This window comes from Xanthomonas sp. LMG 8993 (assembly GCF_009835065.2).
Classification (GTDB): domain Bacteria; phylum Pseudomonadota; class Gammaproteobacteria; order Xanthomonadales; family Xanthomonadaceae; genus Xanthomonas; species Xanthomonas arboricola.
Genome location: NZ_QVIF02000009.1, coordinates 1 through 55,262, shown reverse-complemented (window position 1 = coordinate 55,262; position 55,262 = coordinate 1). Strand labels below are relative to the sequence as shown.

Annotated in this window: 56 protein-coding genes (1 of these 56 running past the window's edge); 25 read left to right on the top strand and 31 right to left on the bottom strand. The window is 64.9% G+C overall.

Features of this window, described 5'->3' with window-relative positions; translation table 11 throughout:
- Window positions 1-335, bottom strand: partial view of a winged helix-turn-helix transcriptional regulator gene (locus tag DYQ94_RS16030; RefSeq protein WP_104569376.1) — the 5' portion only. The gene continues 103 nt to the left of window position 1, outside the view; the window shows 335 of its 438 coding nt (coding positions 1-335); it begins with the start codon at window positions 333-335; its stop codon lies beyond the left edge, outside the window.
- Window positions 336-568: 233 nt separating this feature from the next.
- Here DYQ94_RS16030 and DYQ94_RS16025 point away from each other — a divergent pair, with 233 nt between their 5' ends.
- Window positions 569-1,372, top strand: coding sequence for an SDR family NAD(P)-dependent oxidoreductase (locus DYQ94_RS16025; RefSeq protein WP_160955036.1), 804 nt, complete (start codon window positions 569-571; stop codon window positions 1,370-1,372).
- Complete coding sequence (locus DYQ94_RS16020) at window positions 1,335-1,802, top strand: YciI family protein (RefSeq protein ID WP_237474959.1); 468 nt, start codon at window positions 1,335-1,337, stop codon at window positions 1,800-1,802. Before DYQ94_RS16025 ends, DYQ94_RS16020 begins: the two co-directional genes overlap by 38 nt.
- 159 nt (window positions 1,803-1,961) lie before the next feature.
- Here DYQ94_RS16020 and DYQ94_RS16015 read toward each other — a convergent pair whose 3' ends face one another.
- Window positions 1,962-3,032 carry an ATP-grasp fold amidoligase family protein gene (locus DYQ94_RS16015; RefSeq protein WP_160955053.1) on the bottom strand — a complete coding sequence of 357 codons (1,071 nt, stop codon included), beginning with the start codon at window positions 3,030-3,032 and terminating at the stop codon, window positions 1,962-1,964.
- Between the two features lie 455 nt (window positions 3,033-3,487).
- Here DYQ94_RS16015 and DYQ94_RS16010 point away from each other — a divergent pair, with 455 nt between their 5' ends.
- Window positions 3,488-4,201, top strand: a complete 714-nt coding sequence (locus tag DYQ94_RS16010; protein WP_160955052.1) for a hypothetical protein — start codon at window positions 3,488-3,490, stop codon at window positions 4,199-4,201.
- Between the two features lie 10 nt (window positions 4,202-4,211).
- On the opposite strand, the gene DYQ94_RS16005 is transcribed toward DYQ94_RS16010, so the two are convergent.
- Window positions 4,212-5,105 (bottom strand): LysR family transcriptional regulator, encoded by an 894-nt coding sequence (locus DYQ94_RS16005; protein WP_104544175.1) that lies wholly within the window; start codon window positions 5,103-5,105, stop codon window positions 4,212-4,214.
- 139 nt (window positions 5,106-5,244) lie between these two features.
- On the opposite strand from DYQ94_RS16005, the gene DYQ94_RS16000 reads away from it, so the two are divergent.
- Together DYQ94_RS16000 and DYQ94_RS15995 are read left to right on the top strand one after the other, a co-directional pair.
- Window positions 5,245-5,997, top strand: a complete 753-nt coding sequence (locus DYQ94_RS16000) for an SDR family oxidoreductase (protein WP_160955035.1) — start codon at window positions 5,245-5,247, stop codon at window positions 5,995-5,997.
- Between the two features lie 140 nt (window positions 5,998-6,137).
- Window positions 6,138-6,614, top strand: coding sequence for a hypothetical protein (locus tag DYQ94_RS15995; protein WP_311541604.1), 477 nt, complete (start codon window positions 6,138-6,140; stop codon window positions 6,612-6,614).
- Between the two features lie 142 nt (window positions 6,615-6,756).
- Here DYQ94_RS15995 and DYQ94_RS15990 read toward each other — a convergent pair whose 3' ends face one another.
- Window positions 6,757-7,083 (bottom strand): nuclear transport factor 2 family protein, encoded by a 327-nt coding sequence (locus DYQ94_RS15990; protein WP_160955034.1) that lies wholly within the window; start codon window positions 7,081-7,083, stop codon window positions 6,757-6,759.
- A gap of 86 nt (window positions 7,084-7,169) precedes the next feature.
- Here DYQ94_RS15990 and DYQ94_RS15985 point away from each other — a divergent pair, with 86 nt between their 5' ends.
- The 6 genes from DYQ94_RS15985 to DYQ94_RS15960 all read left to right on the top strand — a co-directional run bounded on the left by DYQ94_RS15985 (window position 7,170) and on the right by DYQ94_RS15960 (window position 10,894).
- The gene (locus DYQ94_RS15985; protein ID WP_237474957.1) at window positions 7,170-7,709 is read left to right on the top strand and encodes a winged helix-turn-helix transcriptional regulator; all 540 of its coding nucleotides are present in this window, start codon (window positions 7,170-7,172) and stop codon (window positions 7,707-7,709) included.
- 123 nt (window positions 7,710-7,832) lie between these two features.
- Entirely contained in the window at window positions 7,833-8,108 is a 276-nt protein-coding gene (locus DYQ94_RS15980) for a hypothetical protein (protein WP_160955033.1), read from the top strand.
- Window positions 8,105-8,443 (top strand): helix-turn-helix domain-containing protein, encoded by a 339-nt coding sequence (locus DYQ94_RS15975; protein WP_160955032.1) that lies wholly within the window; start codon window positions 8,105-8,107, stop codon window positions 8,441-8,443. Before DYQ94_RS15980 ends, DYQ94_RS15975 begins: the two co-directional genes overlap by 4 nt.
- 19 nt (window positions 8,444-8,462) lie before the next feature.
- A complete protein-coding gene (locus DYQ94_RS15970) occupies window positions 8,463-9,476 on the top strand; it encodes an ImmA/IrrE family metallo-endopeptidase (protein WP_160955031.1) in 1,014 nt (337 codons plus the stop codon).
- The gene (locus DYQ94_RS15965) at window positions 9,473-10,096 is read left to right on the top strand and encodes a C1 family peptidase (RefSeq protein WP_160955030.1); all 624 of its coding nucleotides are present in this window, start codon (window positions 9,473-9,475) and stop codon (window positions 10,094-10,096) included. The genes DYQ94_RS15970 and DYQ94_RS15965 overlap by 4 nt, the downstream gene beginning before the upstream one ends.
- A 3-nt stretch (window positions 10,097-10,099) precedes the next feature.
- Window positions 10,100-10,894: a thymidylate synthase family protein gene (locus DYQ94_RS15960; protein WP_160955029.1), complete on the top strand. Its 795-nt coding sequence runs from the start codon at window positions 10,100-10,102 to the stop codon at window positions 10,892-10,894.
- Window positions 10,895-10,903: 9 nt separating this feature from the next.
- Here DYQ94_RS15960 and DYQ94_RS15955 read toward each other — a convergent pair whose 3' ends face one another.
- The 4 genes from DYQ94_RS15955 to DYQ94_RS15940 all read right to left on the bottom strand — a co-directional run bounded on the left by DYQ94_RS15955 (window position 10,904) and on the right by DYQ94_RS15940 (window position 14,052).
- Window positions 10,904-11,578, bottom strand: a complete 675-nt coding sequence (locus DYQ94_RS15955; protein WP_160955028.1) for a uracil-DNA glycosylase — start codon at window positions 11,576-11,578, stop codon at window positions 10,904-10,906.
- A complete protein-coding gene (locus DYQ94_RS15950) occupies window positions 11,575-12,789 on the bottom strand; it encodes a nucleoside triphosphate pyrophosphohydrolase family protein (RefSeq protein WP_160955027.1) in 1,215 nt (404 codons plus the stop codon). The genes DYQ94_RS15955 and DYQ94_RS15950 overlap by 4 nt, the downstream gene beginning before the upstream one ends.
- On the bottom strand, window positions 12,770-13,099 hold the full coding sequence (locus tag DYQ94_RS15945; RefSeq protein ID WP_160955026.1) for a DUF4031 domain-containing protein: 330 nt from the start codon (window positions 13,097-13,099) through the stop codon (window positions 12,770-12,772). Before DYQ94_RS15945 ends, DYQ94_RS15950 begins: the two co-directional genes overlap by 20 nt.
- Window positions 13,100-13,830: 731 nt before the next feature.
- Window positions 13,831-14,052: an XAC0095 family protein gene (locus DYQ94_RS15940; protein WP_160955025.1), complete on the bottom strand. Its 222-nt coding sequence runs from the start codon at window positions 14,050-14,052 to the stop codon at window positions 13,831-13,833.
- Between the two features lie 603 nt (window positions 14,053-14,655).
- On the opposite strand from DYQ94_RS15940, the gene DYQ94_RS15935 reads away from it, so the two are divergent.
- The 3 genes from DYQ94_RS15935 to DYQ94_RS15925 all read left to right on the top strand — a co-directional run bounded on the left by DYQ94_RS15935 (window position 14,656) and on the right by DYQ94_RS15925 (window position 16,669).
- On the top strand, window positions 14,656-15,078 hold the full coding sequence (locus tag DYQ94_RS15935; protein ID WP_160955024.1) for a SymE family type I addiction module toxin: 423 nt from the start codon (window positions 14,656-14,658) through the stop codon (window positions 15,076-15,078).
- Window positions 15,038-15,808, top strand: coding sequence for an RNA polymerase sigma factor (locus DYQ94_RS15930; RefSeq protein ID WP_505414910.1), 771 nt, complete (start codon window positions 15,038-15,040; stop codon window positions 15,806-15,808). Before DYQ94_RS15935 ends, DYQ94_RS15930 begins: the two co-directional genes overlap by 41 nt.
- Before the next feature lie 291 nt (window positions 15,809-16,099).
- Window positions 16,100-16,669 (top strand): hypothetical protein, encoded by a 570-nt coding sequence (locus DYQ94_RS15925; protein WP_184428930.1) that lies wholly within the window; start codon window positions 16,100-16,102, stop codon window positions 16,667-16,669.
- A 57-nt stretch (window positions 16,670-16,726) separates the two neighbouring features.
- Here DYQ94_RS15925 and DYQ94_RS15920 read toward each other — a convergent pair whose 3' ends face one another.
- Window positions 16,727-17,134 carry a DoxX family protein gene (locus tag DYQ94_RS15920; protein ID WP_160955022.1) on the bottom strand — a complete coding sequence of 136 codons (408 nt, stop codon included), beginning with the start codon at window positions 17,132-17,134 and terminating at the stop codon, window positions 16,727-16,729.
- A 92-nt stretch (window positions 17,135-17,226) separates the two neighbouring features.
- Between DYQ94_RS15920 and DYQ94_RS15915 the strand changes: the two genes are divergently transcribed.
- Window positions 17,227-17,604 (top strand): winged helix-turn-helix transcriptional regulator, encoded by a 378-nt coding sequence (locus DYQ94_RS15915; RefSeq protein ID WP_104554727.1) that lies wholly within the window; start codon window positions 17,227-17,229, stop codon window positions 17,602-17,604.
- 269 nt (window positions 17,605-17,873) lie between these two features.
- Here the strand turns inward: DYQ94_RS15915 and DYQ94_RS15910 are convergent, their stop codons facing one another.
- On the bottom strand, window positions 17,874-18,053 hold the full coding sequence (locus DYQ94_RS15910) for a CsbD family protein (RefSeq protein WP_016902944.1): 180 nt from the start codon (window positions 18,051-18,053) through the stop codon (window positions 17,874-17,876).
- Between the two features lie 169 nt (window positions 18,054-18,222).
- Here DYQ94_RS15910 and DYQ94_RS15905 point away from each other — a divergent pair, with 169 nt between their 5' ends.
- Window positions 18,223-20,511, top strand: a complete 2,289-nt coding sequence (locus DYQ94_RS15905) for an ATP-binding protein (RefSeq protein ID WP_184428932.1) — start codon at window positions 18,223-18,225, stop codon at window positions 20,509-20,511.
- Window positions 20,512-20,568: 57 nt separating this feature from the next.
- Here DYQ94_RS15905 and DYQ94_RS15900 read toward each other — a convergent pair whose 3' ends face one another.
- The 4 genes from DYQ94_RS15900 to DYQ94_RS15885 all read right to left on the bottom strand — a co-directional run bounded on the left by DYQ94_RS15900 (window position 20,569) and on the right by DYQ94_RS15885 (window position 24,264).
- Window positions 20,569-21,729 (bottom strand): HDOD domain-containing protein, encoded by a 1,161-nt coding sequence (locus DYQ94_RS15900; RefSeq protein WP_160955020.1) that lies wholly within the window; start codon window positions 21,727-21,729, stop codon window positions 20,569-20,571.
- Window positions 21,730-22,118: 389 nt separating this feature from the next.
- The gene (locus DYQ94_RS15895) at window positions 22,119-22,430 is read right to left on the bottom strand and encodes a protealysin inhibitor emfourin (protein WP_026064425.1); all 312 of its coding nucleotides are present in this window, start codon (window positions 22,428-22,430) and stop codon (window positions 22,119-22,121) included.
- Window positions 22,427-23,497: a M4 family metallopeptidase gene (locus DYQ94_RS15890; protein WP_160955019.1), complete on the bottom strand. Its 1,071-nt coding sequence runs from the start codon at window positions 23,495-23,497 to the stop codon at window positions 22,427-22,429. The genes DYQ94_RS15895 and DYQ94_RS15890 overlap by 4 nt, the downstream gene beginning before the upstream one ends.
- 110 nt (window positions 23,498-23,607) lie before the next feature.
- Window positions 23,608-24,264, bottom strand: coding sequence for an SDR family oxidoreductase (locus tag DYQ94_RS15885; protein ID WP_160955018.1), 657 nt, complete (start codon window positions 24,262-24,264; stop codon window positions 23,608-23,610).
- Window positions 24,265-24,586: 322 nt separating this feature from the next.
- Between DYQ94_RS15885 and DYQ94_RS15880 the strand changes: the two genes are divergently transcribed.
- The 5 genes from DYQ94_RS15880 (at window position 24,587) to proP (ending at window position 29,168) form a co-directional block, all read left to right on the top strand.
- Window positions 24,587-25,045, top strand: a complete 459-nt coding sequence (locus tag DYQ94_RS15880) for an NUDIX hydrolase (protein WP_160955017.1) — start codon at window positions 24,587-24,589, stop codon at window positions 25,043-25,045.
- Between the two features lie 342 nt (window positions 25,046-25,387).
- A complete protein-coding gene (locus DYQ94_RS15875) occupies window positions 25,388-26,464 on the top strand; it encodes an alpha/beta hydrolase (RefSeq protein WP_184429003.1) in 1,077 nt (358 codons plus the stop codon).
- A gap of 100 nt (window positions 26,465-26,564) precedes the next feature.
- Window positions 26,565-26,963: a host attachment family protein gene (locus tag DYQ94_RS15870; RefSeq protein ID WP_016902952.1), complete on the top strand. Its 399-nt coding sequence runs from the start codon at window positions 26,565-26,567 to the stop codon at window positions 26,961-26,963.
- Between the two features lie 21 nt (window positions 26,964-26,984).
- Window positions 26,985-27,320, top strand: a complete 336-nt coding sequence (locus DYQ94_RS15865) for a thioredoxin family protein (protein ID WP_039515739.1) — start codon at window positions 26,985-26,987, stop codon at window positions 27,318-27,320.
- Between the two features lie 357 nt (window positions 27,321-27,677).
- Window positions 27,678-29,168, top strand: a complete 1,491-nt coding sequence (gene proP, locus DYQ94_RS15860; protein WP_102250663.1) for a glycine betaine/L-proline transporter ProP — start codon at window positions 27,678-27,680, stop codon at window positions 29,166-29,168.
- A 136-nt stretch (window positions 29,169-29,304) separates the two neighbouring features.
- Here the strand turns inward: proP and DYQ94_RS15855 are convergent, their stop codons facing one another.
- Window positions 29,305-29,778 (bottom strand): SRPBCC family protein, encoded by a 474-nt coding sequence (locus DYQ94_RS15855; protein WP_126966848.1) that lies wholly within the window; start codon window positions 29,776-29,778, stop codon window positions 29,305-29,307.
- A gap of 173 nt (window positions 29,779-29,951) precedes the next feature.
- Between DYQ94_RS15855 and DYQ94_RS15850 the strand changes: the two genes are divergently transcribed.
- Window positions 29,952-30,746: an EcsC family protein gene (locus tag DYQ94_RS15850; RefSeq protein WP_046345239.1), complete on the top strand. Its 795-nt coding sequence runs from the start codon at window positions 29,952-29,954 to the stop codon at window positions 30,744-30,746.
- A gap of 207 nt (window positions 30,747-30,953) precedes the next feature.
- A complete protein-coding gene (locus DYQ94_RS15845; RefSeq protein WP_126966849.1) occupies window positions 30,954-31,598 on the top strand; it encodes a DUF938 domain-containing protein in 645 nt (214 codons plus the stop codon).
- 126 nt (window positions 31,599-31,724) lie between these two features.
- Here the strand turns inward: DYQ94_RS15845 and DYQ94_RS15840 are convergent, their stop codons facing one another.
- The 11 genes from DYQ94_RS15840 to DYQ94_RS15790 form a co-directional block, all read right to left on the bottom strand.
- Window positions 31,725-33,482 (bottom strand): amino acid adenylation domain-containing protein, encoded by a 1,758-nt coding sequence (locus DYQ94_RS15840; protein ID WP_160955015.1) that lies wholly within the window; start codon window positions 33,480-33,482, stop codon window positions 31,725-31,727.
- Window positions 33,483-33,597: 115 nt separating this feature from the next.
- The gene (locus DYQ94_RS15835) at window positions 33,598-35,865 is read right to left on the bottom strand and encodes a DUF4175 domain-containing protein (protein ID WP_160955014.1); all 2,268 of its coding nucleotides are present in this window, start codon (window positions 35,863-35,865) and stop codon (window positions 33,598-33,600) included.
- Window positions 35,862-37,049: a BatA domain-containing protein gene (locus tag DYQ94_RS15830; RefSeq protein ID WP_126966852.1), complete on the bottom strand. Its 1,188-nt coding sequence runs from the start codon at window positions 37,047-37,049 to the stop codon at window positions 35,862-35,864. The genes DYQ94_RS15835 and DYQ94_RS15830 overlap by 4 nt, the downstream gene beginning before the upstream one ends.
- A gap of 43 nt (window positions 37,050-37,092) precedes the next feature.
- Window positions 37,093-37,989, bottom strand: coding sequence for a DUF58 domain-containing protein (locus DYQ94_RS15825; RefSeq protein ID WP_126966853.1), 897 nt, complete (start codon window positions 37,987-37,989; stop codon window positions 37,093-37,095).
- A 13-nt stretch (window positions 37,990-38,002) separates the two neighbouring features.
- Complete coding sequence (locus DYQ94_RS15820) at window positions 38,003-38,995, bottom strand: AAA family ATPase (protein ID WP_024940482.1); 993 nt, start codon at window positions 38,993-38,995, stop codon at window positions 38,003-38,005.
- A 246-nt stretch (window positions 38,996-39,241) separates the two neighbouring features.
- Complete coding sequence (locus tag DYQ94_RS15815) at window positions 39,242-40,060, bottom strand: DUF4159 domain-containing protein (protein ID WP_046345246.1); 819 nt, start codon at window positions 40,058-40,060, stop codon at window positions 39,242-39,244.
- Window positions 40,057-41,391, bottom strand: a complete 1,335-nt coding sequence (locus DYQ94_RS15810) for a TldD/PmbA family protein (RefSeq protein ID WP_039517956.1) — start codon at window positions 41,389-41,391, stop codon at window positions 40,057-40,059. The genes DYQ94_RS15815 and DYQ94_RS15810 overlap by 4 nt, the downstream gene beginning before the upstream one ends.
- Window positions 41,392-41,405: 14 nt before the next feature.
- The gene (locus tag DYQ94_RS15805; protein ID WP_024940479.1) at window positions 41,406-43,040 is read right to left on the bottom strand and encodes a TldD/PmbA family protein; all 1,635 of its coding nucleotides are present in this window, start codon (window positions 43,038-43,040) and stop codon (window positions 41,406-41,408) included.
- A gap of 754 nt (window positions 43,041-43,794) precedes the next feature.
- Entirely contained in the window at window positions 43,795-45,423 is a 1,629-nt protein-coding gene (locus DYQ94_RS15800) for a TldD/PmbA family protein (protein ID WP_160955246.1), read from the bottom strand.
- 195 nt (window positions 45,424-45,618) lie between these two features.
- Window positions 45,619-46,773 (bottom strand): epoxide hydrolase family protein, encoded by a 1,155-nt coding sequence (locus tag DYQ94_RS15795; RefSeq protein WP_126966854.1) that lies wholly within the window; start codon window positions 46,771-46,773, stop codon window positions 45,619-45,621.
- A gap of 1 nt (window position 46,774) precedes the next feature.
- The gene (locus DYQ94_RS15790; RefSeq protein WP_126966867.1) at window positions 46,775-47,689 is read right to left on the bottom strand and encodes an NmrA family NAD(P)-binding protein; all 915 of its coding nucleotides are present in this window, start codon (window positions 47,687-47,689) and stop codon (window positions 46,775-46,777) included.
- A gap of 178 nt (window positions 47,690-47,867) precedes the next feature.
- On the opposite strand from DYQ94_RS15790, the gene DYQ94_RS15785 reads away from it, so the two are divergent.
- Entirely contained in the window at window positions 47,868-48,509 is a 642-nt protein-coding gene (locus tag DYQ94_RS15785) for a TetR/AcrR family transcriptional regulator (protein WP_065033235.1), read from the top strand.
- Between the two features lie 147 nt (window positions 48,510-48,656).
- On the opposite strand, the gene DYQ94_RS15780 is transcribed toward DYQ94_RS15785, so the two are convergent.
- From DYQ94_RS15780 to DYQ94_RS15760, 5 genes are all read right to left on the bottom strand, one after another.
- Window positions 48,657-48,911 carry a DUF2164 domain-containing protein gene (locus DYQ94_RS15780; RefSeq protein WP_039509942.1) on the bottom strand — a complete coding sequence of 85 codons (255 nt, stop codon included), beginning with the start codon at window positions 48,909-48,911 and terminating at the stop codon, window positions 48,657-48,659.
- Window positions 48,912-49,030: 119 nt separating this feature from the next.
- Window positions 49,031-49,417, bottom strand: a complete 387-nt coding sequence (locus DYQ94_RS15775; protein WP_065033234.1) for a hypothetical protein — start codon at window positions 49,415-49,417, stop codon at window positions 49,031-49,033.
- Window positions 49,418-49,496: 79 nt separating this feature from the next.
- Window positions 49,497-49,964, bottom strand: coding sequence for a hypothetical protein (locus DYQ94_RS15770; protein ID WP_050570510.1), 468 nt, complete (start codon window positions 49,962-49,964; stop codon window positions 49,497-49,499).
- Between the two features lie 312 nt (window positions 49,965-50,276).
- Window positions 50,277-51,293, bottom strand: coding sequence for a class 1 fructose-bisphosphatase (locus DYQ94_RS15765; protein WP_016903904.1), 1,017 nt, complete (start codon window positions 51,291-51,293; stop codon window positions 50,277-50,279).
- 262 nt (window positions 51,294-51,555) lie between these two features.
- On the bottom strand, window positions 51,556-52,758 hold the full coding sequence (locus DYQ94_RS15760; RefSeq protein ID WP_016903903.1) for an amino acid aminotransferase: 1,203 nt from the start codon (window positions 52,756-52,758) through the stop codon (window positions 51,556-51,558).
- Between the two features lie 157 nt (window positions 52,759-52,915).
- On the opposite strand from DYQ94_RS15760, the gene DYQ94_RS15755 reads away from it, so the two are divergent.
- Window positions 52,916-55,054 (top strand): TonB-dependent receptor family protein, encoded by a 2,139-nt coding sequence (locus DYQ94_RS15755; RefSeq protein WP_160955247.1) that lies wholly within the window; start codon window positions 52,916-52,918, stop codon window positions 55,052-55,054.
- Window positions 55,055-55,262: the final 208 nt, after the last annotated feature.

Below are 55,262 nucleotides of genomic sequence, written 5' to 3'. Positions count from 1 at the left end.
AAACGCAGCAGCTTGCCCTCGCCACGGTGCTTGCGGCCCCACGCACCGATCATGAACAGCACCGGCAGGTAATCGCGCCCTGCCTGGGTCAGCACGTACTCCTCGCGCGGCGGGCGGGTGGAGTACAGGCGCTTTTCCAGCAGCCGCTCCTCGGTCAGCGTCGCCAGCCGCTTGGTCAGCATGGTCGGGGCAATCCCCAGGCTCTGCCGGAACTGATCGAAGCGGGTCAGCCCGGAATTGGCGTCACGCAGGATCAGCATCGTCCACGCATCGCCCAGGAAGGTCAGGCTGCGCGCGATCGGGCACAGGCTGTCCGACGCATTTTTTGAGTTCATATCATTTCCGTATTGACTCACTATCAAATCGATACTAGCATGCGGCGCATGGGCAGTCCAACCGCGCGTTCCAGGCAGGTGACGGGCGCCCAGGCCGCGGCGGCAACCGCGGCGGCAGTCCGCATCAACGCACACCGCAATGCAGGTCAGCGTCAGGCACCGCGCAGCTGCACGCCGATGGCTGGCGATGTTTCTCCACCTTCCCTAAACCGCATTCCTTCAGAGACACCACGATGAAAAAGACAGTGCTGATCACCGGCGCATCCTCAGGGTTTGGCCTGTTGCTGGCCACCAACCTGCACAAGCAGGGCTTCAACGTCATCGGCACCAGCCGCGAGCCGGAAAAGCACCAGGCCAAGCTGCCGTTCAAGCTGCTGCGCCTGGATATCGACGATGACGCCTCGATCCAGTCGTTTGCCACAACGCTGTTTCAATCGGTCGACCGCCTGGATGTGCTGGTCAACAACGCCGGCTACATGGTCACCGGTATCGCCGAAGAAACCGCCATCAACGTGGGCCGCCAGCAGTTCGAAACCAACTTCTGGGGCACTGTCAAAACCACCAATGCGCTGCTGCCGTATTTCCGCAAGCAACGGAGCGGGCAGATCATCACCGTCAGCTCCATCGTGGCGCTGATCGGGCCGCCGAACCTGTCGTATTACGCGGCCTCCAAGCATGCGGTGCAGGGGTACTTCAAATCGCTGCGGTTCGAACTTGCCCAGTTCAATATCAAGGTCAACATGGTGGAGCCGGTCTGGTTCAAGACCAATCTGGGCCATAACGCAGTGCCTGCCGCCGGCAACACCATTGCCGACTACAACGCTTACCGCACGCAGGCCAACGCGGCGACCCAGAAGGGAATCGACACCGCAGAAGCACCGGATGCCGTGGTGGACACCATCCAGAAGCTGATCCAGGCCAAGGACCCCAAGTTCAGCAACCCGGTCGGAAAGATGACCGGCATGATCCTGTTCCTGCAGAGTTACCTGCCAAAGATGTTTGAAGGCGCGATTTTCAAAAGCATCAAAACAGCCTGAGTGCTGTGCGTTACATGCAGCGCCGATCCAGCTGCTGATTCAATCAAGTAAACCGCGCAAAACCCCGTGTTATCACCCGATCAACGGCTTTGCTAAAGCCGTGACGCATCCCCTTTGCCACGAGTACACGAGAATGAAAGCGTATTTCTGCAAATTCATCCCGCCGCGCGCGGACTTTCTGGCCACCATGTCGGATCAGGAAAAAGCCCTGATGCAGCAGCATGCCGCGTTTCTCGACCAGCGCCTGGCCGAGGGAATCCTGCTGGCGCATGGCCCGGTCATCGATGAAACCGGCGGCTTTGGTCTATCGCTGTATCAGATTGCCGACGACCAGGACATTGCCGCCATCACCGCACAAGACCCGATCATCAAACACGGCGTCGGGCAGTATGCGCATTACCCCATGCTGCATTTGAAGGCGCGCGGATAAAACGCCGCGCTGCATATGGCACGCTCAAATCGTCATCGCAGCTGCACGTTGCGGTGGCGAGAGCGCGCCGCGCATGCAGCAAGCCATGGCGGCCGCAGGCGTGCTGCGCTCAGGCCACGCTGTCAGTTGCCGGTCTTTCGAACAGGCGGGCGAACGCTCTCACCGCACCGGCACCCGCGCGCTGGCGCCCAAACCCCGCGTGGGAAACGCCGCCTCCACCGGCGCACGCCGCTGCACCCACATGTCGCCCATCATCCGGTCCAGCCCGCGGTCCAGGCCGGTGACCAGCCCCGCACCCGGGGTAAAGGTCAGCTCGCCGAAATAGACCTGCCCGTGCTGGATGTACCAGTCCACCCGCACGTAATCGAAGTCGCTTGCCAGCAGCTTGCTCAGCTCCAGCGCCTGTTCCAGCAGCGCCGGCGCGCAGGGCGGTGCGCGCCCGTCGTCGCGGATGCGGTGAAAGGCCTCGTGCAGGTTGCCCACAAAGAAGGTCATGCCCAACTTCGGCGTGTCGAAGCGCCCGTAGATCACCTGCAGCACGTACTGAAAGCTGCCGTCCACCTGCCGGAACATGTGGAACTTGTAGTCCACCGGCACCTGCTGCGCATCGCCGATGTACTGCTCCACCAAAATGCGCGGCGGAATATCGCGGTAATGGATCTCGCGCACCTTGTCGGAAAAGTCGGTCTGCAGCCACTGGCCGCAGCGCTCGATGATGCGGCGCTTCTGCTGCGCATCGGGCTCATCGCGCACCACCTCCACCATCGCCGCACCATGGTTGGCCTTGATCACGGTCTGCCGCCACTGCGGCAGGCGCAGCAGCTCCTGCGGGTCGGTGCTGTCCAGCAGTAGCGGGATCAGGTGCGCCTCGCCGATCCTGGCCGCCACATACGGGCGCACCGCAAACTTGTCCGCCAGCCGCCGGTACAGCGGGTAATCGCCGTGCACGCACTTGCGGTAGAGGATCTTCTCGTTGAAGCACTTGGGCGCGTACAGATCCGGCAGCCGGCCGAAGGTGTGTAGGTAGTACAGCCGGTCCTGGTGCCGCCAGGGCAGGGTGCGCAGCAGGCCGCGCGCACCCTTGCGCAGCAGGCGCTTGAGGCCGGCCGCGGCGGTGCCCGTGGGCGTGGCGCGGCCGTCGCCCGGAGACGTCGTCAACGCCGGCAGTAGCGCAGCCCACGGCTGACCAGCCCCACCGTGCGCGCCCAGCGGCTGCGCCTGCAGCCCCATCCCGTTGTCGGCCATCGCCAGATCCCTCGCCCGTAGTGAAGTGAGACTTGCATCACATTTGAGTGTGATGTGTGTCACGGTATACGGAAAGACGCAGACCAGGGTTGCGAATCGTCTCAAGCGACCCGATTGCGCAAAGATCGCGCCGCTTTGGGCATAAAGACCGGCGCCCGGGCCTGCGCTAGCGCCCGCTTTTGTGCGCCGCGCAATCCGCGCAGCCCAGGGCCTGCGACCGGTCGCCTGGCGCGTGCGGCACCAGCAACCGGCACAACGCCGCGCCGGGTGCGCAGGCCCGGGCTGCGGGGCAGGCGCGCAATGGCGCACGCATGCGCCGCCACCTGGGCGACAGTGCGTGGGAGCAAATGCCGGCGCGGCCGGCAAGGGGAGGCAGTCGCATCGCAGGCCGGCATCGCGCAACATCACGCACCGGCACTGCAGCCCGCAACGGATGGCCCATGCACGTCACCAAACTCACGCTCCTGGCAGCGCTGTGCCTTGCGCTTGCCGCCTGCGGCAAAACAGACCAAGCCGCGCAAACCGATAAGGCGCCCACATCGGCGCAGGCAGCAGCCAGCCCCGCCACCGCAGATGGCAACGCCGCCGCACTGCCGCCCGCCCAGGCGGCCAATAGCAGGCCGCCTTCGGTCAGCCAGCAGGCAAGGCGCTATCTCTGCCCGCAGGGCCCCAATGCCTGCCCGGCCGGTGGGCCGTTGATCGCCAACTCCGATGCTGAGGCGCAGTGGCTGCTGCACCACGGCTACCCGACGGAACACGAACTGGCCCGCTTGGAAACCCTGACGCTGGACCAGCTCAAGGCCGAGTCGCAGGCAGGCAACCAGCCCGCAACGGTGATCTACGGCAAAAAGACCGCACTGGCGGGCCGTTTTTATCAGGGCATCGGCATCCTGCGGCGGGCCGCGGTGGCGGGGAACCTGTATGCGTACTACGGGTTGTCGGACGTGTACGTCAGCGACACCGCAAACAAGAACCTGGTCGACAGCCTGGCCTACCTGCGCCTGGCCTACCTGTTGGGCGATGCAAAAGCCTCGGCCGTCATCGCATCGCGTGGCCTGAGCAGTGTTGAAAACGTCGTGGCCGACGAGCGCGCCGCCTCACTGCACAAGACGTTTTCCAAGTATCAGCGCCCCTCGCCACGGCCGCTGGAATAACGCCGGGCGATCAGCCTCCCACATTCAGTTGCGGAATCTTGGCAAACGCCTCGGCAATAAAATCCATGAACACGATCGCCCGCTTCGGCACCAGCCGGTTGGCCGCATACAGGATGTGCATGGGCACCGCAGGTGCAGAGAATGCGCCCAGCACAATCTGCAGCTGCCCGGCCTTGAGCCCCTGCTCGAACAACCACTCCGGCCCCTGCCCGATGCCCAGGCCCGCGCTCACCGACTCGCGCGCGGCCTCCGGTGAATTGACCCGGATCCGGCCGGACACCGGCACCTCCACATCCTTGAAACGCCACGTCGCCCCGGAGGCCAGCAGGGTGTACAGCACGCAATCGTGCTGGCGCAGGTCCTCGGGCACGCGGGGCACGCCGCGCTCGGCAAGATAGGCGTTGCTTGCCACACACACGCGCTTGAACGTGCCGATTCGCCGTGCGCGCAGCGCGCTGTTTTCCAGGTGGCCAATGCGGATGGCGAGCTCCGCGCCCTCGTCGAGCAGATTGACGAAGCGGTCGTTGATCTGCAGGTCCAGCTCCAGGCCCGGAAAGCGCCGCAAAAACTCCGGCACCAGCGGCATCACATAGTGGTGCGACAACGCCGTGGGGCAGGCGACCCGCAACAAGCCGGAGGGCTGCACGTTGTCGTGCAGCGCCATCTCCGACTCGCCTACCGCATCCAGGATGCGGCGCACCTCCGCGTAGTAGCGCTCGCCCTCCGGCGTCAGCACCAGCTTGCGGGTGGAGCGGTTGAGCAGCCGGGTGTGCAGGTGCTCTTCCAGCGCCGCCACGTGGCGGCTGACATTGGGCTGGCCCAGGCCCAGGTCGCGCCCGGCCGCAGAAAAGCTGCCGGTTTCCACCGCACGCGCAAAGCAGGTCATCAGCAGAAACCGGTCCATCGCCCACCCCCATTCATGCGCATATCGCATGAATGGTATGTGCCGGCGCGGCCTTCCGCCACATTCGGCATAGGCCCAAGCTGCACCCCATCGAAGGCCGGCCACGCGCGGCTGGCCTGCCACCTCCCAGGAGCACCCCATGTCCCGTCTAACAGGCAAACGTACCCTCATCACCGGCGGCACCAGCGGTATTGGACTGGAGACCGCCCGCCAGTTCCTGGCCGAAGGCGCCCGCGTCATCGTCACCGGCAACAATCCCGAGTCCATCGCCAATGCCAAGGCCGCGCTGGGTGCCGAGGTGCTGGTGCTGCGGGCCGATTCGGCCAGCGTCGCCGCGCAGCAGCAGCTGGCGCAGGCGGTGCAGGCGCATTACGGCCAGCTCGACATCGCCTTCCTCAATGCGGGCGTGTCGGTGTGGGCACCGATCGAAGACTGGACCGAGCAGGCCTTCGACGCCTCCTTCGCCATCAACGTCAAAGGCCCGTACTTCCTCATGCAGGCGCTGCTGCCGGTGTTCGCCAACCCCGCCGCGGTGGTGCTCAACACCTCCATCAACGCGCATGTGGGCGCGGCCCGCTCATCGGTGTATGCAGCCACCAAGGCGGCGTTCCTGAGCATGACCAAGACACTCTCCAGCGAACTGCTGGCGCGCGGCATCCGCCTCAACGCGGTCAGCCCCGGCCCGGTGGAAACCCCGCTGTACGACAAGCTCGGCATCCCCGACGCATACCGCGACCAGGTCAACCAGGACATCGCCGCCACCATCCCGCTGGGCCGCTTCGGCACCCCGGACGAGGTGGCCAAGGCCGTGCTGTACCTGGCCTCGGACGAATCCCGCTGGACGGTGGGCTCGGAACTCATCGTCGACGGCGGCCGCACGCTCAACGGCTGAGCGTTTCGAAGGCAGTGGCAGGCGAACGACCACGCCCACACACCCTTCAGGCGCGACACCGAGCGCCGCAGCGTGCGTCCACGTTGCGGCGCAATTGGCAGCGACTCAATAATGCGCACGCCCTCTTCAGCGGAGAACACGTGCGCGCTTTATTCGTCTATGCCGCTGTCCCCGCGATCCTGCTAACGGCGGTGGCAACCGCCCACGCAGCCCCTGCCGCTGAGTTATGCGAGGTCTTGCGCGCCTTTGTCAGTGCAGTACCGCCGGGCCAGGTGCGCAGTTTTGCGTTCCACACCTCATGGGGAACCAACTTCAAGCATGCGCAAGAGCAGGCGCTTTCCGCCAAACGGTGTGAGCACGGTGGCGACCCCGCCGCGCAGGCGGTTTGTGCCTACCTGATGCAGCATGGGCAAACAGAGCTTGCAGACGCCACGGTAATGGACTCGGTGGCCTGCCTATCGAGCGGCACCACATTTGACAGCAGCCTGAGACTGCATCACGCCGAGCTGTCCTTTCGCCATGAGGCCATCAACGCAGGCGCGACGGTCACAGTCACCTTTGGCGAAGATGCGGAACAGGGCGGCAGGGTGTTTCGACTTCAGGCAGAAGGCGACTAGCGCCGCCCTACATTTGCTCAGAGGCGCAACGCGCGTCGAGGTGCCAAGCAACCGCTCACTAACCGCGCGTGCGGTTGCGTCATGCGGCTGTGGAAGGTCCGCATCCGGGCACGTGCTACCGGCGCAACGCCGGCATGCTGCGTCAATGAATCCGCAACGCCGCAATCTTGCCGTCCACCAGTTGGAACACATGCTCCAGCTGCAGCGGGCTCTGCGGGAAATCGCCAGACACCTGCGCGGTGACACTCACCTGCTCGCCCTGGGTGTGCACGCCAATTGGCACCGCACGATACGGCGTGGTGGCTTGCGCCTGTGCCAGCCAAGCCGCAATGGCGGCAGCGCCACGGTGCTGGCGGTGCTCGTCGTGCACCACCGTATCGTCGGCCAGGTGCGGCAGCAGTTCCGTGGCATCGCCGGCGTTGCTGGCGGTAAAAAAGCAGGCAATGGCGGCGGGCAGGGCAAGCGACATGGCGGCGGTCCGGTAGAAACGGTATGCCATGATCGGCAGCGGCATCGCCTGCCGCAAGAACGCACGCAAAGGTAAGTCACGCACCCATGGGAAAGCCGCACACCCCGGACACCGCCGCGTGCGATGTCGAAGCCCTGCTCAAACTCATCGAAGGCCGCTGGAAACTGCTGCTGCTGTTCCACCTGTTCGACGGCAAGGTGCAGCGCTACTCGGACCTGGAGCGGCTGATTCCCGCCATCTCGCAAAAGATGCTGGCCCAACAGCTGCGCCAGCTAGAACGCGACGGCCTGGTGCTGCGCACCGTCTACGCGCAGGTACCGCCGCAGGTGGATTACCGCCTGACGGCCCGGGGGCAGGCGCTGTGCCCTGCGCAGTATGCCAAGATGACGATGATGTCAAGTATGGACATGACATTACGGAGCAGCGGCGGGCCGGATATGCCGGCAATCTTCAGCAATCAGAAGCCCGACAATATGCTCAGCCTTGACCTTGGGCTTGCGACAGTGGTGACATGCACGAAGCGGAGTAGGGGCTACGCACCTGAATTCATTGACGATCGATTAAGCGGCCTAAACAACGCGTCCCTGCGCCGCCCTCCCGTAGCAATCTCGCCAAAATTCAGATGAGATGGCTCAATCAGTATCCTGGCAAACAAAATGATTGGGGGCGGGTGGAATAATCCAGTATGACTTGTGATGTACTCCACCCCTATGTAAGATTTTCTAATAATCGTCGTATGGAGAGGTTACATGGACGAAAAAAAACAAAAGCTTCTGCAGATACTCAGTGAATTCTGGGATCAAAATGAGATCCCAAAAGATCCAGAGCCATCAAGTACGGAGGGATTCGGGGCTGAGATGGATTCACTTACAGCTGTTGAAGTATTGATAGAGGTGGATAAGTTATACGGCAAGAAAATCCCCGTGGATGCAGTGATTCAACGCGGAGGATATAAGGACAAGGTGGAATTTGTCGAAAAGCTTTCTGGGGAAATTATCAAGGCCGCAAATGGGAGTGGCCAGTGAATGAATCAAAGAGTCGCACCCAGCTCGGAGATCGCTTGAAGCAGTCGCGCGAGTACCTTGGATTGTCTCAAGATGAGGTTGCCTTAGTCCTCAACATGCCGAGACAGTTAATCGACTTGATGGAGTCTGGTGGGCGAAATATTGAGGACGCTGAGCTTAGCAGGTTTGCTAAGTTGTATAGGGTTGGTGTGGAGTATCTTTTACTCGGTCGAGAAGTAGAATCAAAAGCGCCGACTCAATTTGCATTTTTGGCGCGAGCAGTTAAAGGTCTTTCAGACAGCGATTTGCAAGAAGTTGCTCGCTTCGCCGAATTTCTAAAGAATAATCAAAAATGAGTTAGAGGCGTGACAAGGAATGCTCAACTATCAAAAAGATTCCGCATTGCTTGCTGCAGGTATTCTGAAAGATACCCGCGCAGACCTTAGACTTACTCAAGACGGGTACACCCGGGTCGACCCAACATGGGTTGCTGCACAAGCAGGTGTCATGGTCATGCGAAGACCCTTTAAGAGCCTGCTTGGCGCATTCATTCGAGAACCAAACTCAGGAATAATTCTTAACTCGGAGCGCCCGACTGGACAAACACATCTAACGTGCGCACACGAACTTGGCCACTTCTTCTTAGGGCATGACTCAGCTCTTGACGAAGAGATTCAGTATGGACCAGGCGCGGCAAGGGTAGAGCTAGAAGCTGATTGGTTCGCATATGGTTTGCTCACATCTAGATCCACCGTTGCGCTAGCGATGCGGCGCAAAAATTGGGGTGTCCGTGCTTTACAAGAGCCTCTGAATCTTTATCAGCTTTCTTTGCGTGTAGGTGTAAGTTACTCAGCAATGGCCTGGAGCCTAGTTCGCCTTGGATTGTGGAAATCCAGCGACGCGAAACGCGCTCTACAGGTTGAGCCAATCGACATTAAAAAATCTATTTTTGGTTGCGGTAATTTTAATCCACGACGAGACATTTGGCTTTTAGATGTTAGTGACCGCGAGTTGATTCTGGAGCCTGCAGAGGGGGATGAGGTTGTACTTCAGCTTCCTAATCATGCGTCAGCGGGCTATCTTTGGTCCGTAGACGACGCTAGAAATGATGGATTTAGAATTTTTCCTATACAAGCATCTAGCCAGTTAGATAACGGATCAGACTCCCTGCAGAGTGCCATTGCTACTAAGCATATAATAAGCACCTCGATGGACGCCCGAGTGGTCAACACTAACCTGCGCTCGCTTGCATTGAGGGAGCGAAGGCCATGGGAGCCTGAATCCTCAGACGATGCGCAGTACCGATCAATGTTTGGGTTCGAAGATCTTCGTGAAGGCCTAACCTACGCATCCAAACGGATTCTTATAGATGGTGAGGCCGCCGCATGATCTCTACAGAGATTCTTGCTGTGCAATCCACTCTACCCGCCAGAGATCAGGGCCAGCGCAAGACGTGCCTCGCATTTGCATTAACTGCTTTAACGCACCCAGTGTCTCCTATTGGCGAGGAGCTAAGTCCCGAATACCTCTATCATAGTGCTGCTTCTCAGTCTCCGGAGTGGGTGCCCGGCGCTGGATTGCGCCTTGCACCGGCTCTGGCAGCAGCAAGTCAAATCGCACTGGAGGTAGACTGTCCTTATAGTCCAGTCGATCCACCGTTTCCGCTTCCACCGCTACCAACCGGGATGCCTCTTTACGGGGCACCTGTATCTGAAATTTTTATCACTCAGGCTGCGCTAATTGATGAATTAAGAAAAGGCAAAGCGGTCGGCATCGGTCTACTACTCACAGAAAAATTTTATGTCCCCAATGACGGGCGCGTTATTGACGGCGGCTTAGTTGTACCAGATTCTGGACATGCCCTCTCGATTGTTGGACTTGGATGGGAAGAAGGAATTCCATTCTTTCTCATCCAAAACAGCTGGGGAAGCGGCTGGGGCGATGCAGGTAGCGCCTGGATTTCGTGGAACTACATAAAATTTCATGCACTTTGTGCATTCGGGACTTAATACATGGCTAAGCTATTTCAAGGCGCTCGCATAGTGCCAGTGTGGTTAGAAGCTGCCCGCGCTTTAAATAACGAGAAGAATCGAACAGCACTTAATTATGTCTTAGAGATTTCGAGTCCTACTATTTTAAGCCAAGAAGACAAGGGCGTGCTTGCAAAGATAGATGCTAAGCTTCTGCAGCACACACCGGATTTAACATTAAGTACAGTCGCAAATACGATTTTTCCTGAAAGAATCTATCGGAAGCATGGTAGACCGGACTTCTATGAGCGTTACCTCAGCGCAATCAGATTCGGGAAAAAAAAGTACTCATGGGGCACCTACGCATGGCGCATGATGGAACGTAATGATCCGGCCACCGGCGGAACGTTCAACCCGCTCGAGCGCATAGTCAGGAAGCTACGATCTTCAAAAAATGGTTCAGACTGGAAAGCCGTTTATGAGCTTGGAATTTTGCAACCGGAGGATCTATTCGCTACGGATCTAGATGAACCGTGGTGTGAATTGCCTTTGCCGGAGCCAGCACTGCTCCAGAACCGGAATCTACCGTGCCTTAGCCACCTTAGTGTGAAGCTTCTTGATAAGCAGGTGCACGTTAGCGTTATGTACCGCGCTCACTATTATGCTACCCGTGCCATGGGGAACTTGATTGGACTCAGTCAATTACAGGCCTTCCTTGCTGCTGAGTCGGGCTTTGGTGTTGGAACGCTTACATGCCTTAGTTCGCTAGCCTATCTCGATACAGATGCATTCGGCGGCACACAGGATACTGCCGAACTTTTAAAAAATATGCCTTAGCTGCCCCAATCAATAGGGCAGCGAACTTTGCTCGTATGGGGACTGCGGGGGAATGGGGAGTGAGTAAATTTTTCGCATTCCTTCCCGAAACTCGCGCAGCCCGCCGTAGCTTGGGTGGCGCACCGTCGTAACACTCACATCGTAGCTGGTCGCGTAAAGTGCTGCATCGTTCCCAATAGCGACGATCCGTTTAATGCCAAGCCAAGCAATGAGGGACGAATTTAGGTCTTCAACCTCAGAGAGCTCGCGCTTGGTAAAACGGCGGTTACTGAAGGGGCTCTTGGGTTCGTGCGGATGAAGCGGAAACACGTTCCAAAGGAGCGGCGGCGTTTCCAATCGTGGGAGGATCGACCAAATTTCCGCAGCTGTTCGTTCAGCGACAATCGGGCCCTGGGTTGCCCGCTCGTAATTGCAGCCTGGGTAGCGCTTACCTATAAAGGGTAAATGTGCTTCGTCCGTAAGAGCCAACCCAGTACGACGGCCACCGCGATATCCCAGATCCCTCCCCATCCAAAGAGTGTTAACTCCCAATGACTTTGAAACGCTCAGATACGATATAAGATTGCGTTGGCGTATCGATGGGGCGTCTTTAAGATCATGCACTGGGCACACGTCTGTATACGGATTAAAGACATCTTCTTGACGTAAAGATGCTAAAGCACGGACAAAACTTGAAGGTGTCATTTCTTGCTATAACTAGGTGGCTGGAAAGTTAAAGAATGCTCAATCATATCGACAGTTACTAGTCCACCGCGATGGGCTAACAGCTGACGGAAAACATCAAAGCCAGAAAGGATAGCTAACTCCCATTGCCAGAGCGGGCATGCCTCAACCTCGTAGCCGTCTACCATGCTGCGAATTTGCTTCAAGAGGCTGAAGTCTAATTTTCCTACGGATATATCCTTGTAGAATTGACGATGATTCGCATGATTGAATATCCACGTCGCAATGCCCTCCTCGATGATCATCGCTCGCGCACCGTCCTGATTCTCGTCAATGCTTGGAATTGACTTTCGCTTCAGCTTCAAAAGACCCCTAAGTACAGGTGACCAGCCTAGAAAAGCAATATATGCAAGATGAAATACGTCATGGAAGCGATAACCGTCAGGCTTATTGTTATTGTCAGTCAGTCGGTCGCCAATGTTTACCCCTCGCAGTCGCTGCACAACGTAAGGATTAGATGCACTGCCACGTTCAATAAATTCTATGCTAAATTTTCGCGGAAAACGTTCGTGTTCTTCATAATAATCTTCTGAGTCAAAGAATGGATGAAAAATGCGAGTTGATGGCCAACGATCTGAAACCTTGCCAAGGTTGTCTCGTGCCACATCCTCTGTGCGTAGTTCAAATACGCTGCACGCGAGCGCCCATTCTGAAAGAATCTTTCCAAGATGACTGACTGCGACAGGAAGCGCCATAGACAAAAGCTGCTCGCGAGCTGTGTGCGCTAGAGTTCCAGCGGCGTTAGCAAGAACTCCCAACTGTATTGTCCGTGTCACATCCCACTGACCATGTCTCGAATCTAAGACACCATCTATATTTGCGAAAGTGATCGTGCCAGTGGGCGGAATTGCTGTCTCACCAGATCGGTCTCGCAGATGCTTTATACACGACTCACCCAAAGCATCTGGAGAGATCTTTAGGGCTTTTGCTACTCCAAATAGATACCACAGCGCGTCGCCTAGTTCCTCGCCAGCAAGTTCACTTTGTGTTTCTGTAACTTGATCACGAACGCTGCGTTTAACGGCCGCGAGAAGGCCACCAACTTCGCCAAAGAAACCAAATCGGAGGTTGTCTAGCTCATCAGCGGTCTTGCTGAATTTATTCGATTCATCCGACCGAAGTGCATACTCAGGCAGAGACAAGATGGCGGGCCTACGCTTTGCTAAAGTCATTGGAAACCTCCGAATCCTTTTGGAGAACAAAAAGAAATTCACACTGGACGACGGCGAGTTCGCTCTTTAGGGCTTTGCAACGACTGATCATTGTGGGTCTGTCCGCATCAATCGCACCCAAGCGTAAGGCTTGCTCTCTAACATGCAACGTAACGTCGTAGTGAGGGTAGCTACCCTGATCTTGGAACCACTGTCGACGTAGACCTAATTGCCTAGCGAACGTATGCAACTCGTCAAGAGAGTCTGCGACCATGTGGCACCATAGCCTATTGCGCCAAAGGATGCCTTCGGCATCAACGTAGACGGCCATGTACATGATCCTCGGAGTGTCGAACTAGTATGCCCAATCTGGGCGGGAGATTCAGCTTTCTTGATGTTCGTCAGCCGTCTGTTCATCGGCCTACTGGGCATTGAGCTGGTAGGGCACGTCTGAGCAAATAGGGCTTCGTTAGAACCTCCCTCACGCGTCACCGACGCGTACACAAGCTTCTTCTGTTCCCGTAGCGGAGCCGCTACCGCCAGCATGAGCTACTGTTCAATTCTTCATCCCTTCGCCGTCCATCTCCATGTTGCCGGGCTAGGTTGACCGGTGTACTAACTATGACACCGTCTACGCGCGGCCGTTAAAAAAACTCGATTCTTCCGGATGACGGGGTCAGGTTACTTATCCAATCCGACGACCCGCCATCCACCTGCAGCATCCGACACCCGCTCCCACCCAACCGCTAGCAGTTGAAAGGCGTGGTGTCGCTTGCGATGGAGTTCTACGGTTGCGGCGCTCGCGCGATGTGCTTGTTCATTGCTTTGTCGGTGGCTGACGCCTATGCCTTGTGCATGCGCCCGCTGTACCTAAGCGTTTGCGCACAACGCTGACGTTGCTAGTACGGTGCAGCGCCCGATGGTGGCGATGCGGTTCATGGCATTCGTCTGTGCGCACTGATCTTATCCTCGGCGTCATGTACGTGGGTGCGTCAGGTAGGTTGGTGATAGCCGCAGATTTGGCGGCTCACATGGCGCCTTGCTTGCATCTAAGGAAGCGCACTACCCAGCAGTGCCCAAGTCGCCCAGCACATCATCTACCTGCTCAGCCAACTGCTGTAAGCAATACGCCCACTGCTGGAGCGGAATGGCAGGCATGCCCATGGCGCCTTCGTCGCGCGAACGCGGTGTGGCCAGAGTAGCGAGCAGGCGCAGTTGGTCGCGTATGCGCAGTAGGTGGTATTGCGTGCCTTCGGACATCCAGTAGCCGGGTTCGTTGTGCATGCCGCTCTCCTTGCCGTGAGGCAGCTCCCGCTGCACAACGCAGCGGGATGCCGGGAGGCTAGAAACCGCACACAGCCGGCGGGCTTATTCCCCTTGCGGGTGTTGTATTCGCCGCCCTCCCGGCGCAAGAACGCCGAGCAGTGCCAGGCCAGATGGCCGAGCACAAAAAACCCACCAAAACTCGGAGGTGGGTACCGCTGTGTGGGGAGTTTCTAGGCTCCGGCTGGAAGTGTGCGGGTGGCGCAGGGCAGGGTCAAGCTGAGGTGACTGTCCGAGTGCGGAGAAACCGCCTGCATAAAAGAATTTTTTGGCTAAGCGCAGCACTGCAATGAGTCGCTGCAACCAGTTGACACACCACCCAACGCGTAGCAATCTCGCTGCAAGGAGCCTAGAAACTCCTCACACAGCGGCACCCACCTCCGTCAAACCGGTGGGTTTTTTGTGCCTGCAGTTTCTTGCATGCGTAATCGGCGTGACACTTGCGTCGGAAAGCGGCTAATGCGAATCCCTTTGGGAAACGCCCGCCGTCTGTGTGCGGTTTCTAGCCTCCCGACATCCCGTTGCGTCGTGCGACGGGGCCTGTTCGTCAAGGAGGGCTTTGCCATGCGTCGATCCCCATCCCGTCCTACGCCTGCGCGCAAGCGCGCCACGGTACCACCGCCTACCGAAGTCGTCTGGCGCTCGCTGGATCCATCGATCCAGCCGCGTCCGTACCTTGAGCGCACGCCCATCCCCGAACCCCGCGCCGAACCCCGCACACCACGGCGGCCCGGCCGCCCGCGTGCGCCGCAGCAGTGCACCGTCGGCTATGGGTACTATCCCGACAGTCACCAGCGCATTCCCACCCTGCGCCTGCGCGGCCGCTGGCTGGAACAATTGGGCTTCGCCATCGGCAGCAAGCTGCACATCCGCCAGCGCGATGGCGAACTGGTCATCAGCGTTGTAAGACCCACGCTGATTACGCCGCAGCGCGTGCGCGCACCGCATGTGCCCGGCCCGTTGCTGGAGACGTCGCATGATGATTGAGGGCATGGCCGGCGCGTCGCGTGCAGACCGCCACGGTGTCATCGACCAGGTGGTCGCGGCACGCGCATACGCCGCAAGCGCGGTGCCGGGTGAGCGATACAGCAGCCGCCCGTGGCGCCACCGCAGCGCCTACGCCGTGCGCGAGCTGCCGGCTCGCGCGCCCATGGCGGGCATCTACGCGCTTGGCCGCTTCACCACGCGCTGGCAGGTGCGCGAGGAGCGCGCGCCAGCCAGGGAACGCTTCGACCAAGCCGTGGTGCAGCTGCAGGCGGAGCTGCTCACCTACATGCGGCGGCGCCTGCGCGACCCGCACACCGCCGCCGACCTCGCCCAGGAAGCGCTGCTGCGCCTGCTGGCCTACCGCGACACGCCGGACATCCACAGCTACAAGCTGCTGCTGTACCGCATTGCCCACAACGTGGTGCTGGAGCACTGGCGCACGCGCCACCGCAGGCACGCCTCCCGCCACGTGCCGCTGGAGGACAGCGAACCGCTTGCCGCCGCCGGCACGGCGGTGGACCAGCTGGTGGACGCCCGCCGCACCCTGCAGCACTTGCACACCCACACGCTGCCCGCGCTGCCGCCCAAATGCCGCCAGGCCTTCATGCTCAACCGCTTCGACGGCCTCACCTACCCGGAAGTCGCCGCCGTCATGGGCATCTCGGTCAAGATGGTGGAAAAGCACATCAGCCGCGCCCTGGCTGCCTGCCGCGCGGCGGTGGGCGAGTAACGCCAGGGCAATGCATCGCGACCAGCGCATTGGGGTACCTGACAGTCCTTCGCCAACCGAAGTCACATGGCCCACCTTATCTGCTGTCATCCACCCACAGCGCAGACACCGATCTCATCCATTCGACAGCTTTATGGTGTCGATGATTGGCAATGACGTGCCGCGTCTGGACGCGGACCGCGGCACGCGATTCAGAATTTTCCCACACGAGAATCAGTCTATCCGCCTCGTCTACTTGGTGTGCACGGCAGAGTATAGCCAGCCGGATTTCACCGGAACTTAGGACGGAATATGAAGTTTTGTTTGAGTAGTACCCTGGCCGCCGCGGTAATGAGTGTGGGTCTCCTTGGGACAGAATCGGCGATTGCTCAGAAAATCGACTATCTGGGTGCAAGCCATCGTACAACGGCAGCCGCGTTAGCTCAGCCAGCATCTGTCCCCGCTGGTGTCCAGTTGGTCGAATTGGAACGCTGGTTCTACAGGGACGACACGAGGTCAGGGCGCCCACTGAATACTCCTGGCGGCATGATCTACCCAGGAAAGAAGCAGGGAACACTTGGATTCATTTCCTACTACCCATTCGAGGGAAGTCACACGTTGTACTCGTGCATGACGAACGACTACCGCGATTTATTCACCTCGACCGACTCTAATTGCGAAGGGCAATTGCCAGCGAGAGACATGCCGATCACTGGGTACATCGCATCGACCCAGATCGCTGGTACCGTCCCTCTCTACCGCTGCATGCGTGGCGGCCTGAAGCCGAACAACTGGGCTGATCACTTCGATACTCTGGACATCAGCTGCGAGAACGTGAAGAACCCGGCGAACGATGGAATCATCGGTTACATCTGGCTGTAAGCGTTTATCTGCGTCTGTAGCCGGTGGCTGCAGACGCATTAAAACCGATGGGTCGCGTTACTGCAGCGTTGCGTGGATGGCCGCTGCAGTTGGTGCATAGGGCGAGGGCAGCTGGCGCGCGGCGTTTTGCGTAACGAACGAAGCGAGCAGGAAGAGCAGCCCCAACACGGCCGGTACCGCGTCCTTGGGCTTTCGCACACCCAGATGCGCCATGCCCGACAACAGCAGGTGGTAGAACATGCCGGCGTAGGCCAGATCGCTCAACGCGGTGTTGAAGCGCCACACAATCGCCACCGGGCCCAGGATCTTGATGACGATCATCCACGGCACCAGCAACGGTGCCGAATACCCCAGCTCGGCCTGCGCCTTGCGCACGAACTCGCCCTTGGCCAGATACATGCCGGCAGAGGCCAGATACAACAGGCACAGCAGCGCGGTACTGATCCAGTAAATAGAAATGCTCATGGTGTTTGCCAGTCAATATTTAAATGCAACCGGCCATCAGAATGTCGCCTAAGATATCGATTGAAAAGTAGGATGAATCACCAGGGCTTAGTATGAAAAAGCAGACCATTGAGGACGGCGAGCACAACATGCACGAACAGATGCGTCGCGCATTTGCGTTGCTGTCTGGCAAATGGAAGCTGGAAATCATGTGGCTGCTCAATCAGCGCGTGTATCGCTTCGGCGAGCTGCGCAAGGCCATCCCCGGCGTTACCCAGCACATGCTCACCGCGCAATTGCGCGAGCTGGAAGCAGATGGCCTAGTCACGCGCACCGTGTTTGCGCAGGTGCCACCGCGCGTGGAATACGCCATCACGCCGAAGGCGCGCGGACTGGGCCCAACGATGGAAGCGCTGACCATGTGGTGGCAGCAACATGGCGACAGCGTTGCGAAGCGGCCTGCTACACGCGGGCGCAAGCCCAGCGTTTAGGGCGCACGCCCAGGGGAGTGCGTTGTGCGCGTGCACGTGGCTTGATCATCGTTGCGGCGACGTGCAAACACTCCTGGCCGTCAGCCTGGTAAATCAAAAACCATTTCCAAACCCGAAAACGCCAACGCCCCGATCATGTCGGGGCGTTGGTGCGATCTCTCGCCGAAGTGGAATCCACCGTCTACGTCGTCGTGCGTGACGCCTGACGGCCAATCCACTGCTTCAGCGCGGCGGGCGTAATGCCTGCCTATAGTGTTGACTTGCCAGCGTTACTTGGCGGCGTCGCGCACTTTGTCGGCGACCTGGCCAGCCTTGTTCTGCACCTTGCCCACATTCTTTTCGGCAGCGCCTTCCAGCTCGGTGCTCTTGTCGCCGGTGACGCGGCCAACGGTTTCCTTGATGGAACCCTTGACCTGCTTGGCGGTACCTTCGATACGGTTCTTGTCCACGGGGTGCCTCATACGGTTGGGGATGTTGCGGCCCAGTCTGTACCCGCAGGACGTGAGTGCGACGTGGGCATGCCGTCATCCCCGCGTCAGCACGCCCAGCTGGCGCGCGCAGCGCCACCGCGGGGCACGCGCGCGTCTGCACGGCTTGCTGAGGTCGCTGCGTGCCACAATGCGCGCACTTTCCGCCAGGCAATGCCGTCACGTGAGCACACAGCGCCCCGCCACCGAGTCCGCCGGCCTGGAGTTTCTTGCGGGGGGCGGCGAGATGGGCGCGTTGATGCGCGCACACGATTGGGCCGCCACGCCGCTGGGGGCGCCGGAGACCTGGCCGCAGTCGCTGCGCTCGTCCTTGTCGGTGGTGCTCAACTCCACCCTGCTCGGTGCGGTGCTGTGGGGGCCGGAGCTGCGCCTGCTCTACAACGACGTGTACGTGCAATCGATGGGCGACCGTCATCCGCAGGCGCTGGGCCAGCCGGTGACCGAGGTGTGGAAGGAAACCTACGCGCCCATCGCACAGGACTTCGCCCGGGTGATGCAAATCGGTGAGGGCTTCGGCCAGGGGGTCATCGCCTTGCCGATGCTGCGCAACGGCGTCAACGAGATGACCTACTGGAATGCCACCGCCTCGCCGATCCGCGGCGAAGACGGCAGCATCGTGGGGCTGATGAATATCGCCATCGAAACCACCGCGCAGGTGGCGGCCGACCGCAACCGCGACATCCAGCACGCGATGTTGAGCAACGAGAACACCCACCTGGTGCACGAGGTGGTCAACCGTACCAGCGAGCGCGATCGCGCGCTGGAGGCGGAAACCGTGGCGCGCCGCAATGCCGAGCGCGTGCAGCTGGCGCTGGCGGCCGGGGCGATCATCGGTACCTGGATCTGGGACCTGCCCACCGACGCGTTTTCGGTGGACGAGGCGTTTGCGCAGAACTTCGGCTTCGATCCGTCCACCAGCCGCAGCGGCCTGTCGCTGGAGCAGGTGATCCAGACCGTGCACCCGGACGACCGCGAGGGGCTGCGCGTGGCCATTGGCGAAGCGCTCGCCCGCGGCGGTGCCTACGCGCACCAGTACCGGGTCAAGCGGCGCGACGGAAAGTACTACTGGTTGGAAGCCAATGGCCGGGTCGAAAAGGGCGCCGATGGCACGCCGCTGCGCTTTCCCGGTGTGCTGCTGGACATTGAGGCGCGCCACGCGCTGTCGGAAGAGCGCGACCGCGCGCTGGCGGCACTGCGCGAGCTGAGCGACACGCTGGAGCAGCGGGTCACCGAGCGCACGCGCGAGCTGATGACGGTGGAAGAGGCGCTGCGCCAATCGCAGAAGATGGAAGCGGTGGGGCAGCTCACCGGCGGGCTGGCGCACGACTTCAACAATCTGCTGGCGGGCATTTCCGGCGCGCTGGAGCTGATGAGCCTGCGCATCGAACAAGGCCGCTTCCGCGACCTGGAGCGTTACGTGACCACCGCGCAGGGCGCCACCACGCGCGCGGCTGCGCTGACCCACCGGCTGCTGGCATTTGCGCGGCGGCAGACGCTGTTGCCCAAGCCGACCAACGTCAACCGGCTGGTGGTGGACATGCTGGAGCTGATCCAGCGCACGGTGGGCCCGGGGATCTGCGTGGAAAACCTTGCCGCGGCCGAGCTGTGGCTGGCCCTGGTAGATGCGCCGCAGCTGGAGAACGCGCTGCTCAACCTGTGCATCAACGCGCGCGATGCAATGCCCGACGGCGGGCGCCTGTGCGTGCAGACCAGCAACCGCTGGATCGACCGCGAGATGGGCCAGCAGCTGGGCATGCCGGAAGGCCACTACCTGTCGCTGTGCGTGAGCGATACCGGCACCGGCATGCCGCCGGACGTGGTGGCGCGCGCGTTCGATCCGTTCTTCACCACCAAGCCGATCGGCGAGGGCACCGGCCTGGGCCTGTCGATGATCTACGGGTTTGCCAAGCAATCCGGCGGGCAGGTGCGCATCCATTCGGAAGTGGGCAAGGGTTCGACGGTGTGCATCTACCTGCCGCGGCATGCCGGTGCCGACGACAGCAGCGACGGCGGTGCCGCCACGCTGGAACTGGCGCCCTCGCTGGCCGGCGAAACCGTGCTGATCGTCGATGACGAACCGTCCATCCGCCTGCTGTTCACCGAGGTGCTGGAAGAGCTGGGCTACACGGTGCTGGAAGCCGGCGACAGCGCCACCGGGCTGGGCATCCTGCAGTCGCCAGCGCGCATCGACCTGCTGATCAGCGACGTGGGCCTGCCCGGCGGCATGAACGGCCGGCAGATGGCCGATGCCGCGCGCGTCGGCCGGCCCAGGCTCAAGGTGCTGTTCATCACCGGCTTTGCCGAACACGCGCAGTTGAACGACCGCCACCTGGAACCGGGTATGGCGGTGCTGGCCAAGCCGTTCAGCGTCAGCCTGCTTGCGGCGCGGGTCAAGGAGATGATTGCGAGCGATTGCTGAGCGGTGGTGCTGCGCATGCGCTTATCAGGGCACATGCGTATCGCGACCGGGCCGGCCTCACTCCACGCTGGCGGCGACCAGCCGTTGCCATAGCGCGGCGTTGGCCGCGTGGTCCGGCTCCAGCGTGGACAGCACACTGAGCGCATGCTCCTCCTGCTCGGCACCGTGGCGGGCGAGCATGGCCAGCGCGGCGGCCAGCCGGCCGTAACGCAGCGCCATGCCGAGCGAGCTGGTGAGCAGGGTGGTGTCGTGCTCGGGGCGTTGCTCGTCCAGCGCGGTGCCCAGCGCGGCGGGCAGGTCCCAGGTGGTGGCAATGGTCTTGGCGACGGCGGCGGTATGGCGTTCGACCAGCGCGGCGGCCACTTCCAGGCTGTAGGGCAGGCTCGGGCGCTCGGCGTAGGCATCGCGCAGCACGCGCAGGATCACCACCGCGCCCAGGCCTTGCAGCAGGCCGGCCAGCTGTGCCGACAAGGTATCGCCACCGCGCTCGCGCATGTAGGCGGCCGCAGCGGCGGCGGTCCGCAGGGCGTAGTCCCACACTGCCGCCGGCAGGCGCGCGTAGAGGCCGCCCTCCAGGCTCAGCACCGGCTGCATCACGGCGGCGGCGACGATCTGGCGCACGCCCTCGGTGCCGATATGCACCACGGCCCGCTCCAGGCTTTCCAGCGGGCCGCCCTGCGGGCGATACAGCGCGCTGTTGGCGATGCGCAGCAGGTTGGCGGCCAGCGCCGGGTCCTGCGCGATGATCGCGGCGATGCCGCGGCCGGAAGCATCCGGGTCGTTGACCGCGCGCATCAGCTGCGGCAACAACTGCGGGCGACGCGGCAACAGCTGTGGGCGCAGGTCCACGTGGTCGAGCGCAGCGCCGACCGCCGCCAGCACCGCGGCCTGGGCCGGGTCGGTCGGCAGGTGGCCGTCGGCCAGCGCCGGGGTGGACATCACCGCGGCATACATGCGGCGCAGCAGCGGCTGCATCGGTGGCGGCCCGGACGGCAGGGGCTGTGCTGCAGCGGCGGCATGCGCCTGGGCCTGCTGCGGCGCCCGCACCTGCTCAGCCACCGGCTGCGGCACGTGCGGCGCTCGTGCGGCATGGGTGACGGTGGCAGACGCGGCAGAGGCAGCCGTGGTGCGCGCGCGCTGGCGCAGCAGCAGCCAGGCGACGACGCCGGCGAGTCCCAGGCCGGCAAGCAGTCCGGCAGCAAGCAGCAACACAATCACAAAGGTCCAGGAGTCGTCCGATCGGTGCAGCGACTATCCGCGAAGCCGGTGTTGACGGCAATGCAGGCGTGCGGCGGCGTGCGATGCCAATGGCGCCCGCCACGCGCGCGCGCCAGGGCCGGATGCCGGCAATGGCCTGCTGCACTGCAGCGATGAGTAGGGTGTCTTCAAGTTGACTGCTGCGCTGCACGTGGCGCTAACGCCGCAGGCCGCACTATGCGTCACCAGCTGTGCAGCCCTAGAGCATCTAGGCAGCTTAAAGGGTGCAGGCATCCGCAGTTGGACCACTTTCGATACCAAGACACCGCGCACTGCGCGGTGTCTTCGTTTGTGGATGGCGATGGGCACGCGCGCGACATCGCTTGCGGCGGCATTGCGGCACAGGTGCGCTACAGCGTGCCCTGTTTCCACAACCGTACGATCGCGGCCGGTGCATGTTCTTCGGGGATGCGCAGCGGCTCGCTGGCACCGTCCCAGGCAATGCTGAAATAACGGCGATCGCCGCCACCGGCCTGCGGGCGCGGCAGCGCATGCACCAGGCACTGGTCCAGCAAGGTACGCAGCTGCAGGCGCTGCGCCTCGTCCAGGTCATCCATCACCAGCTGGCGTTCGCGCCGCATGGCGGGGAAGGCGGCCACCCCGCCCTCGCGTGCCAGCCGCAAGGTCACGCCTGCATCCACTGGCGGACGCTGTGGACTCATGCCAGCACGCCCACGTCGCGCCAGGCCTGTTGCACCGCGGTTGCCTCGGCACTGCCGGCGCCGTAGTCCGCAGCGGCAATGCTGACGGTGAGCGCGGCAAAGGTGGCGAAGTCCGCACCGGCGGCCAGGTTGCCGCCGCTGAGCGCGCGGTACCAGATGCGGCCGGCCTTCTCCCAGGCGTAGCCACCGATGGCCACGGCCGCGCGATAGAACGCGTGATTGGGAATGCCGGAGTTGTAGTGCACGCCGCCATCGTCCTCTTGTGTGTCGACGTAGCCGGCCATGCTGGCCGGTTGCGGATCCCTGCCCAGGGCCGGGTCATCGTACGCCGTGCCGGGCGCGCGCATCGAGCGCAGGCCCACGCCGTTGATGCCGGGCATCAACAAGCCGGCGCCGATGATCCAGTCCGCCTCGCTTGCCTGCTGCTGCAAGGAGTACTGCTTGATCAACACGCCGAACACATCCGACAGCGACTCGTTCAGGGCACCGGACTGGTCCTGGTAGATCAGGTTGGCGGTGCGCTCGGTCACGCCGTGGGTCAGCTCGTGGCCCACCACGTCGATGGCGATGGTGAAGCGGTTGAAGACCTCGCCATCGCCATCGCCGAACACCATCTGCTCGCCATTCCAGAAGGCGTTGTCGTAGCCACGCTCGTAATGCACGGTGCCGATCAACGGCATGCCGTCGCCGTCGATGGAATTGCGCCCGTACACCGTCTGGAAGAAGTCGTGCGTGGCGCCGAGATAATCGTAGGCCTCGGTCACCGCCACATCGTCGGTGGCGGCAGCGCCCTCGGCACGCACCAGGGTGCCGGGCAGGGCGGTGCCTTGTTGGGCGTCGTAGATCTGCCGCTGCACGGCCTGCGTGGCGGGCGTGCTGGCAGCATCGGCGGCCAGCGCCTGGGCGCGTGCGAGCAGGCCGAGCGCGCGCTGCTGGCGCAGCTGCGCGGTGATCTGCCGGGACAACAGCGCGCATTGGCGCGCACGCTCGGGCGCGGCCTGGGCCACATGGTCCAGCAGGTACGGCGGCAGGATGCCGGCACGGCGTGGCGTGACGAATGCAGACATAAGCGACCTCCACAATGGGCTGCGCCCGCGACTATGCCGAGGCCGGCTTTAGGAATTCGTTAGGTCGGTGCACGGTGCGCCGCGCGCAGGCATCGCGATAGGCCTGGCGTTCATTCCAGCTGCGACAAGGCCTGCTGGATCGGCGTCTGCCCGTCGATGAAGCCCACCGTCTTGCCGATGGTGGCTGGCATGGCCAATGCCGCGGCAATGACCTGCGCCACGTTGGCGCGCGACACGCCGCCATCGGCATCGCTGCCTGGATCGCGGGTGATGCGGCCGCTTGGCGGCTCCAGCGTGAGCCTCCCCGGCCCCAGCACGGTCCAGTCCAGCGTGGTGGTGCGCAGCTGCGCATCGGCGGCGGCCTTGGCCTGCGCGTAGGCGAAGAAGCCATCGTCCGGGCCGATGCCGTGTTCCAGCCCGGCCCCGAGATAGGACACCATCACGTAGCGGCGCACGCGTGCCTGCGCGGCGGCATGCATCGACCGGATCGCCGCATCGCGGTCCACCGCATAGGTGCGCGCCGCATCGCCGCCACCGGCGCCGGCCGACCACACCACCGCATCGTGGCCGGCCAGTTGCGCGGCAATCGCATCGGTGTCGGCCTGTTCGATATCGAACACCTGCGGGGTGGCGCCGTCGGCAATCACATCGTCTGCGTGTGCAGGATTGCGAAACAGTGCGGTGACCGAGTGCCCACCGCGCACCAGCAACGGCGTCAGCAGACGCGCGACCTTGCCATGGCCACCGATCACGACGATACGCGACATTCCAACCTCCAGGACGGTGCGCCATGACGGCGCGGGCTGCACGCATCCTCGCCAACCTGGCGCTAAGGCAGCGTGGATGGGCGTGGAGAGGCGCTCCGCAGGAGCATGCACTTGCAGGTGCGTGGATTCGATCTAGCGGGTGCTTGCGTAGTGCGGCGCCATGGCGATCGCCCTGCGCATCACGCGAGCAGGCGCGTGCGATGCACCGCATCGACTGGCGGCATCGCGCAGCCTTGCCGGCATCCTCGCCACCGGCATGCACGGCGCAGATGCACCACCTGCCTGCCGCACATCTGGGACACTACGCGCCTCAACGTCCGGAATGCCTATGTCCAACTCAATCGATACCGACCGACGTCCACGCGTTGGCTGCGGCGCGTTCATCCGCCGCGCCGATGGCCGCCTGCTGCTGGTGCAGCGCGGGCGTGCACCCGAGCAAGGCCATTGGGGCCTGCCCGGCGGCAAGGTGGACTGGATGGAAACGGTGGAACACGCGGTGGTGCGCGAAGTGCTGGAAGAAACCGGCCTGCAGGTGCAACTGCAAGGCGTGCTGTGCATCGTCAGCTACTTCGAGCCGAACCTGACGCCGCCGCAGCATTGGGTTGCGCCGGTGTATCTGGCCGCGATCCAGGGCAGCGAGCACGCCGAGCGGCGCGAGCCCGAAGCGATCGCCGACATCGGCTGGTTCGCACTGGACGCACTGCCGTCGCCACTGACCACCTCCACGCTGCAGGCATTGCAGCATCTGCCACCGACTGCAGCGTCGACACCTGCTGCCTGAGCGCATGACTTAAGTGCATGCGTCGATGCACCGGTACACGCCGTGGTGGTGCCGGTGGTCGCGATGTCGATGTCCGCCGGATGCAAGCAAACGCATCCACCTGCCTGCGATAGCGAACGCTCGCGCACGCTTGATGCGATGGTCCGATTGCACGCTGCGGTGTGCGTAGTTGCAGCATTTTCGTTACATCGCGTCGTTACATGCAGCGCCATTGTCTGCACGCGATGCAAGCCGGCCGCTGACGGTATCCTTGGCGGTTCGACTTGCCTGGGAGGGCACTGCATGACACGTCATTGGTTGAACAAAACGCTGGCGCTCACGTTGATCTGTACCGCGTGCAGCATGCACGCAACCGCTGCCGAGCCGGCACCACCGGCGACCGCATCGGCCCCCGATGGCATCCGGCATGTGCCTGCGTTCGACCTGCCGGTGTCGGAGTATCTGAGCCCGGCCGCGCGTGCGCATATGGCCGCCGGGGTGGCCCGCGCCGATCCGTTGGACAAGGCCGACAACGCCACCTTGCTCAAGCAATTGCCGAGCATCCGCGCCGACACCGAGCGTTGGGCCAAAGGCGTGATTGCGCAGCTGCGCACGCGCTACGCGGTGGAGATCACGCCCGAAACCTGGAACGGCGTGCCGGTGCTGCGGGTGGAGCCGCGTACGCGCACACCCGAGCAGGCCAAGCGCATGTTGATCGAACTGCATGGCGGTAGCTTCGTGATGGGCAGCGCGGCCTCGTTCGGCTTGATGGAAGCCATTCCGCTGGCGGCGATGACCGGCATGACCGTGGTCGCGGTGGATTACCGCATGGGGCCCGAGCACCATTTCCCGGCTGCCAGCGAGGATGTGGCGGCGGTGTATCGCGCCGCGCTCAAGACCTATGCGCCAGAGCGCATCGGCCTGTTCGGTTGTTCGGCCGGCGGGGTGCTCACCGGTGAATCGCTGGCGTGGTTCGCCAAGGAGAAGTTGCCGATGCCGGCGGCGGCCGGGCTGTTCTGCGCCGCAGGCGATGCGCGCTACCGCGGCGATTCGCGCATTGTGGTGGCGGCAGTCAACGATGCCTTGCTGCCGGACAAGGCCGGGGCGTTGCCGATCTGGGAAGACCTGTACTACGGCGACAACGTGGACTTCCACGATCCGCTGGTGTCGCCGGTGTTTTCCGATGCGGTGCTGCAGCAGTTCCCACCGACGCTGTTTCTGACCGCCACGCGTGCTGCCGAGCTGAGCAATGCCGCCTACACGCATGCGCGCCTGGTGGATCTGGGCCGCGAATCGGATCTGCATGTGTGGGATGGCCTGGGGCACGCCTTCCACCTCACCAACGCATTGCCGGAGAGCCAGCAGGCGCTGCGGGTGGCGGCGCGTTTCTTCAGCAAGCATCTGGGCCTGCCGCCTCCGCCGCTGGCCGCACCACGCTAACGCCACGCTGACACCGGCTAGGCGCGGCGCTTACATCCTCTCACCTAGGTTGAGGCCGACTGGCGTTGCACATGCAGCGCCGTTCTATCAGGAGAATCGAATGAGTCTGCAAATTCCTCAGGGTGCGTTGGTGGTGGTGGCCGATGGCGGCGAAGCGCGCTGGTTCACCAACACCGGGAACGAAGCCAAGGTGGTGCTGCGCCAGCACGCGCGCACCGATGTGCAGAACGTCGACGACGATGGCCCGGCCGGCAAGGCGCCGCAGGATCTCAGCGAGGCGGACATGGACGAAATGACCTTCGCCAAGCAGCTGTCGCACGCCTTGAACGATGGCGCGCTGAAGCACGAGTACACGCATCTGGTGCTGGTCGCCGACCCGACCACACTGGGCCGCGTGCGCCCGCTGCTGCACAAGGAAACCCAGCAGCGCCTGGTCGGCGACCTGGCCAAGGACCTGACCAACCTGCCGCTGGAAGAGATCCAGCGCGCATTGTCGTAAGCACACCGGAGCGGCTAGACGATGGGGTTTGTTCGCGACTACGCCACCCAGGCGCCCGAACGCAGCGAGGTGGATGCACAGGCCGGTCTGCAGGTGCTGGAATTCGGCACCGACTGGTGCGGCCACTGCATTGCCGCGCAACCGCTGCTGCAGAAACTGCTGGGTGGCGTGGCGGCGCTCGACTACCGCAAGATCGAAGATGGAAAAGGGCGGCCCCTGGGCCGCTCGTTCCGCGTCACGTTATGGCCGACCATCATCCTGCTGCGCGACGGTGTGGAAGTGGCGCGCGCCGTGCGCCCGCAGACGCGCGAAGATCTGCAGCCGCTGCTGTCGCAGCTGGGTGAGGCGCTGGTGTAAGCATGCACAGCGCCTGATCGATGGCGCGCACTACGGCAGTACATGCGCAGTGCACTGAGGGCGCAATGTACGCGCAAAATGCGCCAGATGCCTTGAAACAAGCGCTTTTCAGCGATGCTCCGCCATCGCGGCTGCAGCGATCTGCGCGCTGTAGTACCATAACGGGCTGATCAAGCCCTTGGGCATTGCCCATCCCTTGGTCGTCTGTCCCGCAGCGTCGCTGAGTCCACGCGGCCGTCCGGGAATGCCTCCGGCGTCATCTTGTGCATGTGCCATTGCCATGCCTGCGTGATGCGCCGTGTCCTGTGCGTTGCCAGGGCGAGCGGGCAGCGATGGCCGCACATGGAGACACAACACATGCACGACACGCGCGCGATTGCCTCGCACTTCGGTTGGTTCAAGCGCCGCCGCCAACTGCAACTGGACGAAGTCACCGTGGTGGACCGCGGCATGCTGCGCAAGGCAGTAGGCGCCGCCGCGCTGGGCAATGCGATGGAGTGGTTCGACTTCGGCGTGTACGGCTACCTGGCGGTGACGTTGGGGCAGGTGTTCTTCCCGGCCAGCAATCCCACCGCGCAGTTGATTGCCACCTTTGCCACTTTCACCGTCGCCTTCCTGGTGCGGCCGATCGGCGGGCTGGTGTTCGGCCCGCTCGGCGACCGCTACGGGCGGCAGAAGGTGCTGGCCGCGACCATGATCCTGATGGCCCTGGGCACCTTCAGCATCGGGCTGATTCCGTCCTACGCCAAGATCGGCCTGTGGGCACCGGCGCTGCTGTTGCTGGCGCGGCTGTTGCAGGGGTTTTCCACCGGTGGCGAATACGGCGGCGCGGCGACCTTCATTGCCGAATACGCCACCGACCGCAATCGTGGATTGATGGGCAGCTGGCTGGAATTCGGCACCCTGGGCGGCTACATCGCCGGCGCCGCCACGGTAACGGCGTTGCACATGACGGTGACCCAGGCGCAGATGCTCGACTGGGGCTGGCGTGTGCCGTTCCTGATTGCCGGCCCGCTGGGCCTGCTGGGCCTGTACATGCGCATGAAACTGGAAGAAACCCCGGCATTTCGTGCCTATACCGAGCAATCGGAACAACGCGAGCGCGAAACCGCCGCGCAGGGCCTGCTGACGATGCTGCGCCTGCATTGGCCGCAGTTGCTCAAGTGCGTGGGCCTGGTGCTGGTGTTCAACGTCACCGACTACATGCTGCTGACCTACATGCCCAGCTATCTCAGCGTCACCATGGGCTATGCCGAGAGCAAGGGCCTGTTGCTGATCATTCTGGTGATGCTGGTGATGATGCCGCTCAACATCGTCGGCGGCCTGTTCAGCGACAGGCTTGGCCGCCGGCCGATGATCATCGGCGCCTGCGTCGCGTTGTTCGCGCTGGCCATCCCCTGCCTGCTGCTGATCGGCAGCGGCCACGACGGCTTGATCTTCGCCGGGCTGATGCTGCTCGGCCTGGCGCTGGTGTGCTTCACCAGTTCGATGCCGTCCACGCTGCCGGCGCTGTTCTACACCCCGGTGCGCTACAGCGCGTTGTCGATCGCCTTCAACGTGTCGGTGTCATTGTTCGGCGGCACCACGCCGCTGGTGACCGCCTGGCTGGTGGAGCGCAGCGGCGACCCGCTGGTGCCGGCGTACTACCTGATGGGCGCGGCGGCGATCGGCCTGGTGACCATGCTGTTCGTGCGCGAAACCGCCGGCCTGCCGCTGCGCGGCTCGCCGCCGGCGGTGGCCACCGATGCCGAGGCGCGCGCATTGCTGCGCAGCGACAGCCCGGTGACGGTGGATGCGCAGCTGCCCGGCAGCACGGCGCCTGCCATGGGCCAGCCGCATACGGCGTAAGCGGACCCGGCGTGAGCGAGCGGTCCGCTATGTCGCCATCGGGGACGACAGTTGGCACGCCAGGGCGCCTGGCTTGATGGATCGGCGTCTACCGTGTCGCCCTTATGCCAGCGAGCGGCCGTGACATCAGCCGCCACTAGCGCAGCGTGCGACCGCCGCTGTTAGGCAGCTCGGGGCTGCGCATATCGACCGACGGCATGCCTTCGCCGGTTTCCACATAGCGCTTGAGACTGCTGCCCAGGAAGAAGCGCCAGCCGCGTGCGCAGGCCTCTTTGCAGGGCGAGTCGCGATAGCCGGAGTGTTCGAACTCCACCTGCGTGCCCTGGCTGGTGGAGCGCAGGTCAAAACGCATCACCGTGCCCTTCCAGGCGTCGGTGTCGAGCATGTTGGAGGCGTGGCAACGCCAGCGCACCAGGCGGTAGTCGGCACCGTCGTCGATGCTCAGCTCCACCCGCCAGCCCTGCCGGCTCCAGTCCAGCCGCACCCGGTTCTCGACCAGGCTCACCTCGCGCGTCCACCAGCGCGCCAGCTGCATGGGCTCGGACAATGCGGCGCAGACCACTTCCGGCGCGGCCGCAATGACGATGCTGTGGCGGATCTCACGATTCATCTGTTCGGCATTAGCTGCTTGAACCCCGATGATGGCGCATTTTGCCAGCCAATTGCAGGATGGTGTTTTTCGCTTGCCGAGTTCGCTCGTCCGGCGCTCACATGGCGCTGGGTACCATCGCCGCAAGCCCCCAACGACGAAGAGCAGGCATGACGACGCTTCCGATCCCGGTGATGGACGTTGCCGCGCAACGCGATCTGGCCACCGCGCACGCGCTGTTGGAAAACCCCGGCGTGGCCGCCCGACTGGCCAATGCAATGGGCGCGCCGATCGAGAGCCTGATCACCCGACGGCTGCCGAAGCTGGTCACCCGCAGCATCGACGGCGTGACCCGCCGCGCGCTGCAGGTGGCGATGAAATCGGCATTACTGAGCCTGCGCGGCAAGACCGATCTGCAGCAGCCTGCGTCCACCGCACGCCACACCATGGCGGTGGCTGTCGCCGGTGGTGCCGGCGGATTCTTCGGCCTGCCCGGGCTGTTGGTGGAGCTGCCGGTGACCACGACGGTGATGTTGCGCTCCATCGCCGATATCGCCCGTTCCGAAGGCGAATCGCTGCAGGATCCGGACACCGCGCTGGCCTGCCTGGAAGTGCTGGCGCATGGCGGGCGCAGTGTCGGCGACGATGGCGCCGAATCGGGCTACTTCGCGGTACGCGCGGCGATGGCGCAGCAACTCAGCGCTGCGGCGCAATACGTTGCCGCACACGGGTTTGCCAGCAAGGGCGCGCCGGTGCTGGTGTCGCTGGTGTCGCGCGTTGCGGCCAAGTTCTCGGTCAATGTCGGCGAAAAACTCGCCGTGCAGGCAGTGCCGCTGGTCGGTGCGGTGAGCGGCGCAACCCTCAATACGGTGTTCATGCGCCACTTCCAGGCGATGGCGCGCGGGCACTTCATCGTGCGCCGGCTGGAGCGGCGCTATGGCGAGGACGCGGTGCGACGTGCGTATGACGCATTGCCGGCGGCGCGTTGAACCTAACGCCCCGCGGTGCCGCGCATCTGCGGCGGGCAAGCTGCAAGCGCCATCCAGGCAACCTGCAAGCAACAGCGGAATTTGCGGGCCTGCGTTGATGCACGCGCACGCGCATGCGGGCGCGGCGCCGCATCGATGCCGTCGTGCGCACTGCGCAATGTCGCTTGCGCGCGCGACAATCGGGTTCGCTCTTCCTGGACGTCTTCCATGACCAAACCCTTTTCGCCAGCCTCCGCACGCAACCGCGACCCGATCCTGGAGGTGTTGCAACGGCACTTTGCCGACCGCCGCAATGTGCTGGAAATCGGCGCCGGGACCGGGCAACACGCGGTACATTTTGCGGCGGCGATGCCGTGGTTGCGCTGGCAGGCCAGCGATCATGCCGACCATCTGCCGGGCATGACGCAGTGGCTGGACGAGGCGGCATTACCGAATACGCCGCCACCGATTGCATTGCAGGCGGTGCTGACGCCGACACCGGGCCTGGCGCCCACGCCGCCATTGCCGCCTGCGCAGGCGGGCGAGCCTGCCGGCTACGACGCGGTCTACAGCGCCAATACCTTGCACATCATGGGCTGGCCGCAGGTGCAGGCGTTGTTTGCGGGGTTGCCGGCGGTGATGGCGCCGGATGCGCTGCTGGTGGTGTATGGGCCGTTCAACCGCGATGGCCAATTCACCAGCCAGAGCAATCGCGCGTTCGATGCGATGTTGCGCGAACGCGATCCCGCATCGGGCATTCGCGATGCCGAAGCGGTGGATGCACTGGCGGTGTCGGTGGGCTTGCAGTTGATCGACGATGTGGCGTTGCCGGCGAACAACTGTTGCCGGGTGTGGTCGCGCCAGTCGCGTTGAATGTGGCACCAAGACGTTGCTGACATTGCAGCACGGCTGTTTCCCAAATCAATGCATTTCAAGTGCGACTGTTTGAAAGCAGCACCGCACGCGATCTTGCGCTGATGTGGCCGTGCACTGCCGCAGTCAGCGCCTGCGTCGTTCCAGCCACCACAGTGCTGCGGCCAGCGTGAGCCAGGCCAGCAGCCAGGGCCATCGGGCGCCGGGCTGTGCTGTTGGCGCGCCGACGCTTGCGGGAGCGTCGACGGCGGCCATTGCAACGGTGGCGTCGCGGGTCTGCTGGGTGTGCAGCGCGGGGGCATCGCCGGGCGCGCGGACATAGAGCCAGCGCTGTTCGGTGCCGGTCTGCAGACGATGCCAGCCTGCGGTGGCCGGCCAATAGGCGGCGCAGGCCCGGGTGCCGCTGGCGGGATCGATCAGCAGTCCCTGGGGCGTGCCGGTGGGGCCGATGACAGCCGCGTCCGCGGCGACACCGCACAGCGTCATGCGGTGTTGCGACCAGCCAGGCTGCACCGCAGCCGGCGCGCTGCCGCCTGCGCGGGCGACAGCGCTCACCAGCTGCGCCCACAGCGCGGCATGCAGGTCGCTGCGGCCGGCCAGGACCAGGGCAAAGCTGTCTTCGATCAGGCCGATGCCGATGCGGCCGCGGCCTTGCGGCCGCCACCAGCCCAACGCGCTGCCGTCGTCTGCGCGTGCGGCGATCACGGCGTCGGCCTGTTGCGGCTGCAGGGTGCGGCGTTGCAGGGGCGGCAGTGGCGCGGCGTCGGCCGGTGCTGCGGCTGGGTCGCTGGCGCCGGGCGATGCCACCAGCGAGCGCGGCGCGGGGACCGCTGCGCTGGTGCTGCCGCCTGTCACGGCCAGGCCCAGCTCGCCGAGCGCGGCGCGGGCGGCAGCATCCAGGGGGCCGTCGGTGCGCACCAGCACGCCCAGGCCGCGGCCGATCGCGGCGCGCACGCCCTGGCGCTGCGCGTTGCCCAGGGCGACCAGGCGGCGCTGGTCGATGACCAGCAGGTCCAGCGTATCCAGGCTGGCGGCATCCAGTGCAGCGCCCTCGCCCAGTTGCACGCCGGGGCCGACGGCGATCTGGCTGCGCACCTGCATGCCAGCATCGCTGGCCCAGCGGCGCAGGTATTTCAGTTCCGGCTGCGGCGCGCCGGCCAGCAACAGCACGCGTGCGGACGGCATTGCGGCGATCAGCACCGGCACCTGCACGCGGCCGCGTTCGGCGCCTGCGCCGTCGCGCAGGCGCAGCGCGAACAGCACCTGCCCCGGTGCACGCGCCTGGCCACGCAGCTGCACCTGGCCGGCTGCATCGGCGGTGGCGGTGTCGGCCACCTGCCCGGCCGGGTCCAGCAGTTCCACCCGCGCGCCCGGCAGGTCCTGCACGCGCGCGCTGATGGCGATGCGTTCGCCCGGTGCGACCGGCGGCGGCGTGGAGACGGCGACCAGACCGGTCGGCACCGGAGCCAGCGCCAGCCGCACAGGGACGCGCAGGCCGTCGCGGTCGCGCGCCGGCAGGCCGCTGCCATGCACGACCAGCGCGGTGGTGCCGGGCGCGCGCCGCAACGCGGTGGCCAGGTCCGGCACGCGTGCCACGCCCGGCAAGGCGGGTGCCTCGGGCAGCGCGACCCACGGCGCAGCAGTCGGGCGAACCTGGTCTGCCTGGGTGCCTGCGGTGGCGACATGCAGTTCGCTCGCACTGCCGGCGCGCGGCGGCGGCAGCAGCACCGGGTAGAGCAGGCCGGCCAGGAGCGGTTGGGCGGCAAGCAACAGCCACAGCCGCGCGCGTGGTTGCCGGACATGTGCGCGCAGCAGCCGGAACCAGCTCAGCATCACCAGCAGCAACAAGGCACTGCCGACCAGCCAGGGCAGCGCGAGCGTCATGCCTGCGGCTCCGCTTGCGTACATCCAGCCTGCCGTGGCCCCAGGCGCCGGGTGGCCGCGCGCGCATGCAGCCGGCGGAACCCGCCGCGTGCGGTCAACCGGGGCAGTGGCAGCATCATGGTTGCGGCTCCTGGCGCAGGGCATCCAGATAGCGCTGGCCGCGCGCGTCGGCAGGGGCGCGGCGGTGCAGCGGGGCCGGCGGGGCGACCAGCGTGCGCCAGACCTGGGCGCGCAGCTGGGCGCGGCAGCTGGCGCAAGCGGGTTCGGCGCGCAGGGTTTCCACCGCCGCGGCCAGGCCCAGCGGATCCTGCAGGCGCTCCTGCTGGGCCTGCAGCCACTGCGCGTAGCGGGCCAGGGTGGCGTCGGGTACCGGGGCCTGCTCGCCGAGGGCGTCCCACAACTGCAGCGCCGACGGGTCCGGATCCGGGCGGCTGTCCAGGCCGGCGGCACGGTCGCCCAGGCCGGCGCGGTCACCGCTCAGGCGGCGGCCGGGGTCGATCGGCGGCAACTGCGTGCCGATCCGCGCCAGGTAGATGCGTTCGGCCTGCTGCACCTGCTTGATGAAGCCCAGCGCCTTGTTGGCAAACGGCAACGCACGCTCCGGGTGGCCCTGGCGCAGCTCGCCCTCGGACTGCCACATCTGGTCCAGCGCGGCGCGCAGCAGCGCGCGGGTCTGCGGGTCGAGCAAGGTGGCGGCTTCGGCATGGTCGTGGGTGTGCCCGAACTCGGACAGCACGTCCTGCGCCTGGCCGAAGCCGCCGCGCTCCGGCGCCCCGTCGCCATGCGCATGGTCGTGGTCGTCCAGCGCGGCAGCGCCGGCCTCGGCGGCGTGGTCGTGCGCATCGTGCCCGTGTTCGTCCCGGGTGGGCGCGGGCGCCGCAGGCGTTGCCGGCGCATCCGCGGTGGGCATGTCGGCGGTGGGCAGATCCTCGGCCGGGGCGTCGCTGGTCGGCGCTTCGTCGGCCGTCGGCGGGCCCTTGGGCGCGCCTTCGCTCTCTTCACCCAGGAACTGGCCGTAGCGCAGCCGCAGCAGGCGCTGGTCCACGCCGATGGCGTCGGCGCGCTTGAGGTAGGTGGCCGCCTCCAGGCGCGGCTTTTCCTTCAGCAGCGCCTCGGCGTCGATGATGATCTGGCGCTGGCTGCGGAAGTAGGCCGGCAAGGTCTGCTTGACGCTGGCCTCCAGGCCGGCGGCCATGGTCTGCTCCGGCGGTGGCCAGCGCAGGATCACGCTGGCGCTGCGGCCTTCCTGCGGGCCGGGCTGGCGGGTGTCGTGCACGATGAGCTGGGCGATCAGGTCGTCGCCGGCGGCCATGCCCAGCGCCTGCGGCTGCAGCGTGGTGGAAAAGCCGCGCAGCCGGGCCGGGCCGCTGCCGCCGAGCGTGCGGCGCTGGGTCTTGAAGGTGATGTTTTCGCCGCTGCCCTGGGCCAGGGTCAGGCGCAGCTCGGCGCTGGCGGCGACCGCGTAGTCGTCGCTGGCTTCGAAGCGCAGCGTCCAGCCTCGATTGCCGGTCTGGGACGGCGTCCACAGCACCAGGCTCTGTTCGGGCGCCAGCACGCGCACCTGTGGCGGGCGGTCGGGCAGCACGTCGAGGCGATGCAGCTGGCGGTCGGCCGGCGCGCCGTCGATGAGGATGCGGTACAGGCTGGCACGCTCGGCGACCCACTGGCCCTGCCATCGATCGGTGCTGCCTTGCCGGGACAGCGCGATGCTGCGGCCGTCACTGAGCCGCAGCGCCACGCTGCGCGGAGCCGGGTTGACCTGCAGCTGCCAGTGCAGCCGGGTGCCGGCCGGCACGCGTGCATCCAGGCCGGGCAGGGGCGCGGGCGGCAGGCCGGTGTAGGCGGGCGGGGTGCTGTGCAGCCGCGCCTGACCCAGGGTGGGGGCGCCGGTGCCGGCGCGGGCGGCGGCGATCCGGTCGTTGCCTGCGGTGGGCCGGTGAGCGGGGTGCGGCCACAGCAGCACCGCGGCGCAGGCGAGCAGGCCGGGCAGGCCCCATGCCAAGGCGCGCCGCCAGGGCCAAGCCGGGCGCAGATCGCGCGGGGTGCTGCGCAGGCGTTGTTCCAGGCGCTGGCGTTGCAGGGCCTGCAACGGGCCGAGCTGCCCGGCCGGGGCGAACAGCAGGTCGCTGCTGTCTTCCAGATCCGCGTCGCGATCCAGCCGGCGGATCAGCCAGGTCTGGTCCAGCCGGCGTGCCGCCAGCAGCGCCACGCCGATCAGCGCCAGCAGGCCCAGGAGCAGCAACGGCAGGATCGCCGGCTGCGCACCGGCACGCCACGCCAGCAGCGCCGGCAGCACAGTCAGCGGCAGCCCGCACAGCAGCACGCCTGCGGCCTGCCGCCGCCGCGCGGCCTGCCAGGCGTGGTGCAGGGCCGGTGTGCTCATGCCGCGCGGCTCCGGCGGGGCGCGGTGGCCAGCCAGCGTTCGATCGCAAACAGCAGCAGCACCAGGCCGATCAGCCATGGCGCCAGCGGCCAGGGGGCGCTGGCCAGGCGGATGGCGGGGCCGCGCTGCGGCTGCTGGGTCTGCGCCAGCGCGCGCTGTGGTGCGGGTATCGACTGCAGGGCGTCGTGCAGGCGGGTGGGGAAGTCGGCATCCAGCAGCGCCGGCAGCCGCTGTGGCTGCAATGGCGCGGCCCAGCGCAGCAGGCGGCCGCGGCCAACCGTTGTGGCATCGATCAGCGCGGCGCCGTGTGCGTCCTGCAGCAGCGCTTGCAGCGGGCCCGCCAGTGCGGGTGGGGCCGGCGTCTGCGCATCGAGCAGCAGCTGCCCGCCGGCCGCGACCCAGGCGATGACCGGCGCCGGCGGTGGGCGCTGCGACAGCCAGGCCACCACCGTGCCGGCTGGCCAGCGTGCCGGTTCGGCCGCGCTGGGGGTGCTTACCGGCAATGCGCCGGGCAGTGCCCAGGCGGCATGCACGGCGCGCAGATAGCGCAAGGCCGGCTCGGTGGGGGTGTCGGCGATTGCCTGCAGCCGCAACGGTGGGACGGGCGCCACGGCGGCTGCCGGCGACTGGCCGGGCAGCACCTGCCAGCGCACCTCGCGCGACAGCTGTAGGCGTTGCGCATCCAGCGGCCCCCACTGGCTGGGCACGATCACGCTCAGCGCGGTCTCCGGCGGCAGGCTGGCATCGAGTTCGCGCAGCAGGCTGCCGACCGGCGGCGCGGTGCCGGCGGGCGTGGCGGGTGGGTGTGTCGCATCGGCAGCGATCGGCGGGAAGCCCGGGGCCAGCCACTCCCACTGCGCGTTGGCCGCGTGGCCGAGCGCCCGGGCCGCGGCCAGATCCACGCCGGGGCTGACCACGACGCGCGGGCGCGCCTGCTGGGGGTCGCGCAAGGCCGGCTCGGCCAGTAGCAGCGCCACTGCGGCGAGCAACAGCAGGCGCACCAGCAGCAGCGGCCATTCGTCGAAACGCAGCCGGTGCCGGGGCCGCGGCTGCGCGCGCAGCCAGCGCAATGCGGCAAAGTCGGTGGGCCGGTGTTCGCTGCGTCGGGCCAGATGGATCAGCAACGGCAGCAGCAGTGCGGCCAATGCGGCCAGGCCGGCGGGGAACAGCAGGAGCAGGTTCACTGCTGCGCTCCCTCAACTGCGGCGCTGGCGCCGATGCGCTGGCTCATCGCCGCGCACCGTGTGCAAACAGCTCGCGCAATGCCGCATCCGGTGGCGCATCCAGATAATGCACCGCGTGCGCAATGCCGGCCGCCTGCCAGCGCGCCTGCAGCGCGCGCTGGGCAGCGCCGAAGCGTTGCAGATACGCAGCGCGCACCGCGGCGCCGTCGCCGAGCAGTTCTTCACCGGTTTCCGGGTCGCGGAAGCGGTGCCCGCCGCTGAAGGGAAAATCGCGTTCGTCGCAGGTCAGCACCTGCAGCTGCATCACCTCGCGGCGTGCGGCGGCGAGTTTTTCCAGCGCGCCGAGCAGGTCCTGGTCGAAGCCGTCGCCGATCGACAGCACCAGCGCATGGGCGGCGATGCGTTCCCACAGCGGACGCAGCGCGTCCATGCCCGGCCAGCGGCCACCGGCGCGCAGCCCGTGCAGGGCCAGCCAGAGCCGGTCGCGCTGGCGCGGCCCGCCACCGGCCGGCACGGCCACCAGGCCATCGCCATGCACCGCGAACAGGCCGACCTGGTCGCCTTGCCGCAGCGCGACCTCGGCAGCGCACGCGGCCAGGGTCGCCATCGCCTGCAGGCGGGTGACCTGCGGGCGCGCCTGGTCGGCCTGGCCGGCGGAGGCGGTGGCGTCGAGCAACACCCACAGCGTCAGCGGGCTTTCGCGCTCGGCCTCGCGCACGAAGAACCGGTCTGAGCGGGCGTAGAGCTTCCAGTCGATCTGGCGCAAGGCATCGCCGGGTTCGTAGGCGCGGTATTGCGAGAATTCCAGACCGGCGCCGCGGCTGCGGCTGGCGTGCTGGCCGATCCCCTGCGCGCCCTGCGCCTGCCGCGCACGCAGCTGCAGGCCGCGCAGGCGGCTGCGCAGCTCGGCGGGAATCAGTGCCGGCACGTCCATGCTCACGCCGCAACCCGCCTCACGCCGGGAACGGCACGGCGCGCAGCAGCGCGGCGACCACATCGTCGGCGCTGCGTTGTTCGGCCTCGGCGGCGAACGACAGCAACAGGCGATGGCGCATCACCGGCGCGGCCAGCGCGACGACATCCTCGCGGGTGGCGGCAAGGCGGCCATGCAACAGCGCACGCGCCTTGGCCGCCAGCACCAGCGATTGCCCGGCGCGTGGGCCGGCGCCCCATTTGATCCACTGGCGCACGTCCTCACTGGCCTGCGGGCCTGGGCGGCTGGCGCGTACCAGGCGATTGATCCAGGTCAGCAGATCCGCGCCCACATGCACGTGCCGCACCTGCTGCTGCAGCGCCAGCACGCTGTCGGCATCCATCACCCTGGGCACCTGCGCGCTGCTGGTGCCGGTGGTCTGGCTGAGGATGTCGCGCTCTTCCTGCTCGCTGGGATAGTCCACCCGCACATGCAGCAGGAAGCGGTCCAGCTGCGCTTCCGGCAGCGGATAGGTGCCGGCCTGTTCGATCGGGTTCTGCGTGGCCAGCACGAAAAACGGCGCCGGCAACGCATAGGTGGTGCCGGCGTAGCTCACCGTGCGCTCGCTCATCGCCTCCAGCAGCGCGGCCTGGGTCTTGGGCGGGGTGCGATTGAGCTCGTCGGCCAGCAGCAGGTTGGTGAAGATCGGCCCCTGCTGGAACCGGAACTGGCGATGCCCGGTGCCGTGATCCTCTTCCAGCAGCTCGGTGCCGAGAATGTCGCTGGGCATCAGGTCCGGGGTGAACTGCACGCGGCGGAACTGCAGCTCCAGCGCCTGCCCCAGCGAGCGCACCAGCAGCGTCTTGCCCAGGCCGGGCGCGCCTTCCAGCAGGCAGTGGCCGCCGGCGAGCAGGCCGATCAGCAGTTGCTCCACCACCGCGTCCTGGCCCACCACCGCCTGCGCCAGGGCCGCACGCAACGCGCCGAGTTGGGAGAGCTGCCGGGTGAGGGTGTCGTCGTTGGGGGAAGTCATGGGAACCGTCTCGTTGTGGGACTGCTGGCGTAGGAGCGTGCGATGCGGCGTTAGCGCTAAGGCATCGCGCGCAAGCGCGCTCCTACAAAGGCGTGCGGGACTCGCGGGTGCGACGGCGGAGGTTGGCGGTGGATGCCGTGCCAGTGCCTGCGAAACATCTCACGCGATGTGTGCAGGAGCGCGCTGGCGCGCGAGGCGGTGTTACCGGTACGGCATCGCGCGCCAGCGCGCTCCTACGGATCGATTTCAGTTGGTCAATGCATACATCACGATGTTCACTGCGAACTTGGTGTTGTCTTCGGCCAGGAAGCGTTTGTTGCGCCAGTCGTAATCCCATTCGCAGCCGTAATCCTTGTTGCTGTACAACACGCCGAGCCGGCCGTCGATGCTGATGCCCCTGAGATAATCGTGCACCAGGTCGTCGCCCCAGCCATTGAGTTCGAAACTGGTGGCCGGCGGGCCGTCGGGGAATTTGAAGAATGCGCTGTAGAGACGGTGGTTTTTGGGCAATTTCTGCAGCGCGCTCTTGCCGAAAATGGAGGTCATCTGCGCCTCGAACGAGGTGGCGAACAGCCCGTCGATATCGTGGTTGCAATCGTCCACGAACACGAAGCCGCCATTGCGCACATAGCGCTCGAAGTTGCGCCGCTCGGCGGGATTGAACTCCACCAGCTTGTGCCCGGACAGATAGCAGAACGGCGCCTGCAGCATGCGCGGATCGGCCAGGTCCAGCACATGTTCCTGCGGGTCTACGCGCAGCTGGGTGTAATCGATCAGCGAGGTGATCAGGTTGGACGGCATGCGCGCATCCACATCCCAATCGCCTGAGTCGTAGCGCAGCCGGGTAAACCAGAAATCGTAATTGCCCGCCGCCCGCGCCTGCCGCGGCAACGCCAACGCAGCGACGCTACCGAGCAGCAATCCAAGGAAATGACGGCGCGTCGCGTGCGCCGCCAGGGCGTGTAGACCGGGAACGGGATGTGCAGGAAAACCATCGGGCCGCGAAGAGCTTGCTCCGCTCTCCCATTCCCGATTCCCCACTCCCGATTCCCGGCTCTCAGTCACACCGCATCCGACAACGAGGTAAACGTAAAGTCACGCAACCGCATCGGCGGGATCATCATCACGTAGCTGGATTCATCGCCGGCCACGCGTACCGGCCTGCCCAGCTCGTCGATGTTGTTGAGCATGATGATCGGCGATTCATTGAAGCGGAAATTCTTCACCGGGTACTTGATCTGCCCGTTCTCGATGTAGAAGGTGCCGTCGCGGGTCAGCCCGGTCAGCAGCACGGTCTGCGGATCGACCATGCGGATGTACCAGGTGCGCGTGACCAGGATGCCCTTCTCGGTGCCGCGCACCAGCTCGGCGATGTTCTTGTCGCCACCGGCCATCAGCAGGTTGCCCGGCTCGCCGACCGCGCGCTTGCCGTTCTTCTGCGCCCAGAACCGCGAATACTGCAGGTTGGCGATCTTGCCGTTCTCCACGATCGGCATCTTCTCGCGCGGCAGGCCTTCCTCGTCCCAAGGCAGCACGGCGGCACGCGCATCCCACGGGTCGGCGGTGATGTTCACGCGCGGGTCGTAGACCTGTTCGCCCAGCTTGTTGCCGCCGCCCTTCTTGGACAGGAAGCTGCGGCCCTCGTCGGCCATGCGCGCATCGAAGTAGCGCATCATGAAAGAAATCAGGCCTGCCGCCGCTGCCGGCTCCAGGATCACCGTGTACTTGCCCGGTTCCAGCGCCTTGGCTTCGGACGAGTCGCTGGCCTTGCGCATGGCGATGCGGATGTCCTGCTCGGCCTTGAAGTCGGCGGCATCCTTGAGGTTGCGGCCCACCCAGCCCGAGCCGCGACCGTCTTCGGTACGCACGGTGCAGGTGTAGTCGAAACGCGCGCCGCGCTGGTAGCCGAAGTTGCCCTTGCTGTTGGCGAACGCGGTAAAGCTCTGGCCATCTTCCAGGAAGCCGGCCGCGATCAATCCCTTGCCCTTGCACGGGGCGATCGAATCGGCGGCCACCTGCGCACGGAATGCCGGGTCGATGGCGGCAGTGGATTCGCTGAAGGTGGGGCTGGGTTTGTAGGTCTGCTTGTCCACCGCCGGCATGAACTCCGGGTTTTCCGGCGCCAGCCGCGCCAGGTCTTCGGCACGCCTCACCACGCGCTCCAGCGCAGCGTCGTCGAACTCGTTGATGGTGGCGATGCCCACGCGCTTGCCGAACGCCACCTGCACCTGCAGGTCGGTGTTGTCGACGATGCCGCTGGTGGACACGTTGTTGAGCGCGAAACGGATATTGCCGTCGATCGAGCCGCTAAGCGTGGCGGTGCACTCGTCGGCCTTGGACAGCTTGATGACCTTGTCCAGGATGGCCTTGGCCTGCGCTTCGGTAAGGATGCTCATGTGGGTTTCTCCTGTCAGCCGAGCGAGCGGGCGGTGTTGATGACGTTGATGCCGTCGAAACGGGCGGTGGACGAGCCATGCGAGACCGCCGAGGACTGGCTCGGCTGGCCCTTGCCGTCGAAGAACGAGCCGCCCAGGCGGTAGTCGCGTTGATCGGCCACCGCGCTGCAGGCGTTCCAGAATTCCGGCGTGCGGATCTGGTAGGCCACGTCCTCGAGCATGCGGGTGATCGCGCCGTTCTTGATCTCGTAGAACAGCTGGCCGCCGAACTGCGCGTTGTAGCGCTGCTGGTCGATGGAGAACGAGCCGTCGCCGATGATGTAGATGCCGTTTTCCACGTTCTTGATCAGATCGCTCACGCTCAACGGTGTCTTGCCGGCGGCCAGCGACACATTGGCCATGCGCTGGAACTGCACGCTCGACCACGAGTCGGCGTAGCAGCACCCATCGGAGGCGGTCTTGCCGAGGATATGCGCCTGGTCGCGGATGGCCTGGTAGTCCACCAGCTTGCCATCGCGGATCAGGTCCCACTGCTTGGTCTTGACGCCTTCATCGTCGTAGCCCACCGCGCCCAGGCTGCCGGGCTGGGTCTTGTCGGCCAGGATGTGCACCTTGTCGCTGCCGTACTGGAAACCGGCCTTGAGCTTGTCCAGCGTGGCGAAACTGGTGCCGGCGAAATTGGCCTCGTAGCCGAGCACGCGATCCAGCTCCAGCGGGTGGCCGACCGACTCGTGGATGGTGAGCCAGGTGTGCGAGGGGTCCAGTACCAGATCGTACTTGCCCGGCTTCACCGACGGCGCCTTGAGCTTTTCCTGCGCCTGCTTGGCCGCGGCGATCGCGTCCTCCTTCATGTCGTAGGACAGGCCGTAATTCACCACGCCATTGGGCGAGACGAACTTGCCCGAGGCGGCGCCATCCAGATATTCGTAGCCCAGGCCCATCGGCGCGGACAAGCCGTCGCGGGTGCGGAACTTGCCGCTGGCCTTGTCGATGGCGGTCACGCTCAGCGGCGCCCAGATGCGGTGCACGTCCTGGTCGATATACGAGCCGTCGGTGCTGGCAAAGTACTTCTGCTCGTTGACCACGAACAGCATCGAATTGACGAAGTTGGCGCCGGCAGCGGTGGCGGCAGCGTTGACACCCAGCAGCAGGTCCACCTTGTCCTTGATCGGCACTTCCATCGCGTTCTTCTTGATCGGCGTCTTCCAGCTGACCTCGCCCACGCCCGGCGTGGGCGCCAGCTGCACCGGCGTGCCCTGCACCTTGGCATTGGCCTTGGCGATCGCGGCGGCCTGCGAGGCGGCCTTGGCCACACCCTGTTCGGTGAGCTCGTTGGTGGCGGCAAACCCCCAGGCGCCAGCCACCAGGACGCGCACGCCCGCACCGATGGATTCGGTGTTGACCACGTTCTGCACCTTGTCCTCGCGGGTGATGACGAACTGGCGCAGATAACGGCCGATGCGCACATCGCAATAGCTCGCACCGGCCTGGCGCGCGGCGTTGAGGCCGGCATCGGCCAGGCGCTTCTTGCGGCCCACATCCAGCTGCGTCACCAACTGCTCGGCGGCGATCGCCTTGCCGAAGTAGGCGGGCACGATCAGGCCGCCCATGGTCAGCCCGGTCAGGGCCAGGAAATCACGTCGCTGCACGGCAACTCCCCAATTATCCTGCGCGGCGCGCAGGTAGTGTGGTGACGCACAGATCGCTATCTGCGCGGTATCGCCGATTCTTGCCGGGCGATGAACGCTGCGTCAAATGACTTTCGGCAGGGGTCCGTGCGCAAACGCCGTACCCGCATGAAGCGAGTAGCGCAGCAGGCCTGCGCGTGTGGCGAGCGCTGCTGACCGGCTGCGATGGATGTGGCTGCGCGTTGAGAGCTCTGGATGTCAGGCATGCGTGGTTTGTCTGCGATCGTACATATGCGATCAGCAGGTCGTCGGGTGCGGTGTTGCTTCATGGGGGTCTGGCTGAAAAGCGTTTGATCTGCGGCTTGGTTGCCTGGCCCTTGCCCGCCCACCCTCGTGGGACACGCCGCAAGTACGTCCCTGTAGGCGCTTACGCGGCATCCATGCCGCGTAAGGTCCCGCGACGGTGGGCGGGCAAGGACCTGTCGAGATGGTCGGTGTGCGTGGTTACAGGCATGGCATGACGCGGCGTCTGGATGACGGCGCATCCGATCAGTTACCAACGCCAGGTTTGGTTGCAGGGCCCTTGCCCGCCCACCCTCGCGGGACACGCCGCAAGTACGTCCGTGTAGGCTCTTACGCGGCATCCATGCCGCGTAAGGTCCCGCGACGGTGGGCGGGCAAGGACCAGTCACGATGGTCGGGGTGCATGGTTTTAAACAAGGCAACCAATCAACTGTTTGGTGAGGGCACCACGCCCTCTACCGACCAGCTTCTCTCAACCCAATGCGCGCGCGGTGTTGATCACATTGATGCCATCGAAGCGCGCCGTGGACGACCCGTGCGAGACCGCTGATACCTGGCTGGGTTGGCCCTTGCCGTCGAAGAACGAGCCGCCCAGGCGGAAATCGCGTTGATCGCAGACCGCGCTGCAGGCATTCCAGAATTCCGGCGTGCGGATCTGGTAGGCGCCGTCTTCCACCAGACGCGTGACCTGGCCGTTCTCGATTTCGTAGAACAACTGCCCGCCGAACTGCGCGTTGTAGCGTTGCTGATCGATCGAATACGAGCCGCGCCCGTGGATGTACAGGCCGCGCTCGACGTTCTTGATCATGTCGGCAACAGCCAGCGGCGTCTTGCCTGCCGCCAGCGAGACATTGGGCATGCGCTGGAACTGCACGCTGGACCACGAGTCGGCATAGCTGCAGCCATCGGATGCGGTCTTGCCGAGCAGATGCGCCTGATCGCGCGTGCATTGGTAATCGACCAGGATGCCGTCCTTCACCAGCTCCCACTGCTTGCCCTTGACGCCTTCATCGTCGTAACCCACTGCGCCCAGGCTGCCGGGCTGGGTGCGGTCGGCGACGAAGGTCACCGCATCGCTGCCCCAGCGGAAACCGGCATCGCGTTTGTCCAGCGTGGCAAAACTGGTGCCGGCGTAATTGGCCTCGTAACCGAGCACGCGATCGAGCTCGAGCGGGTGCCCCACCGACTCGTGGATGGTGAGGAACAGATTGCTGGGGTCGATCACCAGATCGTATTTGCCGGCCTTCACCGACGGTGCGGTGAGTTTGGCGCGTGCCTGTTTAGCGGCGGCGATCGCATCTTCGCGCGCGTCATAACTGTGGCCGTAGCCGATGAGTCCGCCAGGCAGCTGGTGCTTCTGGCTGGCATCGCCATCCAGGTATTCGTAGCCCATGCCCATCGGCGAGGACAGCCCGTCGCGGGTGCGGAACTTGCCGCTGGCCTTGTCCACCGCGGTGACGGTGAACGGCAACCACAACCGGTGCACATCCTGATCGATATAGGAGCCGTCGCTGCTGGCGAAGTACTTCTGCTCGTTGATCGCAAACAGGCGCGAAGCCACGAACGTGGCGCCGGCATTGAGCGCAGCCGCGTTGACGTCCATCAGCAGCGCCACCTTGTCCTGCAGCGGCACTTCCATTGCGTTCTTCCTGATCGGCGTCTTCCAGCTGACCTGTCCGGCCGGCGTCACTGGCGCCAGCTGCACCGGCGAGCCGCCCAGCCGCGCGTTGGCCTTGGCGATCGCCACCGCCTGGCGCGTGGCGGTGGCCACGCCATCGCTGGTAAGCGTGTTGGTGGCCGCAAACCCCCACGCGCCATCGGCCAGCACGCGCACGCCCACACCGCTGGATTCGGCGTTGACCACGTTCTCCACCTGCGCCTCGCGGGTGATCACGAACTGGCGCAGATAACGGCCCACGCGCACATCGCAATAACTGGCACCGGCTGCCTTGGCGGTGCTGAGCGCGGTATCGGACAAGCGACGGCTGCGCGCGGCATCGTTGGGTGTGAGCAACTGCTCGGCCGCGATCAGGCGCGTGTTCGGCAGCAGCAGCCCGGCAGCACCGATGCCGGACAGGGTGAGGAAGGTACGACGGTCCACGGCGGTTCTCCGTTGAAGGCCAGCGGCACGGCTCCCCGCCGCGCCAGCCCCCGAGACTGGCCCGTGCAGGCGACGGCGGTCAAGGGGGCAGTGCCGGCCTGGCGTCAGGCAGCTCCAACTGCAAAGCGGAGACATCGGCATCGTCGGCAGGGCCGTGGCGCGAAGGCAATGCGGGCATGCCAGGCTCGGCCGCCGTCACCGCAGCGACCGAAACGTCGTTCGCAGATGATCGACAAACACCGGCGGATTCTCCATTGCCGCAAAATGTCCGCCCCGCTCCGCTTCGCCGAAAAAGCGGAGGTCGGCAAAGCGTCGCTCTGCCCAGCGCCGGGAAATGCGCACCTGCTCCCCGGGAAACATGCTGATGCCGGTGGGTGTGGGCATTGGATGCGAAGGCATCTCCGCCATCGCCTCATGCGCGGCTTCCCAATACAGGCGTGCAGAGCTGGGCCCTGCGTTCGGGAGCCAGTACAGCATGATGTCGTCGATGAGGTGGTCCAGGGCGAACACGTTCTCCGGTTCGCCGTCGCTTTGTGAGACGTCCTGAAAGAGTGCATAGATCCATGCAGCCAGGCCCACCGGGGAGTCAGCCAAACTGAAGCCCACCGACTGCGGCCGTGTGCTTTGCAGCTTCATGTAGCCGGAAAATTCCGTGTAGTAGCGCTGGGCGTCTTCCAGCATCTTCTGCTCGGCCGGTGTGGCTTCGGCGATGTCCTGCGTGCTGGGTTCGAACATCACCATGTTCAGATGGAGACCCCGCAAGCCGGGCGGCTGCATGAATCCAAGCGCGGTGGTGATCGCACTGCCCCAATCGCCGCCCTGTGCGGCCCAACGCTCGCCATAACCCAGACGGCGCATCAGTTCGACCCATGCGGCAGCCGTGCGCCCGACGCCCCAGCCACGGGCGGTTGGCTTTGCAGAGAAACCAAAGCCAGGCAAGCATGGGATGATGAGATGGAAGGCGTCCGACGCCTGCCCGCCATGGGCCACCGGGTCGCTCAAGGGGCCGATCACCTCGCGGAATTCGAGCACCGATCCGGGCCACCCGTGCGTCAGCAGCAACGGAAGCGCGTCTGGCTCCGGCGAGCGGACATGCAGGAACTGGATCTCCAGTCCATCGATCGTGGTACGACTGCTGTTCCAGCCGTTCAATAACCGCTCGGTCGCACGCCAGTCGTAGCCAGACTGCCAGCGGTCCACCAGGCGCCGGATGCGCTCGCTCTGTGGGCCTTGGCTGCGGTCCTCCACGGTTTCCTTGCTCGGCCACCGCGTTTGCCTGAGCCGGTGTGCGAGGTCATCCAGCTCGGCTTGTGCAACCTGGATGTGGAACGCTGCAATGCCATCGCGCATCTCAAGACTCCCGTACATAGGTATTGGCCAGTGTCTGGCGGGCTGTTTGCCAGGAGCGCGCACCGTAGCGATCGTTATCCAGTGGGACCAGTTTGCCGCGCCCGCTCATCATGTCGCGCAGGTATTGCATGCCCTGCCAGGGAGGGAAGGGGTCATCGCTTGCGGGCGTGAGTGCACGCACCGCACTGATGATGGCCGACATCGTCCCCAGCCCGCCCGGCCTGAGCGTGCGATAGCGCTGCCCGGTGAGTTGGGTGAGCAGTTGCGCGATGTCGTTGGGCGAAATGCTGTTGCCGGCAATGCGCAGGTCCCGTGGTGCCGTGGAATCCAGTGCGGCCGCCGCCGTGTAGCGGGCAACGTCATCTTTGGCGGTGAAATCGAGCTGCTGGTTGGCGTCGCCAAAATGCATGACGCGACGGCCCGGCACCACGAGGCGCGCACTGCCCTCGAGAAGCTCCAGAAAACCGCCGCACAGAACCGAGGTGGCCGCGATCGGCGCGGCATCCAGTTGGTCTCTGAATCGGCGCCGGAAATCCAGGTTTCGATTGTCGCCCGGCCGCGTCTTCGTATAGTCCAGCGAGAAATCAGACGGGATGAAGCGAGGCACGCCGGCGCTGACCGCTGCATGCAACAGCTTTCCCTGTTGACCCAGCATGACGTCTTCCAGACCGTTGAGCGCGGAAACGACACATGCCGCGTTCCCGACCGCTTCACGCAACGAGTTGGCGTCTTCCATCTCGACGTAGCGGATCGTGATGTTCCTGCGTTGCAGGGCCGCAATACGGTCCTTGCCTGCGCCTTGCCGAACAAGCGCAACCACCGCGGCGCCCTGGTCCTGCAGGGCAAAGGCGATGCGGCAACCCAGGTCGCCGGTGGCGCCTGCAACAACGATTGGGGATCTCACATCTGACGTCACGGCTTGCCTCTCGCTTGGGTCTTTTGCGCCAACGACGGCAACGGGAACTGCAACAGAAGATGCGAGCTGTCTGTCACGCAGCACCCAGGCCATTCGCCGGCTTGGCAGACCACGCAGCGAATAACTGAACGATAACGTTCAGTTGATGGCAATGCAAGCGGCGTGTAAGTTTTCGTGCATGAAAGCGGTCAAGCAAAAATCAAAAGGCGGACGGCCGCCACTCGATAAGGCGGGTGATGTCGAACGGCGCTTACTCGATGCGGCACTGCAACTCTTCCTGGAACGCGGGTTCGAGCACACCTCGTGCGAGGACATCGCGCGGCTGGCAGGCGCGGGCAAGGCAAGCCTTTACGCGCGCTATGCCAACAAAGACGCCATCTTCGAGGCGGTGGTCCGTCGCGATGTCGACACCCAGCCGCTGCCTGCCGCAGCCAGCGTCCCCATGGATCTGGAGGCGCGCCTGAGACACGCAGGACAAGGGATACTTGCGCATGCATTACAGCCCCAGACGGTGGCCATGATGCGCCTGGTCGTCGGCACCTCCATTCGCGCGCCAGCGCTTGCCGCTGAAGTCAACCGTATCGGCTGGGAGGGCGGGCTGCGGCGGGTGCAGATGACGATCCTGGACGGCCCGGATCAACCGGCCAATCCGTCTGCGTTGGCAAGCCACTTCGTCGACCTGGTCTTTGCCCCGCATCAACTGCGCGCGCTGCTGGGCGAGCACCCGGATGATCTGATCGCCACCGCATCGGCGCGTGTGGAGTGGGCGCTTGCACTTCTCAAGGATGCTGGCCAGCTGGAGACCGGAAGTCCTCAGTGACACCCTGGAATTGCAGGAATCCTTGAACAACGCAACGGAACGCCGCGACTTGATGGCGTATTCCGCGTGTCTCCGGCACGCGCATGTTGTCCCTGCTCGCAGCAGCGACGTGGGACTTCTCAATGCTGCGGCATGTGAGGTGATGGATCACTTTTTGAAGTCGGTAGGACGTTCCAGTTGGTAGATCGCCTCACCCAGGTCGTCCAGCTTGCTGGCAACGATGGCCTGCGCATCGTAGACGCCCCGATTGTAGAAATAGGCCCCCACCTCTTCGGCGAAGAAATCCAGCAGAAACTCCGCATCGAAGCGGCCGATCTGCTGCTTCAGTTCCTCGCTGAAATACAGCTGGATCTTGCGCGTGATCGCCGCCCGCTCGCCTTCGGTGAATTTGATTTCGGTCATGGATGCTCTGGTTGGCTCAACTACGGTATCGGGGCGATGTGCGTTGCGACACAGGCAGCTCGGGGCGATGGCTGGCGGTTGAACCCAAGCGCTTGCCTGGTCGGCATCGAGATGAAGGGTCAGATGGCAACCGGCCAACCGGAAGGCCTGCCTGCCCGAAGGTAGTCAAGGTATTCGGACTCGGCAATCCCGAGGTTGGTCCAGCGCGTAGGGTCCGCCGCCAGGAATGTGCTGGCATACGTCACGGCAGCAGCAGCGTCCGCAAAGATGGCGGCAGGGGCACAGGGTCCGTCTGGCTCGAAATATGCGAAGTCATATAGATCCGAATAGTCTTCGCTGCCAACGTCCTCGACGTCATACACCCATACCTCGATGCAATTGTTTGCCGGCCGTAACTCGACATGGCGAATGTATGCTGCATCGACTGGACTTTTTCCGAGGAACTGCTCGACCGACCTGCTGCGCCGCAATGTGGCTGCAAGATCGATCGGTGAAAGATGTCGCATACAGGCTCCCTGCCTTCAAACTGCCGCTGCTCCTCAAATAAACGAGCCGCGCCGCGATGCGGCGTCGGCTCGACCGTGTTCACTTGGACTGACTTGCCGCGCGTTTGAAATACGCCGTGCGCATCACCGGGTTGCCGTCCTTGAAGTACGCTTCAATCTCGGTCATGACCTTGCCGTCGGCACTGACCGTATAGGTGCGTGTGGATGCCGGGACACCTTGATACATCAACTGCATCACCAGCACGCCGGGCTCGGGCATTTTGACTGCGGCGCGATCCACCAGGTAGGTGCCCGAGGCCTTGCCCGGTGTGCCGTCCAGCAACAGCGTGGATTGCGCCTGCAGCGTCTTGTTGTCGTGTTCGATGATCTCGGCGTTGGTGGCCCACTTGTTGCCTGGAACCTGTTTGAACTCCAGGACGACACGTTTGGGTCGTACCGCTGCCGGCATCGGCAGGCTGCTGGTATCCAGCAGCCAGGTTCCGACCAGTGGCGATGGCGCGGTTGATGCGGAGAAGGCGGGTGTGGCCTGCAACATGACGGCAGCCACCAGTGCAACACATGCGGTCTTCATGTGAACTCCCTGATCGATATGTGATCCCTGTGGGCAGTCAGGCGACTGCTTGCAAGGCATTGCGCGTAGAGATCGACTTCCCGTAGACCGTCCCACTCCGGCCCGAGGGCGATACTCACCGCTGCCCGGTGGTGAGTCAACTGACGGCAGGATGTGGCTGCTGGCGCAGTTCTCGTCGCTCTGCAGACCATCATTGATTGCGTGATCAGCCGTGGTCACAAACAAAGACACCCGCACGGGGCGGGTGTCTGGCATGCGTCAGCGCGGCGTGTGGCTTGCGCCGAAAGTTCAGCCCTGCGCCTTGTCGAACTCCACGTGATAGCGCGTGGCCTCATTCACTTCGTTCTTCGAACCCAAGAACACCGGCACGCGCTGATGCAGCTGTGTCGGCTGGAGGTCAAGGATGCGCTCGCGCCCGGTGGTGGCCGCGCCGCCGGCCTGTTCCACCAGCATGCTCATCGGGTTGGCTTCGTACATCAGGCGCAGCTTGCCCGGCTTGGACGCGTCCTTCTTGTCCCAGGGGTAGATGAAGATGCCGCCGCGGGTGAGGATGCGGTGCACGTCGGCGACCATGCTGGCAATCCAGCGCATGTTGAAGTCCTTGCCGCGGGTGCCGTCCTTGCCGGCCAGCAGGTCGCTGACATAGGACTGCATGGCCGGTTCCCAGTGGCGCTGGTTGGACATGTTGATGGCGTATTCGGCGGTGTCTTCGGGCACGCGCATGTTGGCCTGGGTCAGCAGGAAGCTGCCTTCCTCGCGCTCCAGGGTGAAGGCGTGGGTGCCGTGGCCGAGCGTGAGGACCAGCATCGTGCTGGGGCCGTAGATGCAGTAGCCGGCGGCAACCTGCTGGGTGCCCGGCTGCAGGAAGTGCTCGTCGCCGGGCTTCTCGGTGCCCTTGGGCGCGCGCAGCACCGAGAAGATGGTGCCCACCGAGACGTTGACGTCGATGTTGGAGCTGCCATCCAGCGGATCGAACAGCAGCAGGAAATCGCCGCTGGGGTACTGGTCGGGCACCGGCTGGCTGTGATCCATTTCTTCCGACGCGCACGCAGCCAGGTGGCCGCCCCAGGCGTTGGCTTCGAGCAGGATGTCGTTGCTGAGCACGTCGAGCTTCTTCTGCGCCTCGCCCTGCACGTTACCGGTGCCGGCATCGCCGAGCACGCCGCCCAGGGCGCCCTTGCTCACGGCGATGGAAATGCGCTTGCAGGCGCGCGAGACGATGGTGATCAGCTGGCGCAATTCCGGGTCGATACGGCCGGCGTGTTGCTCTTCGATCAGGAAGCGGGTCAGCGAGGGACGCGACATGGGAGCGGGCAGCCTGTGTAGGAAGTGGTCCGCCATTGTCGCCATTGCGCCGTTAGATTTCGATCACTGGATGCGCGTTTTGCAGCAAACCTGATCGAACATGCGCGAATGTGGTGCCCAAGACTGGGGTTGCCGACATGTACCACGAGGTCTTGGCGCAGCTCTGCACATGCGCAGAGGCGGTGAATCACCCACAAAAAAACCGGGAGGCTGGCGCGCTCCCGGTTTGCCGGCGTCGGCCACGGTGGCCGATCGCGATGCGCTACATGCGGCTGACGGTGGCCACGGCCTGTGCCACGTAGTCCAGGTTGCGCTGGCTCAGCGCGGCCACGCAGATACGGCCGGTGCCGACGGCGTAGATCGCGAATTCCTCGCGCAGGCGGTCCACCTGGGTCCTGGTCAGGCCCGAGTACGAGAACATGCCGGCCTGGCGCTGGATGAACTCGAACTCCGGCGCGCCCAGCGTGGCCAGCTTGGCCACCAGGCCCGCACGCAGGGCGTGGATGCGCTCGCGCATCTCGGTCAGCTCCTGCTCCCACAGATCGCGCAGTTCCGGGCTGGTCAGCACGCCGGCCACCAGGGCGGCGCCATGCGTGGACGGGCTGGAGTAGATCGTGCGGATGATGCGCTTGACCTGCGATTGCACGGCCTTGGCTTCGGCCGCAGTGGCCGAGACCACCGACAGCGCGCCCACGCGCTCGCCATACAGCGAGAACGACTTGGAGTACGAGCTGGCGACCACGTAGCTGTCGATGCCTTCGGCAGCGAGCAGGCGCACCGCGTAGGCATCGGCCTCGATGCCTTTGTCAAAGCCCTGGTAGGCGATGTCGACGAACGGGAACAGGTTGCGTTCCTTCAACAGCCCGGCAACCTGCTTCCACTGTTCCTTGCTCAGGTCCGCGCCGGTCGGGTTGTGGCAGCAGGCGTGCAGCAGCACCACCGTGCCGGGTTCGAGTTTTGCCAGGTCGGCGAGCATGCCGTCGAAGTTCAGCCCATGGCTGGCGGCATCGAAATAGGTGTAGTCCACGACCTCGAAGCCGGCCGCGCCGAACACCGCGCGATGGTTTTCCCAGCTCGGGTTGCTGATGGCGATGGTGGAGGTGGGCAGCAGTTTCTTGAGCAGGTCCGCGCCCACGCGCAAGGCGCCGCTACCGCCGACGGTCTGCGAGGTCGCCACGCGGCCGGAGGCCACCAGCGCCGACTCGGCGCCGAACAGCAGCTCCTGGGTGGCCTTGTCGTAGGCGGCCAGGCCGTCGATGGGCAGGTAGCCGCGCGGTTTGGCGTCCAGCGCGAGCTGCTGCTCGATCTTGTGCACGGCGCGCAACAGCGGGATGCGCCCGTTTTCGTCGTAATAGATGCCCACGCCCAGGTTGACCTTGTTGGGGCGGCTGTCGGCGTTGTAGGCCTCGGTCAGGCCCAGGATGGGGTCGCCTGGAACCTGTTCCACGTTTGCAAAGAAGGACACGGCATGACTCGCTGAAGGACGAAAGAGTGAGGGACTTCCGGGATGCTCGGCCGCGGCTGGGCCAAACCACTTCATCGTAGCAGCCCATGGCCGGCGTAGCATGCTTCGTTCCGTACGCAACGATGCGGCCACAGTACGGATGAGGGACACTACGCCCATGCCCAGACTTACCTTGTTGGCCGCCGCCTGCGGCCTGTTCGCCACGAGCGCCGCGCCGCCCGTCCTGGCCGCCGATCCGGTGCCGCCCGCCTCCACGCCGATCCAGCGATTGCCCACCGTGCAGGTGGACGCCGCGCGCGTGCGCGGGGTGGACGACTTCGACCTGCCGGCCTCCTTCACCGTGGTGGCAGCCGACGACGACAATCGCCGCGGCGCGCAGGTGTCCGAGCTGCTGGACGGCATCCCCGGCCTGGTGGCGCGCGATCGCCAGAACTACGCGCAGGACACCCAGCTGTCGATCCGCGGCTTCGGCGCGCGCTCCACCTTCGGCGTGCGCGGCGTGCGCCTGCTGGTCGACGGCATCCCGGCCAGCATGCCCGATGGCCAGGGCCAGCTCTCGCATTTCAACGTGCTGGGCGCCGAGCGGGTGGAAGTGCTGCGCGGGCCGTTTTCGGCGCTGTACGGCAACTCCTCCGGCGGCGTGCTGCAGCTGTGGAGCGCCGACGGCGCGCCGGGCGACCCGTGGCGGCTGCGCGCCACCTACGGCAGCAATGCCACCGTCAACACGGGTGCGCAATTGCTCGGCCAGCAGGGCGCGGTGCACTACAACTTGGCCGCCAATCATTTCGAAACCGACGGCTTCCGCGCCCATAGCCGCGCAAAGCGCGATTCGGTCAACGCCAAGCTCGGCTTCGATCTGGCCGAGGGCCGCCGGCTGGACCTGGTGCTCAACTATCTGGACGCACCCGACGCGCAGGACCCGCTCGGCCTGACCCGCGTGCAGTTCAATGCCGACCCGGCGCAGGCCACGGCGGTGGCCACCCAGTTCAACACCCGCAAATCGGTGCGCCAGTCGCAGGCCGGCGCCATCTTCACCCAGCAGTTCGACAGCCAGACGCTGCGGCTGATGGCCTACGGCGGGCAGCGCAGCGTGGAGCAGTTCCTGGCGATCCCGGTGGCGGTGCAGCGCAACCCGCTGCATTCGGGCGGGGTGATCGATCTGGACAGCAATTACGAAGGTGCCGACGCACGCTGGGCCTGGCAGGGCGAGGCGCTGGGCCGGCCGTTGCAGCTGACCGTGGGCGCGAACGTCGATCGCCAGCGTCAGCACCGCACCGGTTACGAAAACTTTGTTGGCGATACGCTCGGCGTCAAGGGCGCGCTGCGCCGCAACCAGCGCGACCAGGTCGAGAACGTGGACCAGTTTGCGCAGGCGTGGTGGCAGTGGAGCGACCGCTGGTCCGCCTTGTTGGGCGTGCGGCATAGCCAGGTGCGCTTCGACTCGGACGACCACTACATCCTCGGGCGCAACCCCGACGACAGCGGCCAGCGCGATTATTCGGCAACCACGCCGGTGGCCGGCATCGTGTTCCGTGCCGCCGAGGACCTGCGTTTCTATGCTTCGGTCGGGCGCGGCTTCGAAACGCCCACCTTCAACGAGCTGGGTTATCGCAGCGATGGCGGCGCCGGCCTGGCGCTGGATCTGGGCGCGGCGACCAGCCGCAATTATGAGATCGGCAGCAAGTGGCGCGCGCAGAGCGGCGCAGCGGTGGAAGTGGCGCTGTTCCGCGCCGACACCGACGACGAACTGGCCGTGGCCAGCAACACCAATGGGCGCAGCACCTATCGCAACATCGGCGCCACCCGCCGCCAGGGCGCGGAGCTGAGCTGGAATCAACCGGTGGGCACCACCCAGCAGCTGCAGCTGGCCTACACCTTCGTCGATGCTACCGTGCGCGATGGCTACCTCACCTGCGCCAGCAGCGGCTGCGCCACGCCCACCGCACCGGTGGCCAGCGGCGCGCGCCTGCCGGGCGTGCCGCGCCAGCAGCTGTTCGCGCGCTGGCAGTGGCAGCCGCTGCAATGGCAGTTCGCCGCCGAAACGGTGGCCTCCGACGCCACCGTGGTCAACGACCTGGCCAGCGCGCGTGCGCCCGGCTACGCGCTGGTCAACCTGGAAGCCTCCCGGCGCTGGACCACCACGCTGGGTGGGCTGCGCACCTTCGCCCGCATCGACAATGCGCTGGACCGGCACTACATCGGCTCGGTGATCGTCAACGACGGCAATGGCCGCTATTACGAACCCGGTCCGGACCGCACCTACACGGTCGGCCTGCAGTGGGATTTCGGCGGCTGAGCCACCCGCAGGCGGTGCGCATTCAACAACACGCACCGCCCGTAGGAGCGCCCCCGGGCGCGACAAAGCCGTCCCGCCAACGCGCGCGTCGTCACGGCGATGCGCTCCAACAAACGGTCGGCCTGCAGCGTGATTTCGGCGGCTGAGCCACCCGCAGGCGGTGCGCATTCAACAACACGCACCGCCCGTAGGAGCGCCCCCGGGCGCG

Coding starts and splice junctions, on each gene's coding strand:
- DYQ94_RS15850 (WP_046345239.1), top strand. CDS start 29,952: ATGGACGTTGCCGCGCAACGCGATCTGGCCACCGCGCACGCGCTGTTG.
- DYQ94_RS15865 (WP_039515739.1), top strand. CDS start 26,985: ATGGGGTTTGTTCGCGACTACGCCACCCAGGCGCCCGAACGCAGCGAG.
- DYQ94_RS15785 (WP_065033235.1), top strand. CDS start 47,868: ATGAAAGCGGTCAAGCAAAAATCAAAAGGCGGACGGCCGCCACTCGAT.
- DYQ94_RS15855 (WP_126966848.1), bottom strand. CDS start 29,778: ATGAATCGTGAGATCCGCCACAGCATCGTCATTGCGGCCGCGCCGGAA.
- DYQ94_RS16025 (WP_160955036.1), top strand. CDS start 569: ATGAAAAAGACAGTGCTGATCACCGGCGCATCCTCAGGGTTTGGCCTG.
- DYQ94_RS15950 (WP_160955027.1), bottom strand. CDS start 12,789: ATGACTTTAGCAAAGCGTAGGCCCGCCATCTTGTCTCTGCCTGAGTAT.
- DYQ94_RS15935 (WP_160955024.1), top strand. CDS start 14,656: ATGCGTCGATCCCCATCCCGTCCTACGCCTGCGCGCAAGCGCGCCACG.
- DYQ94_RS15985 (WP_237474957.1), top strand. CDS start 7,170: ATGGGAAAGCCGCACACCCCGGACACCGCCGCGTGCGATGTCGAAGCC.
- DYQ94_RS15765 (WP_016903904.1), bottom strand. CDS start 51,293: ATGTCGCGTCCCTCGCTGACCCGCTTCCTGATCGAAGAGCAACACGCC.
- DYQ94_RS15840 (WP_160955015.1), bottom strand. CDS start 33,482: ATGACGCTCGCGCTGCCCTGGCTGGTCGGCAGTGCCTTGTTGCTGCTG.
- DYQ94_RS15755 (WP_160955247.1), top strand. CDS start 52,916: ATGCCCAGACTTACCTTGTTGGCCGCCGCCTGCGGCCTGTTCGCCACG.
- DYQ94_RS16010 (WP_160955052.1), top strand. CDS start 3,488: ATGCACGTCACCAAACTCACGCTCCTGGCAGCGCTGTGCCTTGCGCTT.
- DYQ94_RS15980 (WP_160955033.1), top strand. CDS start 7,833: ATGGACGAAAAAAAACAAAAGCTTCTGCAGATACTCAGTGAATTCTGG.
- DYQ94_RS15810 (WP_039517956.1), bottom strand. CDS start 41,391: ATGAGCATCCTTACCGAAGCGCAGGCCAAGGCCATCCTGGACAAGGTC.
- DYQ94_RS15915 (WP_104554727.1), top strand. CDS start 17,227: ATGAAAAAGCAGACCATTGAGGACGGCGAGCACAACATGCACGAACAG.
- DYQ94_RS15890 (WP_160955019.1), bottom strand. CDS start 23,497: ATGTCTGCATTCGTCACGCCACGCCGTGCCGGCATCCTGCCGCCGTAC.
- DYQ94_RS15835 (WP_160955014.1), bottom strand. CDS start 35,865: ATGAGCACACCGGCCCTGCACCACGCCTGGCAGGCCGCGCGGCGGCGG.
- DYQ94_RS15990 (WP_160955034.1), bottom strand. CDS start 7,083: ATGTCGCTTGCCCTGCCCGCCGCCATTGCCTGCTTTTTTACCGCCAGC.
- DYQ94_RS15970 (WP_160955031.1), top strand. CDS start 8,463: ATGCTCAACTATCAAAAAGATTCCGCATTGCTTGCTGCAGGTATTCTG.
- DYQ94_RS15895 (WP_026064425.1), bottom strand. CDS start 22,430: ATGAGTCCACAGCGTCCGCCAGTGGATGCAGGCGTGACCTTGCGGCTG.
- DYQ94_RS16000 (WP_160955035.1), top strand. CDS start 5,245: ATGTCCCGTCTAACAGGCAAACGTACCCTCATCACCGGCGGCACCAGC.
- DYQ94_RS15945 (WP_160955026.1), bottom strand. CDS start 13,099: ATGGCCGTCTACGTTGATGCCGAAGGCATCCTTTGGCGCAATAGGCTA.
- DYQ94_RS15820 (WP_024940482.1), bottom strand. CDS start 38,995: ATGACTTCCCCCAACGACGACACCCTCACCCGGCAGCTCTCCCAACTC.
- DYQ94_RS15920 (WP_160955022.1), bottom strand. CDS start 17,134: ATGAGCATTTCTATTTACTGGATCAGTACCGCGCTGCTGTGCCTGTTG.
- DYQ94_RS15780 (WP_039509942.1), bottom strand. CDS start 48,911: ATGACCGAAATCAAATTCACCGAAGGCGAGCGGGCGGCGATCACGCGC.
- DYQ94_RS15965 (WP_160955030.1), top strand. CDS start 9,473: ATGATCTCTACAGAGATTCTTGCTGTGCAATCCACTCTACCCGCCAGA.
- DYQ94_RS15795 (WP_126966854.1), bottom strand. CDS start 46,773: ATGCGCGATGGCATTGCAGCGTTCCACATCCAGGTTGCACAAGCCGAG.
- DYQ94_RS16005 (WP_104544175.1), bottom strand. CDS start 5,105: ATGGACCGGTTTCTGCTGATGACCTGCTTTGCGCGTGCGGTGGAAACC.
- DYQ94_RS15880 (WP_160955017.1), top strand. CDS start 24,587: ATGCCTATGTCCAACTCAATCGATACCGACCGACGTCCACGCGTTGGC.
- DYQ94_RS15955 (WP_160955028.1), bottom strand. CDS start 11,578: ATGACACCTTCAAGTTTTGTCCGTGCTTTAGCATCTTTACGTCAAGAA.
- proP (WP_102250663.1), top strand. CDS start 27,678: ATGCACGACACGCGCGCGATTGCCTCGCACTTCGGTTGGTTCAAGCGC.
- DYQ94_RS15905 (WP_184428932.1), top strand. CDS start 18,223: ATGCGCGCACTTTCCGCCAGGCAATGCCGTCACGTGAGCACACAGCGC.
- DYQ94_RS15960 (WP_160955029.1), top strand. CDS start 10,100: ATGGCTAAGCTATTTCAAGGCGCTCGCATAGTGCCAGTGTGGTTAGAA.
- DYQ94_RS16015 (WP_160955053.1), bottom strand. CDS start 3,032: ATGGGGCTGCAGGCGCAGCCGCTGGGCGCGCACGGTGGGGCTGGTCAG.
- DYQ94_RS15940 (WP_160955025.1), bottom strand. CDS start 14,052: ATGCACAACGAACCCGGCTACTGGATGTCCGAAGGCACGCAATACCAC.
- DYQ94_RS15925 (WP_184428930.1), top strand. CDS start 16,100: ATGAAGTTTTGTTTGAGTAGTACCCTGGCCGCCGCGGTAATGAGTGTG.
- DYQ94_RS15875 (WP_184429003.1), top strand. CDS start 25,388: ATGCACGCAACCGCTGCCGAGCCGGCACCACCGGCGACCGCATCGGCC.
- DYQ94_RS15845 (WP_126966849.1), top strand. CDS start 30,954: ATGACCAAACCCTTTTCGCCAGCCTCCGCACGCAACCGCGACCCGATC.
- DYQ94_RS15870 (WP_016902952.1), top strand. CDS start 26,565: ATGAGTCTGCAAATTCCTCAGGGTGCGTTGGTGGTGGTGGCCGATGGC.
- DYQ94_RS15775 (WP_065033234.1), bottom strand. CDS start 49,417: ATGCGACATCTTTCACCGATCGATCTTGCAGCCACATTGCGGCGCAGC.
- DYQ94_RS15930 (WP_505414910.1), top strand. CDS start 15,038: ATGTGCCCGGCCCGTTGCTGGAGACGTCGCATGATGATTGAGGGCATG.
- DYQ94_RS15885 (WP_160955018.1), bottom strand. CDS start 24,264: ATGTCGCGTATCGTCGTGATCGGTGGCCATGGCAAGGTCGCGCGTCTG.